This window comes from Streptomyces sp. NPDC045022, assembly GCF_056432605.1.
Genome location: NZ_JBWKIR010000034.1, coordinates 1 through 56,756, shown reverse-complemented (window position 1 = coordinate 56,756; position 56,756 = coordinate 1). Strand labels below are relative to the sequence as shown.

Below are 56,756 nucleotides of genomic sequence, written 5' to 3'. Positions count from 1 at the left end.
CACCGCAGGAAGTGTCGACATGAAGCTGCTCGGCATCTATCTCAACGACCACCTCGCGGGCGCCACAGCAGGCACCGAACGCGCCACCCGCCTGGTGCGCACCGCCCGAGGTTCTGCGCTCGGCCGCGCGCTCGAGCCCGTAGCGGCCGAGATCGCCCAGGACCGGACAGCGCTGCTGGACATCATGCGGGATCTCGGCGTTCCCGTTCGCCGTTACAAGGTGTGCGCGGGCTGGGCGGGCGAGAAGTTGGGTCGGCTGAAGCCCAACGGTCACCTGGTACGCCCCTCCCCACTCGGCACCATGCTGGATCTGGAAGCCCTGCGGCTGGGGGTCGAGGGGAAGGCGGCCGGCTGGCAGACCCTGTGTCGGCTCAGTGCCGCCGACGAGCGTCTGGACCCTGCCCGGCTCGACACGCTGCTCGAACGAGCCCGGCGGCAGCAGGAAAGGATCGAGGAGTGGCGCGTCCGCCAGGCCGAGGAAGCGCTGGCCACCACAGCCGGCTGAGCCTCTGCGTCAGGGATGCAACGGCCCGCCCCGCGGGATCACCGGGGGGACGTCTGGCCGTGCGTGTTCGGCGCGTCAGCGGTGTGCGCCCGCTGGAAGGTCCCGTACAGCAGCCACAGGGCCGGAATCAGCAGCACTGCGCCGCAGGCGAGGGCGATGAGGCAGGCGGAGAGCACGGCGGCCTGGGAGGCGGCCTGGTTCACGGTGAGGCTGCCGACCAGCATGGCCGGGTACTGGGCCGCGCCCCATGCCCACAGGATCGCGGCGACGGCCAGCGCAGCCGCTCCCCGGGCCGCGACGTGGCGCCGCCGGGTCAGTAGGGCGAGTCCCACGACACCGCTGACTGCGCTGAGAACGACCAGCGGCAGCGCCCGGTGGGTGAGTCCGTGGAACAACTGGGGAGCGTCGGCGTGCAGTACGGCGATGCCGGCCAGGGCGACCGTTCCGCTCGCCAGCCCGCTGGCCACGGCACGCCGTGCGAAGGACCGCGCCAGTTCGGCGTCGCCTTCGCGGTCGGCGTCCGCGCACAGGTAGACGGCGGCGAGGTGCGCGCAGGTCAGGACGGCCAGAACACCGCCGAGCGCGGAGGTTGGGTTGAGCCAGCTGGTGATGACGTTGCCCATGGCGAGGCCGGCCGGCACCCGTCCCGAGGCGACTCCGCCGGCGACGGCGCCGAGGAAGAAGGGGGTGAGCAGTGAGGAGATGGCGAAGAAGGCGCCGAAGAGCCGGCGCTGCCACGGCTCGGTGCTGGCCTTGCGGAAGGCGAAGGCGGCGCCGCGGGCGATGATGCCGAGGGCGGCGAGGGTGAGCGGCAGGTAGAGGGTGGACATCATGGCGGCGAAGACCGGGGAGAAGCCGGACCAGAGCAGCACGATCACGAAGATGAGCCAGACGTGGTTCGCCTCCCAGATCGGGCCGATGCTGTGCTCGATGAGCCGTCGCTGTGCGTCGCCCCGGCGTGCGCCCCCGGCGAGCAGATCCCATACACCGGCACCGAAGTCGGCGCCTCCGAACAGGGCGTAACACGTCAGCCCGAGCCACATGACGGCGAGGGCGGTGTCGGCGAGCACGGTGCCTCCAAGTGCGGCTACGGTTCGCTGGGCGGTGGCGGTGGAGTCGAGATGAGGGCCGGGGGAACATCGGTCCGGCAAGTCCTCACGCTGTCTCGTCAGACCACGGGATAACTCCGCACGTCCGCTTCCTGCGGTGCCGCTGGAACGGCCGTTGCGCGTGCCAGGCGGCGCAGCACGTACACCGTGGCGACGGTCATCGCGGCGTACACCACCAGCACCAGCCACAGGCCCGCCATCAGGCCGGGCGCAGGGTTGACGGCGTCCCGTACGCTCATCACACCCCAGACGATCCACGGCTGCCGGCCCAGTTCGGTGACGCTCCAGCCGCTCTCCAGGGCCACCACGGACGCCGGCCCGGCGAGCGCGACGAGCACCAGGAGCAGACGGCTCCCACGCCGGTCGAGCAGGTCACCGCCGGCGCGCCGGGTGCGCCACCACGCCAGGAGCAGCCACAGGCCGAGGGCCAGCAGGAAGAAGCCGACGGCGACCATGAGGTCGAAGGCCCAATGGACCCCGGTGACGGCGGGCCACTGGCGGCGGGGCACCGTGTCCAGTCCCTTGACGACCGTGCCCGTCCGGTATCCGACCAGCAGGGAGAGACCGTCGGGGATCTCCAGGCCGTACTTCAGTCCGTCCTGCCCCGCGACGCCGCCGATGGTCAGCGGGACGTGGGAGCCGGTGCGGTACACGCCACAAGACCGTCTACGCCTTCACCACCGGCGCCGTCGCCGACGCCCTGGCCGCCCGCAGTGGGCCCGGTCCCGGACAGCGCCACGCCGCCGTCCGCCCCGGCCGCCACGCCCGCTTCGGCCCCTTGCCCCGTACGGACGCCTACGGAGTAGGGGGCGGAAGATGACTGTGCGGGCGGGCGGCCGATTCGGCGGCAGTGACGTGGCCGATCGGGGCCTGGGGCGAGCGGTTCCCGGGAGCCGTGCAGGAACGCCTGCCCGAGCAGTCGACCCGCCGCGCGAAGGCACTCCCCGGTGCGAAATACTCTCCCGATGAGTTCACGCACTTCCCCGATCAGCCAGCCGATCACGATACGGAGGGCCGTCGCGCGGGATGCCAAACGGCTCACGCGGCTCGTGCGTGGCTCAGGCGCCTACGAGGGTAAGTACGCAGCCGCAGTCGCGGGCTACCGGGTCGGTCCTGATTACATCGAGGCCCACCGCGCCTTCGTAGCCGTCGGCGCCGACGAGCATGGAGGCCGGGTTCTCGGGTTCTACTCGCTCGTTCTCGCGCCACCGGAGCTCGATCTGCTGTTCGTCGCCGACGAAGCGCAAGGACGGGGTATTGGACGGCTGCTCGTCGCGCACATGCAGTCCGAGGCCCGGGCCGCCGGGCTCGACCGTCTCAGGGTCGTGTCGCATCTTCCCGCCGAGGGCTTCTACCACCGGGTTGGTGCGGTGCGGACGGGGACCGCGTTCGCGAACCCGCCCGCCGTGCCGTGGGACCGTCCCGAATTCGAGTTTCGCATTCCTTCGGAATGACGCGGTGTGCCGGTCGGCGGGGCACCGTCGGCTGAGCGGGGTTCGCGCTCCGGACGCGGTCACCCGCTCCGATCTTGTCGAGGGCCCGCCTGGCTGGTCCTCACCGTGGACTCGGTGAGGACCAGCGTTCGGCGTTCTCCGTGTTCGTTCCAGCCCTGGCCGACGGCGACCGGCGATCTCCCGTTCGCGGTCGCCGGGTCAGCTCGTGCCACGACGGCCCGGAGAGTGTCGACCAACCCGGACCGCATGTGTGCGCCGTCGGCGGCGGCGGTCACCGCGGCGGCCGACGCCGGCGGGGCCGCGGCCGGAACCGGGACCGTGCGGCCGGGCTGTGGCTCAGGCGTCGATGATGACGGGGATGATGAGGGGCTGGCGGCGGTGGGTGCGGAACGCCCAGTTCGCCACGGCGCGGGCGACGAGTTGTTCGAGTTGGCGCGCGTCCCCGACGCCTTCCTCGGCCGCGGTGGCCAGGGTCTTCTCGATGACGGGGATGACCGGCTCGAAGGTGGCGTCGTCGTGGACGAAGCCCCGGGCCAGGAAGTCGGGGGCCTCGGCGAGGGCGCCGGTGTCCGCGTCGACGATCGCCACCACCGTGACCACGCCTTCGGCGGCGAGGGTGAGGCGGTCCTTGAGGGACGCTTCGGTGGCACCGCCGACTTCCATGCCGTCCACGTAGACGTTGCCGGCGGGGACCTTGCCGGTGATGGACGCGCGCCCGTCGACCAGGTCCACGACGACGCCGTCCTCGGCGATGAGGACCCGGTCGGGGTCGACACCGGTACGGATGGCGAGGTCGCCGTTGGCCCGAAGGTGGCGCCATTCGCCGTGCACGGGCATGACGTTGCGAGGCTTGACGATGTTGTAGCAGTAGACGAGTTCGCCGGCGCTGGCATGCCCCGAGACGTGCACCTTGGCGTTGCCCTTGTGGACCACGTGGGCGCCCCACCGGGTGAGTCCGTTGATCACCCGGTAGATGGCGTTCTCGTTGCCGGGGATGAGGGAGCTGGCGAGCAGGACGGTGTCGCCCTTGCCGATGCGGATCATGTGGTCGCGGTTGGCCATCCGTGACAGCGCGGCCATCGGCTCGCCCTGGGAGCCGGTGCATACCAGAGCGATCTTGTGGTCGGGAAGCTTCTCCAGCTCCTTCGTGCTCACGACCAGACCGGAGGGGACCTTCAGATAGCCCAGGTCACGGGCGATGCCCATGTTGCGGACCATCGACCGGCCGACGAAGGCGACCTTGCGGCCGTGCTGGTGGGCGGCGTCCAGGACCTGCTGGATGCGGTGCACATGGCTGGCGAAGCTGGAGACGATGACCCGGCGCGGCGCGGTGCGCATCACCTGCTCGATCGCCGGGTTCAGCTCACGCTCGGAGGTGGTGAAGCCGGGGACTTCGGCGTTGGTGGAGTCGGTGAGGAACAGGTCCACGCCCTCCTCGCCGAGGCGGGCGAAGGCGCGCAGATCGGTGATGCGGTCGTCGAGAGGGAACTGGTCCATCTTGAAGTCGCCGGTGTGCAGCACCATCCCGGCCCGGGTGCGGATCGCGACCGCGAGGCTGTCGGGAATGGAGTGGTTGACCGCCACGAACTCGCAGTCGAAGGGCCCGAAGCCGCGCCGGTCGCCCTCCCGTACCCGCACCGTGCGCGGCCGGATGCCGTGTTCCTTGAGCTTGGCCTCCAGGAACGCCAGCGTCAGCTTGGAGCCGACGACGGGAATGTCGGACCGCTCGCGCAGCAGGTACGGCACGCCGCCGATGTGGTCCTCGTGGCCGTGGGTGAGTACCACGGCCACGATGTCGTCCAGCCGTTCCCGGATCGAGGTGAAGTCCGGCAGGATCAGGTCCACACCGGGCTGGGTCTCCTCGGGGAACAGCACGCCGCAGTCGACGATGAGCAGCTTGCCCGCGTGCTCGAAGACGGTCATGTTGCGGCCGATCTCACCTAGGCCGCCGAGGGCGATGACCCGCAGCCCTCCTTCCGGAAGGGGCGGGGCGGCTTTCAGCTCGGGGTGCGGATGACTCATACCCTGACGGTACCCGGAGAGCGGGACGGGGTGATCCATTGCCTGTGTGATCTCTTCTTGCCGACGGAGCGGGGCGTCCGCAGTGGGTGGACGATCGGATCACGCCGGCGGCCGGCCCGGGCACGCACTCACGCCCGCTGAATCGACGCCGACCGGGCTTGCCTGCGTGCAGGGGTGGGCTCCTCCTGGCAGGAGGAGCCCACTTCATGGGATCTGTGAGGGGTTATTCCGTGCGCAGGCCCGCTGGGCGCATCATGCGCAGCAGCGGCGGCAGGCTGAGCAGTGTGACCATGCCGACCACGGCCGCGCCCACGCCGGTCATGGTGAGCACGCTCGCCCAGTCCATGGTCACCGGTGTACGTGTCATCTTCAGCAGTACCGCGCCGAGGGTGACGCCCACCGTCGTGGCCAGTACGAGACCGAGTCCGACCGGGAGGGCCGTCTGCCACAGCACCGACAGGCTCAGCGTGCGGCGCCGGGTGCCGAAGGCGACCAGCGCGGAGAGCAGCTTCCTGCGCTCGCGCAGCTGCTCCAGCTGGGAGACCAGCAGACTCGCGCCGATCAGTGCCAGCACGAAGGCCGAGCCGACGAACAGGCCGGTGCGGATGGAGGTGTACTTGACGTCCTCCTGGGACGCCGACCAGCCGAAGGTTTGTGCCAGGGGGTCGATGCGGGCGGCGACGTTGCGTATGTACTCCCGCGAGTCCGGCACCGAGGGGTCCAGACGCAGGTAGACACCGTCCGAGAACACCGCGGGCGCGGCCTTGTGGGGCAGGGCGGCGGGGGTGACCAGCAGACTGGTGTAGTCCTGCAGTGAGTCCTTGCGCGCGTTCACCTCCCGAATGTTCGCCGGAACGGTCCAGGGCACCTCGAGGCCGCGTTCGGCGCCCTCGTACGACGGGTCGATGTAGAGCTGCCGACCGGGCTTCACCAGGGCGATCTCGGATGCGTTGCCGGGGTCCGAGTAGCCGCTCCGCGTTCGCGTGATGAACACGTCACCGTCTTTGCAGGAGGGCAATGTGGCGAGTTCGCGCAGGGCGGCGCAGTTACCCACGGTCAGGCCGTTGCTGTTCTCCGGGTCGCGACGTGAGTCCCCGTACTGGGAGCGGGCCAGGGCCACCGCGGCCCGGACCCCCTTGGTGCCGGTGAATACGCGCTCGATGCCGGACAGCGGCTTGGGGCCGCTGAAGTCGACCTGCATCTGGACCCGGCTGGGGTCCTTGCCGGTGATCTCGGTGTACTGGCTCTGCGTTCCCGTGAAGAGCATCTGCAGCGCGATGGCCCCGGCCACCGCCACGGCGATGCCGTTGACCATGCGGGCGGCAGTGCCGCTACTCAGCTGCAGCCGGCGCACGGCCAGCTGCCAGGACAGCGAGCCCTTGCCGAGCCGGACGACGACCGCCTCCACGACCCAGGGCAGCAGGGCGGTGATGCCGATCAGCAACATCAGGACGCCGCCGATGACGAGGTACTGGTTGAAGTTTCCGTTCTTGTGTCCTTGGCCGATCATCGGGTAGAGCATCGCGAGGCCGGCCAGAGGCGGCAGCAGCCGCCACCACAGCCGGCGGCGGCTCTGCTTGGCCGCGCGCACGACACCGAGGGGCTCGACGACCACGCCGCGCATCGCGAGCAGCGTGACCAGCACCGCGGCGACCGGCACCGCCACCGCGACCAGCGCGGCAAGCGCGGGAGCGGGGTCGAGGTAGCTGGGCCAGACGCTCACGCCCAGCAACTCGCCGGCGCCCAGCTTCTGGCGGCCGAGCAAGAAGAAGCCGGTGCCCACGGCCAGGCCGAGCAGGGCTCCGGCCAGCGCCTCGCCCGCCGCGATCCGCCGGGTCATTCCCCGGTCGGAGCCGACCAGGCGCAGCGCGGCGAGGCGGCGGTCGCGGCGTTCGCCGCCGAAGCGGACGGCGGCGGCGATGAACACGGCGACCGGCGTCAGCAGCACCACGAACACGACCAGGACCATGAGCAGCAGCACCGGGTCGGTCTTCTCGGGCGTCGCGTCCGGTCTGCCGAACCTGGCCAGCCGCGTCACCAGGGAGGAGCCCGTGACCTTCAACCCCGAGGCGCCCGCGTAGTAAGCCAGTTCGTGCGAGCCGATCAGCCCGCTCTCGCCGATCGTGCCGGTGATCTTGTACGGCAGGCGCTCCCGCAGCAGTTTCGCGTCGGCCGAGTCCAGCAGGTCCTTGAGCGCGGGGGAGACCACCATCTCGCCCTTGCCCGGGAAGCGGTCGACCCCCGGGGGCAGCGGCGCCCGCCTGCCCTCGGGTTCGACGAACCGGCCCTGGATGTCGTCGTCGTGCCAGGTGGTGTCGGCGTCGGCGATCAGGAGGGTGTTGTCGGCCTTGGGCGGGACCGTCTGGGAGTACACGTTGGCGTAGCGGGCGTCCTCCACCTTGCTGCGGGAGGCGAACACGTTGGGCATCGCGGTGCACAACAGGAGCAGGGCCACACCGAGGCCGACGCCGACCGCTGTCAGCGTCATTCGGACCCAGCCCTCGCGGCCGCCGGTGACGGCGAACCGGGCTCCCATGGCCAGGTCTCTGGCCCACAGCCGCGGACTCATACGGCGCGCTCCATGTCGCGGGACTTGCCGTCGCGTACGACGATCTCGCGGTCGGAGTGGGCGGCCACCCGTGCCTCGTGGGTGACGAGGACGACGGCGGCGTTGGTGGAGCGGGCCGCGTCGGTGAGCAGTTCCATCACCCGCTCGCCGTTGTAGGAGTCGAGCGCGCCGGTCGGTTCGTCGGCGAACAGCACCCGGGGTCCGGTGACCAGGGCGCGGGCCACGGCGACGCGCTGGCCCTGGCCGCCGGAGACCTCGCCGGGCCGCTTGCCCTTCAGGTCGTCGACCTCCAGGCGTTCCATCCAGCCGAGCGCGGCCCGCTCGGCCTCCTTGCGGGGGCGGCCGTTCAGCCTGAGCGGCAGGGCGACGTTCTCCACGCAGGTCAGTTCCGGCACAAGCTGCCCGAACTGGAACACGAAGCCGAACTCGGAGCGGCGCAGCGCGCTGCGCCGGCCGTCGCTCATCGCCGTCACTTCACGCCCGTTGTAGGTGATCGACCCGGAGTCGGGCGGCAGGATGCCCGCGAGGCAGTGCAGCAGCGTCGACTTGCCGGAGCCGGAGGGGCCCATGACGGCGACGACCTCACCGGGGTGGATGGAGAACTCGGCGCCGTCGAGGGCGTGGGTGTGCCCGTAGGTCTTGCGCAGGTCCTGCGCGGTGAGCAGGGAACCAGGGGGAGAAGTCGTCATCGGGCCACAGCCTCACGGAGTTTGTCGAGTCGGGCGGCGGTCAGCTCCAGCCAGCGCAGGTCCGCCTCCAGGTGGAAGAGGGCGTGGTCGCAGATCAGCTGGTCCGCCAGATCGCCCTTGCGCTTGCGGTCGGTCAGGATGCGCATGCTGCGCAGGTGCTCGGAGCGTTGGGTGTCGAGGATGTGGGCGGCGTCCCGGTGGGTGAGCAGCGCGAGGACGACTTTCGTGTAGAGGGCCGACTGGAGGTACTCCTCCGGCTTCTGCGGGGTCGCGAGCCACTGCTCCACGTCGGTGACGCCGGCGTCGGTGATCGCGTAGCGCTTGCGCTCCGGGCCGCCGCCGGCCTCCATCCCGTCGACCTCGACGAGGCCGTTCTTCAGCAGCCGGGACATCGTCGAGTAGACCTGGCCGTAGTGCAGCGGCCGGTCGTGACCGAACGTCTCGTCGAAGGCCCGCTTCAGGTCGTAACCGTGTCGCGGGCCGGACTCCAGGAGCCCCAAAAGGGTGTGACCGATGGACATGAGCACACTATACACACCGTGTATACGCCGCATGTATACACCGAGTGTATAGCTCGTGGCGGGCCGTATGGCAGTGCAGGTGAGGGAGGGGAGCCTCCACTAGGGCGGCATCCAGCGTCCCCCCGTTATAGGGGCGTCCGTGATACGTGAGAGGGCCTGGGGCGTGAGTGAGACACCGACGAACCCCCTGCAATACCGCTTTGACGGACCAGAAGACGCTCCGGTCCTGATCTTGGGTCCCTCACTGGGTACCACATGGCACAGGTTGTAGTTGGCGTCTTGTGGGGTCCAGCTGGTCTCGGGCAGGAGCGTTTTTGCAGGTCAGGTCGTTGTGGTCCAGGTGCGTCGACGCAGTCGGTGACACGCCTGTGATAGCAGGGTGAGAGGTGAGGGACCCCCGTCGGCCGGCTCCGGCGGGGGTTTCTGTGTTCGGGGACGGCCCTGGTGTGTGGTGTTCGACGCGGTCTTGGTGTGCTCCGGCGCGCCGTTCTCGACCCCTGGCGAGCGTCCCCATGACGCTGAGCGCAACCGCCACGATGAGCAGCAGAAGAAACCGCACCCCGTCAGCCTCCGGGCGTCAGCGGCGGGCAACACGTTGTCCGCCGTCAACGTGCACGGCGGACTCATCTCTCGGCCCTGCGGGTCGGCGTTCGTCTCAGCTTCGTCACTCGCGAAGATCGGCCGAGTGGATCACCACCTTCTCTCCGTGGCATGTGGCGCTGACGCAACGGCCCCGGCGTATACACACCGGGGCCGCCCTTCCGGGTCGTTGCACGTGAGAGTGCACCGGCCCATTCACCAGGGTATGCCCAGGATCCCATTTCGGTCATATGGCAGGAAATGGCCGTCATGCGGCCAGCCGCAGCCCTGAGCCGGTGGGTGTGACGGCCGCCGCCCCACACCCACCCCTGGCTGGAAGCAGGTTGCGTCATCAGCGGCTCCCCTCTCGGTGCTCACGGCGTGTGGTGTCGGCAGGAGGGCCGTTCGGCACGGTGGCACGTGGGCTCTTACGGGTCCGCCGACGGATTCCCGGTAGGGCATCGCTGTAGTGGAACGCCCCGATCCTTTCGGCGTGCTGCGCGTTGAGCCGGTGGATCAGGAACATGCCCGCGATGATCACGAAGAGGATCACGGCGACGGTGACGGCCGTCTCCACGTCTTCACCTCCTCAGGGCGGAGGTGAAGATCCCGATCGCGGCTCCCGCCGTCGAGGCGGCTCCGCCGTCGGTCTCCCATTCCTCTTCCCGGCTCTGAGTATCTGTCGCGTCGTGGCTGATGGCCTCGTCGGCCATCAGACCGCTGGCGGTGCGGACACCTCTCGGAACGGTTGCCGCTGCCATCAGCCGGGCGGCGGCGGCCGGGTCTGTCTCCGGAGGGATCACCAGCAGGTCCAGGCGGCCCACCGTGTACGAGAGGAGGATCACCTTGTTCGGGTCCTGCTCGGCGGCGAACCAGCCGACACGCACCGTGTGCCCCGTGACGGGGACCTTGCGCGGGATGACGGGCCAGTGGGTCGGGTTCACGGTGACGTGGGTGATCCGGCCCCAGCACGCGTCCAGCGCGTCTGTGAGAGTGGGGATCTCGCGCAGAAGATCACGGGAGCGGGGCCACCAGGCACCGTCCAGGAGACCTGGAGCCGAGCCGGTCGGGGCCAGAGACAGCCGGGCCGGCACCGACAGCAGGCGCTCTTGAACGATCGTGGGTTCGATGGTCGCGGTCATGACGCGGACCTGTCCCCGAGCCTCCTCACGAAGGCCGGTGTTGTTGCTCGCCGAGAACGACACCGACACGGCGGCCGGTGTGCGAAGTACTCCCGGTGCTTTCACTCTACGCCGTCGCGGAGGTCCCGGGACGTGCGCGTGAGCAGGCATTTCACCGATAGGCAACGAGGCCCGGAACCGTCGGCGCAGCTGCTGCGGCGGGGCACGGCTTACGGTGGGAGGACGAGGTCCCGCGTTCGGCGGCGGCACCGTTTCCCGCGGACAGGCGGACACGCCATGAACGAATCCGATACCCCTCGCGCTCCCGGTCTTCTGCCGGACGCGATCCATCGGGCCGCGAAACCCGGGACGGTCCTCCTGCGGCTGGAGACGACACGATCCCGGGAAGGCAACCTCGACGGTGCGTGGTGGCCGCGTTCCCGCGACATCGGTGCTGAGCTGCCCGATCTCGTCCACGCGCTGACCGTGCACCTCGGCCCCATCACGCGCGTCGGTCTGGATGCCACCGCTTGGGATGAACTTCCCACGCGCCTGGTGATCGGCGACCAGGTCGTCCGTATCGACTCCTTTCCGGTGGGTGACGACACGGTCCTGATCACTCGGGGCGACCAGGACCACTTCTCCCTTCTCGTGGTCCCGCCGCACGCGACAGTCGAGGCCGCCCGTGCCGCGATGGCCAGGGCTGTCCGGGCCGCCAACGTCACCGAGGCCGCACAGATCCTCATCGACACCGGCACCCATCAGGCATACACGGTCCCCGTGGAGGGCCCTCGGAGCGGCGAGGAACGCCACGAGCCCGAGGAATGACTTCTGGAGCTCCGGGCGCCCGTGGGGCTGTGCGTGCCGGGCGGTGCCTTCAAGGCGATCGAGGTGGTGCCGCCCGTCGGAGTGGATGCCCGGTAGTGGTGTCCGCCGAAGCTCCGCCGGTGCCGTTAGGGTGCGCGACATGGCCCGTACCCGGCTGTACCGCGACGGCTCCCTGGTCGAGGAGGACTTCCCGGTCCGGGACATCTCCCGGCATCTGGCGGACCCGTCCACGACCGTGTGGTTGGACCTGTACCGCCCGGACCGCGCCGAGTTCACGGCGGTCGGCGAGGAACTCGGTCTGCACGAGCTGGCCCTCGAGGACGCGCTGCACGAGGGGCAGCGGGCGAAACTCGACACCTACCGCACCCATCACTTCCTCAGCGTCTACGCGGTCGCCGTCGATCCGGACGGCGCGGGACTGACGATGAGCGAGCTCGCGGTCATCCTCACGCCGCAAGCGCTGATCACGGTCCGCAAGGACGCCGCGTTCGCCCTCGACGAGCTGGTCGCCCGCTGGGACCGCACCCCGGATCTGGCAGCGCACGGGGTCGCCTTCCTGCTCCACGGCCTGCTCGACCATGTCGTCGACGGGCACTTCGCCGCGGTACGGCGACTCGACGAACGTATCGAGGAACTGGACGATCTGCTCTTCGCCGAAGGCGGTCGGCAGATCCAGACCGTACAGCGCCAGTCCTACGCCCTGCGGAAATCACTGGTCCGGCTCCGCCGCGTGGTCCTGCCCATGCGGGAGGTCGTCAACGCCCTCATGCGCCCCGACCTCGACGTGGTCGACGGGCCCTTGCTGCCGTACTACCGAGACGTGTACGACCACGTGCTGCGCGCCGGCGAGTGGACGGAGTCGCTGCGGGATCTGGTGGCCTCGGTGATGGAGACCAACTTGTCGGTGCAGGCGAACCGGATGAACCTGATCATGAAGAAGGTGACGAGCTGGGCCGCGATCATCGCCGTGCCCACGGCGATCACCGGCTTCTACGGACAGAACCTTCCCTACCCCGGCTTCGCACATCAGTCTGGATTCATCGTGTCCAGCGCCGTCATCGTCGTCGTCTCACTGACGCTGTACTTCGCTTTCAGGCACTGGGACTGGCTCTGACCACACGCTCCTGCGCGCCCGTCGGCAGACAGGTGGGAGCCGGTTCCAGAAGTCGGCTCCCAAACGGCTCCCAGGACTTCGGGCTGTGTGCCAGTGACGCAGGACACCCCGCCACGGGTGTCGACGAACAAGGCGCCACCATGCCGGCCCAGCTCCTCGGAGCGCCCAACGGGTAGCGGCTACGGCCCCGTCGCTCTCTTCGCCGTTCACGTGCAGCGGCCGACCGTCGTGAAGAAGGGGTTCATGACGGCTGTCTCACATGCCGATGATCAGGCGGCTGACGTCACCGGCCTTTGCCGGTACCGCTGCGGGCGCCACGCAGGTACCGCCCTCGTACTCCCAAGCCTCGTCCGGATCGAGTGGTCGGTCGGCCGTGGAGACTGCGCGCCCGGCTCGATCCGCGGCGATGAGTGCGCTCGCGGTCAGCGGCGGGCCGTCGTAGTCGGATGCGGCCGCCATCAGGCGGGCCGCCGACTGCGCCCCGGTCTCGGGTGGGATGACGAGCAGATCCCAGCGTCCGGTGCCGTAGGAGAGCAGCAGCAGCTTGTGCGGGTCGATCTCCGGCGTGAACCAGCCGACCTTCACGACATGGCCGTTGACGGGCACCTTGCGCGGGATGACCGGCCAGTGCTCGGGGTTGACGGCGATACGGGTGATGCGGCCCCAGACGGGGTCCAGCGCGTCGGTCAGTGCGGGTAGTTCGCGCAGCAGGTCGCGCGAGCGCGGCCACCAGGCGCCGTCCAGGAGTCCACGGGAGGGGCCGTCCGTCTTCAGTACGAGGCGGGCGGGAGGGGGGTCTGCGAGGGGTGCGGTCCGCGGCAGGGTTGCTTCGAAGGTCGCGGTCATGATGCGGACCCGTCTCCGGGCCGCCCCTGGGGTTACGGCCCGGGTTTCATCTCTCACCGAGAACGACCCGGCGTGGAAGCCGGTGTGCGAAATGCCCTCGGTGCCTCCACCGTACTCCTTCCGCCACTCGCCGCGGTGGCCGTCGTACCGGCAGGAGCGGGCCGAGGGGAACCAGGGGCCGTCGCAGTCAGACCGGTCTGGCTGCACAAGCCGAGCGCCAGGGGCCGCCCACCGGTCCCCACCAGAGCGGCCTGACGGCTCCGCCGCCCACCTGCGGCGTCGCAGCCGGTCTGTCTCAGCGGGATTCCCGGCCTGCCACACGGCAAGGTCAACGGTGTGACTGGCCGCCGAGTCACTTCGTCGTCCGGAGAGCTGTTCATGATCGACCGCCCGGTCAACCCATCATCGGGGGCCGGCCGGTGACTCGGCGGCGCACCACTCAGATGTGCCGGAGCGGTTGTCCGGAACGGCAGGAGTAAGCTGAAAACGTCGAGGGCACGTCGTACGCCGGTGTCCGGACCGGTTTCGTCCTCGTCGCAAGAGAGATGTGGGCCGATCAGGTCCGGGCCAGGTTCCGCCCTATGACATCCGAAGCCCCGCACCGCCCACCCCGTCCCGAAGCCGAGCGCGAGCCGAGCGGGCAGGACCGGGTGGAGGTCCGCCTGGTCTCCGCGGACCCCGAAGCGGCCCGACGCGTCGCGGACGCGCTCCGGCTGCTGTTCGCCGGCGATGAACAGCGCAGCTATCCCGGCCCCTCGGGAACCGGGACGCGGCTGCACCTCACACTGGACGCCTCTCGCGGCGCCGGTTCGCTCGGCTCCTGGCTCGACTCCAGCAGACCGCCCGCCGATCGCACCCACCAGGGCGAGACCGCCTGACGGCCCCGCCGCCCACTCTCCACGTCCTCACCAGCCCAAGCCCCTGTAGCTCCCGTATCCACCGTCTGTGCGACTCGCATCCGCTCTCAGCGATGCCCTTACGCACCCACGTCGAAGAGGCGCAGCCCAAGACCCCGGCCGCACTGTCGTCACCGAAGTCAAGGACTGCGCATGCCTCTCCATATCCTCCGCTCCCCGTCCGCCGTCCCGCCGGAAGGCGCCCCGCCGTCCCCGGAGTACGACGGGAGGGCGGCCTTCCCGCGCGAGGGAACGGCTGCCAGGCGCACCGGCAGCGAGCGGCTGTCCCTGGCGATCACGGCGTTGATCGTCCTTCTCCCGTTCCTGGCACTCGGTCTGGCCGTCCGGCTGCTGTGGGGGCGCCTGATCCATCCCGTCGATGTCCTGCTCGCCGCGGTGCTCTACACCGTCACGGGCCTCGGCGTCACGGTCGGCTTCCACCGTGGCCTGACCCACGGCAGCTACCGGGCCGTACGGCCGCTGCGCACCGCGCTCGCGGTGGCCGGATCCATGAGTTTCCAGGGGGACGTGATCGGCTGGGTCGCCATCCATCGCCGCCATCACGCCTTCACCGACCGGCCGGGCGACCCTCACTCTCCGTATCGCTACGGCACGTCTGCATGCGGCCAGTTGCGGGGACTGCTGGATGCCCACGTCGGCTGGCTGTTCCGCAACGACCCCACATCCGCAGAGCGCTACGCTCCCGATCTGCTGGCCGACCGTGACATCCGGGCCGTGTCCCGGGCCTTCCCGGCCCTGTGTGTGCTCACCCTTGCCCTGCCCTTCACCGCTGGGTGGCTGATCGGCGGCAGCTGGGTGTCCGCACTGACTGCCCTGCTGTGGGCGGGACTTGTCCGCATCGCCCTACTCCACCACGTCACGTGGAGCGTGAACTCCCTCTGCCATGTGATCGGTGAGCGCCCGTTCCACACCCGTCGCCACGACCGCGCCACCAACCTGTGGCCCCTGGCCCTGCTCTCGTTCGGCGAGAGCTGGCACAACCTGCACCACGCCGACCCCACCTGCGCCCGGCACGGCGTCGACCGCGGCCAGCTCGACCCGTCCGCCGCCGTGATTCGCCTCTTCGAACGCCTCGGGTGGGTCAGGGACGTGCGCTGGCCAACCCCGGACCGTGTCGCCGCCCGCCGCGTGTGAACCCGAGCGACCGCATTCCCTTCAGGAGTTCACGATGACACTCGCCCCACCGCCCCCGCTCTCCTCGTCGTCCGCCGTCCGCCTGCGCCTGGTGTCCCAGCCGGGACAGGGGCACATGCCCCGGCGCATCGACGGCGCGTGGTGGCCCCGCTCGCCCGATCTGGTGGCCGAACTGCCCAGACTCCTGGCCGGAATGCCGCACGCCTGGGGGCAGGTCACCAGTGCCCTCGTGGACGAGGCCGTATGGTCCCCGTTCCCGGGCCGGCTGCTCGTCGCCAACCAGGTGGTACGTCTGCGCCGGACGACCACCCAGCGCTCCCCGTCCACCGTCTGTCTGTTGGCGCCCGGCCGCGGCCGGTGGGACCTGCTGGTGGTGCCGCCCGCTGCCACGGACGTGGAGGCGGGGCGGCTCATGGAGAGTATGGCCACCGCTGTGAAGGACAGCATGGGGCCGGGAGTTGCCGTCCGCTGACGGTGGCAGTCGGACCACTCGCGGGTCCGCCCAGCCCGTGCGTGGGCCCGGGGGCATTGTGGCCGGACCCGGCTGGGCAGGCTCCACGTGCCCGGTCCCGGGGCCGGCCGGGCTGCACCGATGTGGAGTCCGCTCGGACCGTCGACGGAGTACGCTGGTGTTACCGAGAGTATCTCGTACACCGGCTTCGACGTCGTTGTCGCTTTCGGCGATCTGATCACGCCGGGCCGGTTCCGGTCGGCCCGGAGCAGGGTTCGCGTCATGACTGCGACCGTTTCCCCCACGCCGATCCCCGGAAGTACGCCCTGCTCTACGTCACTCCGGATCTCTTGCGCTCCTCCCGGTTCCTCGCCGACGGCCGTGCTCGATCCGCTGTCGGCGCTGAGTAGCGGGGGCCTGTTGAACCGCGCGTACTGGCCGGCCGCGCCGGGTGCGGGGCCCTTCGGTGGGCAGGTGCAGCCGACGCCCGTCTCGGCCCTCTGGCTGATGGCCGCCGGCCGAGACTGCCTGCGCACCTCGCACGTGCACCGGCTGATGGTGGACGCGGCGCGCCTGCGCACGATGTCGGAGACCGACTCGGCCGTTCAGGCGGCCTGGGACTCCGAAGAAGACCACGAAGTCCGCGATCCGGCTGCGCGCCCGCAGATCCCGGCCGTTTCCGCTCCGCCGACGGCGAGGTGAGGGCCGTGCGCACCCCAGCGGCCACCAGGGCCACAGCCGGCGGAGCCCGGACCGGCGTACCGCAGAGCGCTCCCGGCTGAGCCGGGCCCGACAAGACCAGAGCCTCAAAAGCAGCCCGAGACCCCGGCCGCACCGCAGACGACAGGCCGGGGTCCTCCCGCGCCGTGTGCTTCCCGGACCGCTCAGGTCCGGGACCGTCATCGACGTAAGGAAAGTGAGAACCATGGGTGTTCTGATCACCGTGCTGGCGGTGTGCGCCGTGGCCGGGTTCGTCCTGCTCGCGCTGAGCCTGCGCAACGTCCAGCAGTACGAGAAGGGCGTCGTGTTCCGCTTCGGGCGGCTGCTGCCGGACATCCGCGGGCCGGGTCTGCGGTTCATCCGGCCGATCGGGGACCGGATGCGGAAGGTGTCCGTACAGACCGAGGTCCTCGGCATCCCGCCGCAGGGGTCCATCACCGCCGACAACGTGACGCTCACCGTCGACGCGGTCGTCTACTTCAAGGTCATCGACCCGGTCAAGGCCCTGGTGAACGTGCGCAACTATCCTGCCGCCGTCTCCCAGATCGCCCAGACGTCGCTCCGCTCGGTCATCGGAAGGGCCGACCTGGACACGCTGCTCTCCGACCGCGACCACATCAACGCGGAACTCAAGAAGGTGATGGACGCCCCCACCGAGGAGCCCTGGGGGCTGCGCATCGAGCGCGTCGAGATCAAGGACATCGCCCTTCCGGAGTCGATGATGCGCTCGATGTCGAAGCAGGCCGAGGCCGAGCGGGAGCGCCGTGCACGGGTCATCGCCGCCGACGGAGAGTTCCAGGCGTCCCAGCGGCTGACCGACGCCGCCGCGACCATGGCCGACACTCCCGGAGCACTCCAACTGCGCCTGTTGCAGACCGTGGTGGACGTCTCCGCCGAGAAGAACAGCACCCTCGTGATGCCGTTCCCCGTGGAGATGCTCCGCTTCTTCGAGCACCAGAGCAGGGACGGCGACGGCGAGTCCGACGGACGGCGCGTGCACCGGACCGCCAGGCGCCCCGTGCTGTCCACCAGCGCCGTGATCCCCGAGCCCGCCACCCCCGCACCGGCCCTCACACCGTCGGTCTCCCTGCCCGGAGAGCGGGCCGGCAGCCGTGCGGAGGTGGCCCGGGAGCGGCGGGACAACCGGCCGACGCGGCGGGACGCCGAGGAGGCACTGAGCGGCTGATGGTCCCGGCCGCCCGGGGCGACACGATCGTCCCGGTGCGGCGCGGTGCCGCTGATGGCCCCGGTGACAGCCTGTCACCGGGGTCACAGCGGTCCGGGGTGGCTGAAGCGGCCGGCCCGCCGTTGGATGCGGTGCCGGCGGGTGCGGTGGCGTACCGGCGGATGTGCGGCTCGCGCATCGGCGCGGGCGTAGAAGACGTGTTTCGCGGCCTCGATCAGCACCAGGTAGAGCACGACCATCAGGGCCAGGGTGAGGAGGAGTCCGAGCGGCAGGGACTGGAAACCGAGCGGCCCCGCGAGCGGGGACATCGGCAGCGCGACGGCGACGGCGACGACACCGATGGCACTGAACAGCAGGGGGCGGCTGGGCCGGCTGCGGTAGAACGGCACCCGGCGGGTGCGGATGGCGAAGACGACCAGCGCCTGCGTGGCGAGGGACTCCACGAACCAGCCGGAGCGGAACAGTTCGGCGCCGGTGTGGAAGATCTGGATCATGATCACGAAGGTGAGGAAGTCGAAGAGGGAGCTGACGGGCCCGAAGAAGAGCATGAAGCGCCGGATGAAGGCGATGTCCCAGTGCGAGGGCGCGCGCAGCTGCTCCGGGTCGACGTGGTCGGTGGGGATGGTCAACTGCCCGGCGTCGTAAAGAAGGTTGTTGAGCAGGATCTGCGAGGGCAGCATCGGCAGGAACGGCAGCACCAGGGAGGCTCCGGCCGCGCTGAACATGTTGCCGAAGTTGCTGGAGGTGCCCATCAGGACGTACTTGATGGTGTTGGCGAAGATCCGGCGCCCCTCGGCGACCCCGTCGGCGAGTACGCCGAGGTCCTTCTCCAGGAGCAGGACGTCGGCCGCGTCCTTGGCCACGTCGGTCGCGGTGTCCACGGACAGCCCCACGTCGGCGGCGTGCAGGGCCAGCGCGTCGTTCACGCCGTCGCCCAGGAACCCGATGTCCCGGCCACGCCGCCGCAGCGCCCGTACGACCCGTGCCTTGTCCTGGGGCGAGACGCGGGCGAAGACGGTGGTGGTCTCGGCCGCAAGGGTCAGCTGGTCGTCGTCCAGCTGCCCGATGTCCTGGCCGGTCAGGGCGCGGCCGGGCGGCAGCCCGAGGTCGGCGCAGACCTTCTGGGCGACGAGCGCGTTGTCGCCCGTACAGATCTTGACGGTGATGCCGAGGTCGGCGAGCCGGCGCAGCGAGGCGGCGGCACCGGTCTTGGGCGGGTCGAGGAAGACGAGGAAGCCGGCCAGACGCAGCCGGTATTCGTCGGCGGCCGTGAGGGACGTCTGCCCGTCCGCGTCCCTGGTGGCCACGGCGACCACCCGGCTGCCCGCCGCGAAGTGCTCCCGAAGCACCCCCGCGGCCTCCTCCGGTACGTCACCACAGCGGGCCAGGACCGCCTCGGGCGCGCCCTTGGTGACGAGTAGGCGGCTGCCGTCCGGGCGCTCGACGAGCGCGGAGCCCAGCTGCCGGTCGTGGTCGAAGGGCAGCAGCGCGAGCCGGTGGTGACCGGCCGGGGGCGTGCCTGTGGCCTGCCACAGCGCGATGTCCAGGGCGTTGCCGCCCACCTGGTCGAGGTCGCCCTCGGTGGCCAGCAGGCCGAGCTTCAGCACGGTGTCGGACAGTGTGCCGACCGGGTCGAGGGCCGCCTCGAAACGGATGCGGCCCTCGGTGAGCGTGCCGGTCTTGTCGGTGACCAGGACGTCCATGTCGCCCAGGTCCTCGATGCACACCAGCCGCTTCACGAGGACCTTGCGTCGCGCCAGCTGCCGTGAGCCGGTGGCCAGGCTCGTGCTCACCACGGCGGGCAGCAGTTGCGGGGTGATGCCCACCGCGATGGCCAGCGAGAAGAGCAGCGCGTCGAGCAGCGGGCGGTGGAGCAGGAGGTTGATGACGAAGATGCCCGTGGTGAGGGCGGCGGCGACCTTGAGGAGCAGCATGGAGAAGCGGCGCAGCCCCGCCTGGAAGTCGGTCTCCGGCTGCCGTTCGCCCAGCCCCAGCGCGATCCGCCCGAACTCGGCACGGCCCCCAGTGGCGACGACCACTCCGGTCGCGCTGCCCCCGTGCACCACGGTCCCCATCAGCGCGCAGGAGGTCAGCTCGGCCAGTGCCGCTCCCGCGGCGACCGGCTCCGCGTCCTTGTCGGCTGGGGCGGACTCCCCGGTGAGGACGCTCTCGTCGCAGGCGAACGCCGTGCACTCCAGCAGGCGCAGGTCCGCGGGCACCAGTTGCCCCAGCGTCAGACGTACGACATCGCCCGGCACCAGCTCGGTCACATCGACCTCGGCGGCCGCGCCGTCCCGGACCACGACGGCCGTGTGTCGCACCCGCGAGTGCAGGGCCTGAGCCGCCTTCTCCGCGCGGTACTCGTTGACGAATCCCAGAGCTACGCTCAGGACCAGGATCCCCGCGATGATGACCGCGCCGGTCCGCTCGCCGAAGAAGTACGAGACCCCGGCCGTCACCGCCAGCAGGATCAGCAGGGCGCTGCGCAACTGCCGCCCGAGGACCGCCAGGAGGCGGACGTGGTGCGTGCGTACGGCGTTCGGCCCGACCGCCGTGAGCCGTTCGGCCGCCTCACCCCTCGCGCCCCCCGACAAACCCTCGGGACTGCTCGCGAGCGTGGCCAGCACGGCCTTCGCGTCTTCGGCGGCGGCGTCCCCCACCCGCAGCTCCTCCACTCCGGTGGTCACTGACTCCAGGTCCATTCGGCCACCTCGGGCAGGTCCGCCCCGTGGACGCGGATCCAGTCGTGATGGCGGTAACGGACGTCGACCATCCGCTGCCGCAGCGCAGCCGCGCGGACGGCGAGACCGGGCACCCTGTCGATGACGTCCATGACCAGCCGGTAGCGGTCGAGGTCGTTGCGGACGACCATGTCGAACGGGGTCGTGGTGGTGCCCTCCTCCTTGTAGCCGCGCACGTGCAGGTGCGGGTGGTTGGCGCGGCGGTAGGCGAGCCGGTGGATCAGCCACGGATAGCCGTGGTAGGCGAAGACGACGGGTTTGTCAGGGGTGAACAGCGCGTCGTACTCGCTGTCGGGCATGCCGTGCGGGTGTTCCTCCGCGGGCAGCAGCCGGGCGATGTCGACGACGTTGACCACCCGTACCGCGAGTTTGGGCAGGTGGCGGCGGAGCAGCGAGGCCGCGGCCAGTACTTCGAGGGTGGGTACGTCGCCCGCGCAGGCGAGCACCACGTCGGGCTCGCCGGGCTCGGACTCCGTGCCGGCCCAGTCCCAGATCCCGGCGCCGCGGGCGCAGTGCGCGCGGGCGGTGTCGAGGTCGAGCCAGTCGAAGCAGGGCTGCTTGCCCGCGACGACGACGTTGACGTAGTCGCGGCTGCGCAGCACGTGATCCGCCACGCACAGCAGGGTGTTGGCGTCCGGCGGATAGTAGACCCGCACGACTTCCGGCGACTTGTTGAGCACGTGGTCGACGAAACCGGGGTCCTGGTGGGAGAAGCCGTTGTTGTCCTGGCGCCACACGTGTGAGGTGAGCAGGTAGTTGAGGGAGGCGACGGGGCGGCGCCAGGGGAGCCGGCGGGCGACGCGCAGCCACTTGATGTGCTGGTTCGCCATGGAGTCGACGATGTGGACGAAGGCTTCGTAGCAGGAGAACAGGCCGTGCCGGCCGGTGAGGAGGTAGCCCTCCAGCCAGCCCTGGCAGGTGTGTTCGGAGAGGATCTCCATCACCCGGCCGCCGCGCTCCAGGTGCTCGTCCGTGGGCAGCACCCGGGCCTCCCACGCTTTGCCGCTCGCCTCGTAGACGGCCTGGAGGCGGTTGGAGGCCGTCTCGTCCGGCCCGACCAGCCGGAAGTCGCGCCGCTCGCCCGTGTCGGCCATCACCTGCGCCAGCAGGTCGCCGAAGACGCGGGTCGGCTCGTGCGCTGTCGCGCCAGGCTTGTCGACCGGGACGGCGAACCGCTCCAATTGCGGCAGGGGCAGGTCGCGCAGCAGCAGGCCGCCGTTGGTGTGCGGGCTGGCGCCCAGGCGGTGCTCGCCGTCGGGGACACAGGCGAGGACCTGTTCCCGGGGGCGCCCGTGCTCGTCGAAGAGCTCCTCGGGCCGGTACGAGCGCAGCCATCGCTCCAACTGCCGCAGATGTTCCGGGTTTTCGCGTACGGCTGGCAGGGGCACCTGGTGCGCTCGCCAGGTGCCCTCCACCGGAACGCCGTCGACCACGGCGGGTCCGGTCCAGCCCTTGGGCGTGCGCAGCACGATCACCGGCCAGCTCGGGCGTTCGGTGATGACGGAACCGGCGCGGGCGGCGTGCTGGAAGGCGGCGATGCGGTTCAGGGCCTCGTCCATGGCGCGGGCCATCGCCCGGTGGACCGCATGCGGGTCGTCCCCGGTGACATGGAGGGGCTCGTGTCCGTATCCCCTGAGCAGGGAGTCGAGCTCGGGCTCCGGTATCCGGGCCAGGACCGTCGGATTGGCGATCTTGTAGCCGTTGAGGTGCAGGATCGGCAGGACGGCGCCGTCCCGTACCGGGTCGAGGAACTTGTTCGAGTGCCAGGAGGCGGCCAGCGGGCCCGTCTCGGCCTCACCGTCGCCGATCACGCAGGCCACCAGGAGCCCCGGATTGTCGAACGCGGCCCCGTAGGCATGCGCGAGCGAGTATCCCAACTCGCCGCCCTCGTGGATCGATCCGGGGGTCTCGGGTGCGACATGACTGGGGATGCCGCCCGGGAAGGAGAACTGCCGGAAGAGGCGGGTCATGCCGGCCGCGTCCCGCGTGATGTCCGGGTACGTCTCGGTGTAACTGCCCTCCAGCCAGGAGTTCGCCACCACGGCCGGCCCGCCGTGACCGGGCCCCCAGACACAGATCGCGTCCAGGTTCCTTGCCTTGACGACCCTGTTGAGGTGGGTGTGGACCAGGTTCAGCCCCGGTGAGGTGCCCCAGTGCCCCAACAGTCGCGGCTTGACGTGCTCAGGCGCCAATGGCTCGGTCAGCAGAGGGTTGGACATGAGGTAGATCTGCCCGACGGCCAGGTAGTTCGCCGCTCGCCAATGGGCGTCCAGGGCGCTCAGCTCCTCCTCGTCGATGTCGGCGATACCGGCCGGAGTGCCGAGGGAGGTCTCGGTGGTGGAACCGAGTGGCATGACGAACCTTTCTCGAGGCGCTTGATCAGGAATTTCCGGGACTGAGACTGAGACCGGGGAGGTGTTCGGTTTCGTCGATGAAGGCGCGAGCGACGTCCGCCAGGCGGCGGTTGTGGGCGCGGGCGTAGGCGCGCAGCGTCGTGAAGGCCCGTTCCATGTCCGTGTGGCGGCGTTCGGCGAGCTTTCCCTTGGCCTGTTCGATCAGGACGCGGCTGTTGAGGGCGGTCTGCAGCTGCTCGTTGAGCAGCGTGCTGCGCTCACTGGTGCGTTGTTGCAGCAGGCTGATGGTGGCGACGTCGGCGAGAGCCTGGGCGAAGGGGGTGGCGGCGGGGCTGATGGGCGCCGGGGTGGTGTGGAAGAGGTTGAGGGCGCCGACTACCTCGTCGCGCAGGCGCATGGGCAGCGCCTGGACGGAGGTGAAGCCGATGCGCTGGGCCTGGGCGGTGAACAGGGGCCAGCGCGCGGCCTCGTCGCGCAGGTCGGGAACGGAGACGGTGATCCCGGTGTGGAAGCAGTCCAGGCAGGGGCCTTCGTGGTTCTGGAGCTGGAAGAGTTCGAGGAGACGCACCCGCTCGTCGGAGGCGGCCATGACACGCAGCACGCCGTCGCGGTCGGCGAGCAGGACGCCCGCCGCACTCGCGTCGAGCAGATCGACGCAGCGGTCGGTGAGCAGGCGCAGGAAGTCCATGAGGTCGAAGTCGGCGACGAGACTGTCCGCCAGCTCGACGAACGTCCGGGCCATCAGCTGTTCCTTCATCGTGCACACCTCTGTGTATGGGGGCGTGAGCATCAGGGCTCCTCGTCGGGAGGTCGCGCGTCCGGAGGTTGCGTGTCGGAGGGACGCGCATCCGGCGGTCTCAGGTCGGACGGTGTCGTCTCCTGGGGGAAGCGGAGCCGGTGGGCGACCACGTCGGCGGCGACCACCGAGATCCGTGTCCCCCGGGCGTACGCGTGGGCGCGCAGCCGGATGAATGCTTCCTCGACGCCGACGCCGAGCTGGACCGTGAGGATGCCGGTGGCCTGGTCGATCTCGGCCCGGGAACCGCCCAGGTCATCGAAGGACGCGGCGTCCGGCCGGTCCGTGTCGGCCACGTCGGTGCCGAACGCGCCGGCGTCGGACGGGACACCCGTCTCGCTGATCCGGGCGTCGAGCAGAAGCAACGTGGCAGTGTCGGCGAAGGCCATCGCGTCGGCCACCTCGTCCGCGTCCAGCTCGACCGAGCTGCTGGAGTACAGGTCGAGTACGCCGGAACCGATGGCCCCTGTCTGCAGGGGAAAAGCGAAGACCGCCCTGGCTCCGGCTTCCAGGGCCGCGTCGGCGAACACTGTCCACTTCCGCTGGAGTTCACCGGCCAAAAGGTCGGGGCAGAGGACCGAGGAGCCGAGGACGAAGGCATCCACGCACGGCCCCTCGCCCAGTGTCAGCTGGAGTTCTTCCAGCTGCTGACTGACGGAGTCGGTGCTGCACAGCGGATGACTCGCCCGGTCGCGGGACATCGCGGACATCCCGGCCCCGCCGACCGGCAGCGCCGCCACCGCCGCCGTACACACGTCGAGCAGTCCGACCCGGGCGCCGCGCAGGGCCGCCTGCTCGGCCACGAGAGCCCGGATCCGCGCCGACCGGCTGCCGGGGATCACGGTGACCACCGGGTCAAGGGGGGAACCAGCGCCAGGAACACGGCGCCGTCGGCCGGCCTGCGGACGCTTCCGACTTCCTTCCGGTGCCAGCAGCGCAGGAAGGCCACGATCGGTTCGTCGGCCCCGCCCGCCATGGTGACACGGAGTGATGCCTGACGCTCGGGGAGGAGCGGTTCCTGCAACCTTCGGGTCACATTGCGGTGCTGCAGTACCGCAACCATCCGTCCGGTGAAGGCGCAGCCGGCGCCGATGATCCGGTCGACGGCGGGCGTGAGCGCTCCGTCGAATCCCTGCCACCCCAAGCCGCCCCGACGTAGGACACGGGGCGCTGGGGACGCGCGGCGAAGCAGCCGGTGCCACCGCCCGGGGGAAGATCCGAACCCGCAGCCCTCCAGGGCCGCGGCCTCCGCGATCACCATGGCGAATCCGGGCTGCCGTACGGCGGCGGCGAGACACCCCGGACAGACTTCTTCGCTCTGCTCGCGAGCCTTTTCGCCGGACGCTGCGGCGCGGGACTCCGCGACGGACCCGCGAGATCCCCGCGGGACCAGACGGCATGCCAGTGGCTGGGCCGGCGCAGGCACAGTGCTTCCACGGCGGGCTGCTCGCAATCTTCCCCGCTCCACGGCTGACCGCGGGCCGGCGGGGCCGCCACGACACGCCATCGCCCGCTGCAGGGGACGAGAGCGGCGCGAGCGGACGTGAGTCCTGCCGGCGGATGGACAGCCGCAGAATGGAGCATGACACCTCTGTTCCAGCCGTTCAGGTGTTCTCGGGACCGCTACGGGCACCGAACTCGATGTGCCGGGCTGCGTACCCGGCGGGTGCGACCGAGCGGGGCGTACGAGGACGTGAGTGGGTACCAGTCGGGGTTCCGCGCTCTGAGGCTCGATGCCCGACAGGGATCTCCGTGACGATGCGACGGGTCCGGACGGGAATCCGCTCCCGTTGCATCGTGGTCAGCAGGCCGTGCGTCCACCGGGGTCCTGGGCGTCCGCTCACCAGCATAGTCCCCGGCCCTTCGCCGGATAGGTCCGAACAGGCCGGAATCCGACAACCGGGCAGCTGCGGAAAGAGCGTGGGGGAAGCCGGGGCGAGCCGATGGTGACGTCTGGTCCAGGTAGAGGGTCCGGGCAGAGCGCCTGCCGGGCAGCCTCCCGGCGTCCTGCTTCCGTGAAGCTTAGCCTCGCCTCTTGATCGCCCAAACGATCGGGATTCCGCGACCTTCGAAGTGGCCGCTGCTTTCGCCGCAGGCGGAGCGGTGCCGCAGTCGGTCCGGCCCCTCACCATGTCGATACGATGCTGGACCCCTTCCGAGCGGCGTCCTACGGGAAGCCGCGTACGTCGTCGCGCTCCTGGGAAGCCCAGTGCCGTTGGCACCTCCTCCTGAGACATCACACTCCGAGTGAATCAATATCTGCGCCCGGGGGGATCAGATTTTGGCGGATCGCGCAGTGGGAGTTCTTGTCACGAAGAGCGGAGTGGAATTATCCAACGGGTACTCGACGCTCCGGCGTGCTACTGTCGATCTCAGTTGCAGTTGTGGTTCCCAGAACTTCAAGTGTCCCCACCAGGCTTCTGCCGGTCGGGAGCACTTTTGTATTTCCGGTCATTTCCGGGCGGGGTAATCATCGCGGCGACACGGCGTCCGCGCAGTGCGGACGCCGATGCACTGCCCCAAAGGAGATATGACATGGCTGCTGGTACCGTGAAGTGGTTCAACGCGGAAAAGGGTTTCGGCTTCATCGAGCAGGACGGTGGCGGCGCCGACGTGTTCGCCCACTACTCGAACATTGCCGCGCAGGGCTTCCGTGAGCTGCTCGAAGGCCAGAAGGTGAACTTCGACATCGCGCAGGGCCAGAAGGGCCCGACGGCCGAGAACATCGTTCCGGCCTGACGCTCACGCGCAATCCGTAGCTGGGGCCCGCATCCTTCGGGGTGCGGGCCCCAGCTGCATGCGTATCCCGCAGCGGCTTTCACCCGCGGGACGCCCCGGAGGACTCCGCAGTACCACCACAAGCGGTTCCTCCCCCAGGGCGCAGGCGCGTCCTGAAGCGCTGCACCGCAGCGGGCGCCCGGATCGCAAGCTCCCCATCGCGTCACCCATTTCGGCACCTGTGCCCACGGATGTTTCCGCCGGCCAGATCTGCTTTCTTTTGCCACCGGTCCATACTTGTAATTCTCCATGCCATTCATCGCAGCGGGAATTCCTTGATATGTGCCCCATCGAGGAAGGTTCCGCATGAACCGCACGTACACGAACGACCGCCCCGCCCGCTCTCTTGACGGCCGTGCCGAGGCCGGAAGGGGCGGCAGCGGCTACGGCTCGCAGGCACCGCGTCGTACCGGCGCCCCCGTCCGCTCCGGCGGTTATGGCCGTCGGCCCGCCGCAGTGCAAGGTGAGTTCGCGCTGCCCAGGACGATCACCCCCGCACTGCCCGCTGTCGAGGGCTTCGCCGATCTCGACATGCCCGAGCAACTACTGGCCGAACTCGGCAGGCAGGGTGTGACCGCACCGTTCCCGATCCAGGGAGCGACGCTGCCGAACTCCCTGGCGGGCCGGGACGTGCTGGGCCGCGGCCGCACCGGTTCCGGCAAGACCCTCGCCTTCGGCCTCGCCCTGCTCGCGCGTACCGCTGGGCAGCGTGCTGAGCCCCGTCAGCCGCTGGGGCTGATCCTCGTCCCCACGCGTGAGCTGGCACAGCAGGTGACCGACGCGCTGACCCCGTACGCCCGCTCCGTGCGGCTGCGGCTGGCCACTGTGGTGGGCGGCATGTCGATCGGCCGGCAGGCCGGCGCGCTGCGCGGCGGAGCCGAGGTCGTGGTCGCGACACCGGGACGGCTCAAGGACCTCATCGACCGCGGCGACTGCCGGCTGAACCACGTGGGCATCACCGTGCTGGACGAGGCCGACCAGATGGCCGACATGGGCTTCATGCCCCAGGTCACCGCCCTGCTCGACCAAGTGCGCCCAGAGGGGCAGCGCATGCTGTTCTGCCATTCTGCTTGCCATGTCCGCACGAATTCGAAGACTGCCCCGGCACCGTGCCTGGCCACTGACCACCACCGACATCAACGAGTGCCTCGGCCCCTACATGACCCGAGTCACGGACCTGGCATTCCTCACCGGACATGACAGCGGGACCATCGTCCTGGGAGCAGCATGGATCGCTCCGAACCCCCGCAACTACGGCCGCGGCATCCATCCGGACATGGTCGGCTTCCGCGTAGACGTCCACCCCGTCGATGCCACTGAACGTGCAGCCACCCGCGCTGTTCTACGAGCGCAGGCCCTCCCGCAACTCCACGAATGGATCACGCAGGCGATCACCGCCGACGAGACCTGGCGACTGACTGACCACCAGTACTACTGGCGGCTGACCGACGGCCACCTCACTCACCGCGACGAAGCGTGAGACCGATTCCGGACGACACCCCCCGCGCAGGTTCACAACCAACCCAAGGGGCCGCACCCAGGAATCAGGACCCCAGACCCTCGGGTTCCCAACGAGAAACCTTCAGTTCCCCTGAACCACGGGCCTCCTGGGGGGTGAGTAGTTGCGGTACAGAGAGTGCCGCTGAGATTGATCTTGCTGGAGCTGGATTACTTCGCGGGAGTTGCGAGCTGCCGGAGTACGGCTCCGGCCCGCAGGTCGCGCAGGTCGGGAATGTGGTGGTAGAGGGTGCCGGGTGAAACGCTGAGTAGTTCGGCGACGAATGTCACCGCCGGGGGCGCCGCCCTTGTCGTCTCCACCATGGTTGCCCTATCCGCCTTTGGCAGTCGTCGAGCGCCGTGCGCAGAGACACTCCTCGAACAGCGCGCGGCCCTGGCCGCCGAGATCCAGAGCGCCCTGGACGGTGACCTCACCCTGCGCGAGGCCATGACCGCGCGGGAGTGCCGGGACGCCGTCGAGGCCCTATTTCCGGCAACGGGCCCCGGACAGGACCTCATTCGGCTGCTGCGCCTGCAGGGCGAATGGCTCAAGCGGATCGGCAGCGACCCGCACCTGATCGCCAGTTTCCTGCGTACCCGGAACGTGGTGGGCGGCACGGCCCTGGGATTCTTGGGGCATCGGCAGCACGTGCCCTGGACTTCGACCTGTGCATCTTCGACGAGCGTCGAAAGCGACCGCGACCGAGGCGCTGGTCCCGCTGGCCCGCGCGAAGCGGTGGGTGCTGGTGGGGGACACCAGGCAGCTCCCACCTATCGACGAGGACCTGCTGCGCAACGGCAAGGCCATGGAAGACCACCAGCTGACCCCGGAGATCGTGCAGACGACGCTGTTCCAGCACCTGGCGGACAATACACAGCCGCCGGTCAAACACCTTCTGCGCGAGCAGTACAGGATGACGCCCGCCATCGGCAACATGATCAGCAGCTGTTTCTACGACAACGAGCTGCTGTCTCCCAATCCGCACGAGCTGCCGGGGTACAGGGGCATCAACCGGCCTGTGCTCTGGATGGACACCAGCTTTCATCCGGGGCGGCGTGAGACGGAGCGGTCCGGCACCGAGACCGGCGTCTCCAACCGGCTTGAGGCGCAGATCGCGGAGAAACGTCTGGAAGTCATCGACTACGCGATCGGGAAGGGGGCGGTCGAGCCTCCCGGTGCCAAGCCCCTGGAGGTTCTGGTCATCGCGCCCTACGGCCGTCAGGTCGAGACGCTCAAGAAGCAGCTGGCTAAGAAGAAGCTGAGGCACTTCACACCTGAGGTGCTTTCCGTCGATGCCGTGCAGGGCCGCGAGTGCGACCTCGCGGTCTTCTGCGTGACCCGCAGCAACTCCGACGGCCAGTTCGGGTTCCTGGGGCAGCCCTACTGGCGGCGCATCAACGTCGCACTCTCCAGCGCCCGGTTCGGGCTGATCATCGTCGGGGACGCCGGCTTCTGCCGCAGCAAACCCGGCGCCCTTCGCAACGTCCTCGACTACATGAGCAGCCACCCGGAAGACTGCGAGATCCGCGATGCCAACGTTCAGTGAGGACAGCCTGCTGGCCGTCCGCTTCGGAAGTGCCCGCACCGGCTTCGACCTTGTCGGCATCGTCGACGCGGCCCTGCCCGTCGCCCGCATCACCGCCGAGGTCCTCGCCCAGGACAGCAAGGACATCCCCCTGCTGGAGGAGTACGTCCTGCGGCTCGTCGACCAAGGGGCGAGGACACCGGAATCCATCGCCGGGTTCCTCGGCCTGGACGTCGCCATGGTCAACCAGACCGTGGCGGTCCTCTTCGGCTCCGACGACCTGCGGTGGACTGCTCCCGTGCCCGGCTCAGCGCCCGTTCCTCGGCTGCGCCTGACCGAGAAGGGCCGCTTCACTGCGACGAAGGCGGCTGCCATCGTCCCGGTCCGGGTCAGCCAGTCCCTCGTCTTCGACCAGATGCTGTGGCGGGCCTCCCCTTACAGCCGCCGCAGCACCATCGCCCGGGACGTGGCCACCGAAGCAGGAATGATCATGCTGCCTGCCGCACGCTCCGGTCCCGTCGAGGACGGCGAGGTGACCGCCGAGGAGATCACCACCCTCCTTCAGGAGAAAGGCACCACCACCCGCGAAGTCCTGCAAATCAAAAGCATTGTCCAGACTCGGACCCGTCACGTCCTGCCGGTCAAGCTCCTCGTCTACGCGGACGCTGAACGCGTCGACATCGAGCTCGGTGTCGTCATCGACGGCGAACTGAGCGACCGCCACGAGATCGAACTGATCGGCTTCGGCGGCGCCAAGGGCCTCGGCATCAACGTAGAGCCCGAGCCTGAGCGCCCCCTGCTGGAACCCGACCTCGAAAAGGCCCGGATCCCCCTGCAGGAGGTCGCGCAGAAACGCGCAGAGCAGGCCGCCGTCCAGCTCAACTCCCCGGCGCCCCTCCCCTCAGAGTCGGAGGCCCAAAAGCCGCGGGCAGAGGAGATCCGCGCAATCGGTGTTTTCGAGCACCCCGAGCTCCTCGACGAAGCCCTCACCAGTGCCCGGAAACGCATCCTGATCATCTCGCCGTGGATCACCAGCGCGATCGTCACCACGGCGTACGTCGGCAAACTGGAACGCCGACTGCAGCGGGGGGTGAAGGTCGACATCGCCTACGGCTACGACGACAGCGAGAACAGGACCGACCCGAACGCCATCAAAAGGCTCAACAACCTCGCTGCCCGATACCCCGAGAAGCTGCACGTGGCACGCCTCAAGAGCAACCACGCCAAGATCCTCCTCTTCGACGACGCCTGGGTGACCACCTCCTTCAACTGGCTCTCCTTCAAGGGCGACCCGGACCGCACCTACCGCGTGGAGGAGGGCACCTTGATCCGAAATCGGGAGAAATCCGACACCTACTACGCCCGCTACCTCGAACTCATTGGCGACAACCGCCGATAGGCCCGGACCGCGGAGCCCTGCCTGCTCCGAGCCGGCTCCTCGACCCTTGGATCGGAAGGGTGGAAGCGGTTGTCCGGCTGGCAACAGGACCAGGCGGGACTTATGCGTGCTGAAGGAGGCTCTGCTGCTGAAGCGGTGGGGCTGGTGCTCGACCGGTTCACCGAGACGCACGGGCTGGTCGTGGTCGAATCCCACAGCTCTGTCGGAGAGTTGGCGTGTCCTGACTGCGCGGTGGTTTCCCGGCGGGTGCACAGCCGGTATCAGCGCCACCTCACTGACCTGCCCGTCGGCGGGCGGTGAACGGTAGTCCGGCTGACGGTACGCCGGTTCTTCTGTGACACCGCGGACTGCCCGCGTCGTACGTTCGTCGAGCAGGTCGAGGGCCTGACCTCGAAGTATGCCCGTGCCGGGCCTGAAGGTGTGGTGGCGGGCCGTTGCGCTCGCGGTGGGCAGCCGTCCGGGGGCACGGCTGTGCCGGGTCCTGGCGGCGCCGACCGGACGGGCCCCGGTTGTTCGGGCAGCTGTATGCACCGCCCGTTTCCGTCCCGTAGTCCGCGGGTGCTTGGTGTCGACGACTCGCATTCCGGCGGTCGCGGTCGTACGGGACCATCATCTTGGACGTCGAGAAGTCCACGGTCATCGACGTGCTGCCGGACCGGGCCAGCGAGACCCTGGCCGCCTGGCTGACCGCACACCCGGTGCTCAAATCGTGTGCAGGGGTCGCGACAGCGGGTACAGCCGCGCCGTCCGTGAGGCGGCTCCCGACACGATCGAGATCGCCGATCGCTTCCATCTGCTGAAAAACCTGTCCCCCGCCGTGGAGAAGACGTGCCATCAGCACCGCTCCTGTCTGCGTAATCGCGCTGAGGATGAACAGGGGCCTCCACCCGCAGCCACCGCTGCCCGAGCTGCCACCGTTCGAACTGCCCCGCACGCAGATCATCGAACGGACCCGGCTCTTGGCGGTCGTGTTGCGTGCATGACCGCACCTTGGGTGGCCTCAGCCTCGGCTCGCCCATGGGGTGACTCATGCTTCTGGCAATTGACTGGGCAAACTGGCCTTCCTTGTATCGGGCTTGGCCGGAGTGCCGCGTGGCTTAGGACTTCCAGATCTAGCATCGTGGTTGGGTAGGTTCAATGGGCACTGTTCGCCCATCGGGCCTAGTGGCGACCGGATGTCTGGGTATGTCCCAGCGTGAGCTGATGGACGCAAAGGCAAATTGGGCCAGCGTGACGTGTGACCGGGGGGAGGTGGCCGATGTCGGCAGCAGGTCGGCGGTGGTGGCAGCTCGGAAAGACATCTCCTCAACATGATGCCCGTGACCTCGGCGCGACCATCCGTACGCCAGTTCCGCCTGCGAGCACCCATCTCGTCGCGGTCGTCAGCCCGCACGGAAACACGGGGAAAACCACGACGGTAGCCAGCCTGGGCGCCATCCTTGCATCTGAGCGGGACGACCAGATCATCGCGGTGGATGCAAACGACGGCATGCTGCGGCGCTATGCCCCAGCCCCCGGCACCCGAGTTTCGTTGCGGGCCTTGGCCACTCGTCTTGGCGAACCCGGCTTCGACATCCGGGAGTTCACTTCGCGCACGCCTTCCGGCCTGGAGATTCTCGCCGAGGCCGCGGTCACCGCTGCGCCGGGTGAACCGCTCGACGCGGTTACTTACAGCGCCCTTCTCACTGCCCTCCGCCCGTACGGGGTCGTCCTGAGCGACTGCGCCACCGGGGTGGACGGGCTTGCTACCTTCGTTGCACTGACGGGGGCCGATCAGCAGATATCTCGCTCTGACCGTGGCCGTCCTCGTCGCCCGCAGGCAGGCGCGGGTGCTGGCCGCGCCGCTGGAGGACCTCTCCCGGCACTGCCGGGCCGTCACCGCCGGCGACCTGAGCGCCCGGGCCGCGCCCAGCAGCGTCGCCGAGATCGACCAGGTCGCGCGCACCCACAACGAGATGCTGCACAGCCTGACCGAACTCCTGCGCCACGAGCGCGACTTCACCGCCAACGCTTCCCACCAGCTACGCACCCCGCTCACCGGGCTGCAGCTCACCCTGGAGGCGGGGATCGCCCAGGACGACGACGCCCGGCTGCGGCCCGCCCTGGAGGAGGCCCTGGCCACCACGCGCCGCCTGCACCGCACGGTGGAGGAGGTGCTGCGCCTGTCCCGCTTCCACGGCCTGCCGCGGCGGCCCGCCCCGGGCACGCCCGTGTCACAGCTGCTGCGCGAGACCGAGGAGCGCTGGCACGGACTGTTCGCCCGCGACGGCAGACGCCTGGAGGCAGGGGCTCTTGAGACGGGGGACGACGTTCGCGTCCTCGGCGCCCCGGTCACCGAGATCCTCGGCGTCCTGCTGGAGAACGCGCGCGTCCACGGGCGCGGCACCGTGCGCCTCACGGCCCGCGATCTCGGGGAAGCCGTCGCCTTCGATGTGACCGACGAGGGCGCGGTGGACGGCGAGGCGTCCCATCTGTTCGACCGCGGCCGCACCGGCGCGGGGGACGGCTCCGGCATCGGCCTGTCCCTCGCCCGCGACCTGGCCGTGTCTCTGGGCGGCAGACTCTCCCTGACCGGCCGCCGTCCAGCCGCCTTCACCCTGCTCGTCCCCGTACGCCGCGAGGAGCCCGGCTCCGAGGGCGACGGCTGAGGAGGGTTCAGGTGCCAGCTGCGGTGGGAGCCGGTCTCAGCCGGGTGACGATCCGGTTCGCGGCGGTCTTCTGCAGCAGCCCGTAGGCGAGGACCGGCAGTAGCAGGTGCGGTTTGTCGGGCAGGGACGCGGTGATCAGGACCGCGCTCGCGCTGCTGTTGTTCATGCCGCAGGCGAGCGTCAGCGACGAGGCGGTAGCCGCCTCCAGCCGCAGCAGGTGGGCGGCGACCCGGCCGAGGACGAAGGAGAGCAGGCAGACCAGAGCTGCCACGGCCAGGGCAGCGGCGCACAGCAGCGGGCGTGGCCGGGTGAGGACGGATCCGAGGGCGCCGCTGGCGTTGACGTAGGTCAGGACCAGCGAACCGGCCATGGCCGACGGCGCCACCGTCGTGACCAGGCGGCCCAGCCATCGCGCGGGCAGGACGAGTGCGCCCAGCAGGCCGGCCGCGCAGGGAAGGACCACGGCGGTGAGGGCGAATCCACCCTCGGCCAGCCGGCCGGTGTCGGCGAGGGTGTGCGCGTAGCCGCCGCTGAGCAGCGGCGACAGTGTCGCCAGCAGCACGGGGGTGGTGAGCGGGCTGAGGAGGGTGGAGGCCAGGACGAGGCCCACCATCGTCGGCTGGTCGCCGTCGCCCTTGTCGGTCCACACGGTGGCCCCGGCGGCGACGGGCATCGCCACGACGAGGATCATCGCGGTGAGCAGTCCGCTGCCGCCGTCGGTGTCCGGGGTGCGCCGCAGGAGGAAGGCGACGAACGGCAGGACCGCCAGTGGGATCGCCAGGTGCAGCACGAGGCCGGCGAGCAGGGCCTTCGGATGCCGCAGCAGTGCACCCAGCGCGCGGACGGGGACCTGGAGCCCGGCCGAGAACAGCACCAGGGACAGCAGGAGCGGTGCGGTGTGCACTGTCAGGTGCGACGGCGGCAAGGGCTGGGGGCGGCGCAGCCACAGGCCGGGGGCGGGCAGCATCAGGGCGAGGGCGTAGGACAGGACGACGGCGCGGCCGAGCCGGTGCCGCAGCCAGGACCCGGCGCTGGTGTGCATGGCCCCATCGTGATCAGGCCGGACCCGGCGGACCGGGAAAGCCGCGCGGCAGTCAGGATGCGTTCAGGTAACCGCTGGCAACGTCCTGCCCATGACCTACGAACTCTCCGAGACTCCCGAGGCCGAACCCGGCACGAGTGCCTCCGCTCGCCCTTTCCACCGTCCGCGCTGAAACAAGCTCCCCGAGGTCACCGCCTACTTCTGGATCATCAAGGTGCTGTGCACGACGGTCGGCGAGACCGCGGCCGACCTGCTCAACGAGAAGGCCGGCCTGGGCCTGACCGGAGTGTTCGTGTTCATGAGCGCGCCGCTCGCGGTCACCTCGTCGCCCAGTTCCGCACCATGGCGTACCGCGCGGGCGTGCACCGGCGGCGATCTGGTCTCCGAGCGCATGGACCTCGGCCACTGGCTCGCGGCGGTCCTGTTCGCGCTGGCCATCGCCGCCGTGGCGATCGTGCACTTCGCGCTGGGCCTCGACGCGGTGTGGACTTCTGGATCGCCTGCATCCTCACCCGCCCGCTCGGCACCTCGATGGGCGACTTCCTGTCCGACATCCCGGGCCTGGCTACGCCGGCAGGGCAACGCTGGTAACCGGCGTCCTGGTGGTGCTGGTGGCCCTGATGCGGGTGCCCGTCGTGCCGAACGTGCTCCTGTTCCGGATCGCCTTCGTGCTGATCCGCCCGCTCGGCGCGTCAGCCGGAACTTCCTGACCAAGCCGATCGCGAAGGGCGGTCTCGACCTCGGTACGGCGGGTGCGTCGGCCGTGCTGTTGGCCGTACCGGTCGGTCGGACGGGTTACGCCCACACTCAGGGGCACCGCAGTCTCGCCCCGTCCGCGGCCCTGCCTCCTGTCCTGCGCCCGCTTCCCCACCTGACTGCTGCAGCGTGTCGAGAGAAGATGCGTCTGCCGGATCGTCCGGTGAAGAGGAGAGTGCTCCCAGGAGGTGGTCCGACGTCCAAGAAGCCATGTCCGGCCTGCCGGGCACGCGACAGCCTCGAGAGAAGTCCATGAAGCCTGCCCGCACCACGTCCGCCACGCCCGAGCCGTCGAACCCACCTGCCCGGGAGCTCTCAGCGTGGCGGTTCGTGGCGGCGTTCGGGGGCGTCAGTCTGCTGATGGACTTCGTCTACGAGGGCGCCCGTTCCGTCACCGGCCCGCTGCTCGCTCACCTGGGCGCCTCCGCGGCCGTGGTCGGCGTGGTCACGGGGGCGGGCGAGGCCGCCGCGCTCGGACTGCGTCTGGCGTCGGGACCGCTGGCCGACCGCAGCCGCCGCTTCTGGGCATGGACGATCGCCGGATACGTGCTGACCGCGGCCACCGTCCCGGTGCTCGGTCTGACCGGAGTGCTGTGGGTGGCCTGCACCCTGGTGATCGCGGAACGCGTCGGCAAGGCCGTGCGCTCCCCGGCCAAGGACACGCTGCTCTCGCACGCCACCGCCGCCACCGGAAGAGGCCGCGGCTTCGCTGTGCACGAGGCGATGGACCAGGTCGGCGCTCTTGTCGGCCCGCTCACGGTGGCCGGGGTCCTCGCCCTCACCGGCGGCGACTACGCCCCGGCGCTCGGGCTGCTTGCGCTGCCCGGCGTGGCCGCCGTCGCGCTGCTGCTCTGGTTGCGTGCCAGGGTTCCCGATCCGGTCGCCTACGAGACCACCATCGGCACGGCGGCGCCCGGGGAGCCGCCTCCTGCCGGGTCCCGGGAGAGGAAGCTGCCGCGGGCCTTCTGGGCCTACGCGGTCTTCACCGCCGCGACCCTGACCGGTTTCGCCACCTTCGGTGTGCTCTCCTACCACCTGGTCGTCCGGCACTTGATGCCGACCGCTATGGTGCCGGTGCTGTACGCGGCGGCCATGGCGGCGGACGCGGTGGCGGCGCTGGCCACGGGCTGGCTGTACGACCGGTTCGGCGCCCAGGTCCTGGTCGTCCTGCCGCTGCTGTCCGCCGCCGTTCCGGCCCTGGCCTTCACCGACACGGTGGGAGTGGCCGTGGCGGGGGCGCTGGTGTGGGGTGCCGCGGTCGGCGTCCAGGAGTCCACTCTGCGTGCCACCGTCGCCGACCTCGTACCCGTGGGCCGCCGGGCCACCGCATACGGCGTCTTCGCCGGGATCATGGGTGCGGCCGCGTTGGTCGGCGGCGCCTTGGCCGGGGTCCTGTACGACGTCTCCATCCCCCTTCTGATCGTCGTCGTCGCAGGCATCCAGACCGCCGCGCTCGTTCTGCTGTGGTTCACCCGGGCCGTGCGCTCCACGCCCGCCCACTGAGTGGTGAACGTGCGAGCAGGCACCGGGCGTTCTGGTCACCACGCCGCTGCGCGGCCGGGCATGGAGCGACGGACACCTTCGAAAGCCGGGGCGGCACGGCAAAAGGACGAGCTTGAGGAATCCGTGTCAGCTCACGAGCATCCCGCGGCCGAGCCAGTCCTCGGTGTCGCGGACTCCGGGCAGGGCGAAGAAGTAGCCGCCGCCGGTGGGTGAGATGTAGTCGACGAGGGGTTCGTCGATCAGCCGGGTCTGGGTGGCCTCGAACTGGCGCTTGACGTCCTGCTGGTAGCAGCAGAAGACCAGGCCCATGTCGAGGTTGCCGACATCGTCGACTCCGCGGTCGTAGTTGTAGCCGCGGCGCAGGATGCGGGAATCGTCCGTGGCGGCGGTGCGTGGGTTGGCGAGGCGGATGTGGGCGTCGAGGGGGATCGCGTTGCCGTGCGGATCCTTGGCGTAGTTGGGGACATCGGTCTCCTTGACGCCGTCGAGCGGGGCGCCGGTGTCCTTGCGGCGGCCGAACATCTTCTCCTGCTCGGTGAGGGAGACCCGGTCCCAGAACTCGACGAGCATGCGGATGATCCGTATGACCTGGTAGCTGCCGCCCCTGGCCCATGCGGGCTCGCCGGCGCCGCCCCCGACCCATATGAGGCGGTTGCTTTCTCGGGACGAGGCGACGTCGGGGTTGGCGATGCCGTCCTTGAAGCCGAGCAGGTTGCGCTGGGCGCCGCTGGGGCGGGGCGTGTTCTGGAAGCCGTCGATGCGCCACTTGATCTGCATGGCCCCACGGGTGTGCCGGGCGATGTCGCGCAACGCGTGCAGGACGGTGTCCTGACGGTTGGCGCAGATCTGCAGGGACAGGTCACCGTGGCACTCGTCGGGCTTGAGGTTGTCGTTGGGGAAGGTCCGCATGGGGGTGAGGCGGCGGGGTTTCGCTTTGGCGAGGCCGTAGCGGTCGTCGAAGAGGGACGCGCCGACGCCGACGGTGATGGTGAGGCCGTCGGCGGGGACGGTCGGGCCGAGGATGCCGTTGTCGGAGGGCGGGGCGCCGACGCCGAGATCGGCGGGGATGCCGCCGGAGGTCAGGAAGCGGGCCCGGCTGGTGAGCGTCTTGAGCAACTCCACCAACTGCGCGCGGTCTTCGGCGATGACGGTGAAGGAGACGAAGGTGGCAGCGGCCGGCGCCGGGGTGATGATGCCGGCCTGGTGGAGGCCGTGGAAGGGCACTTCGGCGGCGTTCTCCGTCTGCGCGGCCGCCTGTGCGGTGCCACCGCCGCTCTCGGCGAGCGCGAGCCCGCCGCCGGCCAGAACCGCGCCGGCTGCTCCGGCGCCGAGGGCCGTCTTCACGAAGGAGCGGCGGTCGGCGCCGGCCGGGCAGCCACCCTGCGGGGCGGGGGTTTCGGCGGACGGCATGGGGGCGTTCCCTTCGGTGCCTGCGGGGTCGTCGCTTAGGTGGTGTGCGGTGGTCATCAGGCGGACTTCCGGATCTCCAGCAGGTCCGGGACGGGGGAGAGGTCCTCCAGCAGCTGGCCGGTGGCCCCGTTGACGCGGGCGCGGGCGGTGGCGTCGAGCTGTCCGACGGGGGTCCAGTAGCTGCCATGGTGGGCGGAGTCCAGGAGCTTCTGCAGCCGTGCGACGTCCGCGTCGACGGTCGGCAGCAGGTGCGGAGAGCGGCTGGTGAGCAGCGGCCTGAGGACGGTGAGCAGCTCGCGGGTGCCGGCGAGGTTGGCGTCGGCGGTGGCGAGGTTGGTGCCGCTGCCCTCGTCCGTGTCGCCGGTCAGCTCGAACTGCAGTGTGTTCTCGAGGACCTCGTGGGCGCGCAGCGGCAGGTCGGACGGGTCGAAGTCTTGGTGCGGGAAGGCTTTCCGCAGGCCGGCGGCGTCGGCGGCCAGTTGCTGGGCCGGCGCGGTGAGCGAGGTGGCGGGCTCGCCGTGCCACAGGCCGTACTCGATGCGGTGGAAGCCGGTGAAGGTCTTGTCGTGCACGCCGTCCGGCAGTCCGTCGGCCCTTCCGCCGATCTTCTGGTCGAAGTCCTCGAAGGTGCCGTAGGCGGCGCCGAGGGCGGCATAGGTGCGGTGCGCGGTGAGCCAGTCGGTGCGGGCCTTGCCGAGGTGGTTGTGCCTGATGTCGTCGGCCAGGGTGCGGGTCTGGGGCACGAGAGCGGCCAGGCCCTCGTCGACGTACGTCCGGTACTGCGCGAGCGGGCCCGAGAGGCCGTGTTCCGAGACCGGGACGACCGCCTTCGCGGCCCCGCCACCGGTGACGCGGACAGCCTCGGAGGTGACCGCGGTGCCGCCGCTGGGTACGCACCGCCAGGCGTATGCGCCGTCGGCGACAGTGGCGACCAGGGCGCGGGTGGTGCCGGGGGCCAGGCCCTCGATCTCGCCGTAGACGGCGTTCGTGGCCGGGTCGATGAGGTACACCTCAGCAGTCTTGTCGCCGGTGTTGTGCATCTGGAAGGTCTGCCGGCCGGGGCTGGGCGCGGTGAAACCCTCGCCGCAGTCCTTCTCCGAGACGGCGACGGTCTGGGCGGCGCCGGGCTTGGGGCGGCCGAAGGCGACGGCGAGACCCGCGAGGAGCGCGGGGACGGTGACGACGGCGACGGGAACCACCCAGGCAGGGCGGCGCCGCGCGGGCGTCGGGGCGTCCGGGGCCGGGGCCGCCTTGCCGGAGGCCGGCTTCGGCGCCGTGGCGCGCAGGCCGCGCACGAACAGCGTCATGACCACGGCGAGATAGCCGGCGTAACCGAAGACCTGCAGCCAGGTCATGGCTGGCGTCAGGTTGAACACGCCCTGCACCAGGGTGCTGTACCAGGAGCCGGCGTCGATACTGCCGCTCAGGTCGACGGCGTAGGCCGCCTTGCCGGGCAGCACTCCGCCCTCTTGCAGGTCGCGCAGCCCGTAACCGAGAACGCCGGCCGCGATCACGATCAGGACCGCGCCGGTGGCGGTGAAGAACTTCGTCAGGTTGATCTTCAGGACCCGCCGGTACAGGCCCCAGCACAGGGCGGCCGACAGGAGCAGCCCGATGGCGGCGCCGGTCAGAGGGCCGGAGGACTCGCCGGCTGCCTGGGCCGTGGTCCACAGGAACAGCGCGGTCTCCAGACCCTCCCGGCCCACGGCGAGGAAGGAGGTGAGGATCAGCACACCCGAGCCCATGGCCAGGGCGCCGGTGACCTTCTCCTTTATCTCACCGGACAGGCTGCGGGCCGAGCGGCGCATCCAGAACACCATGGCGGTGACGAACGCGACCGCGATCACGCTGAGGGTGCCGCCGAAGGCTTCCTGCGCGGTCGCCGACAGGGAGGCTGCGGTGAAGGTGAGGACCGCGCCGAAACTCATGGCGAGCGTGATCGCCGCGAGTACGCCCGTCCACACCTGCGGCAGCCGGGAGCGGGCATCGGCCCGCACAAGGGTCGCGACGAGGATGGAGACGATGAGTCCCGCTTCGAGCCCCTCCCGCAGCCCGATCAGGAAACTCGGAAACGCGTCATCCCACATGCGACCCTCCCCGGGCGGCCTCCGTACGAGCAGCGCCCATTTAGCGTAGGCAACCCTAACTAAGGCTGGACCATCATGACTACAGACCTGTAGTCATGATGGTCATGGAGCAGTAATGCAGTGGTAAAACCCGGGAGTTCTTCCAGTGCGGTCTGCGGAACCACGTCGCCTTCGCCCGGCCCGGTGCCACCGACCGGGACATTGCCGACTTCCGTACGGAGTTCGTCCATGCGCTCGGGTTCTTCACAGGGCCATGAAACCGGCGCCCCGTCCATCACGCCGGCGATCTGAGTTCCCTAGACCTGCTTGCGGCCGTGCGCGCAAGCTGCCGCAGCATGTCCTCGGGGTGCGACAGGCGTCGATACCTGTGACCGTATGGTTCTATGCGGGTCAGCCCGCACGTGGGGCCGTCAGCAGTGGCCTGCTCCCCACCCTCAGCGGCTGACCAGGGAAGATGGAGAACTGGGACGGGAGTATCTAGGGTCAGCGCGTGGCTTTCATCATGGTGTGCGAAGACGACGCGGCGGTCCGCGGCGTCCTCAAGCGCGCCCTGGAGCACGACGGGCACACCGTCTCCGTCGCCGCCACGGCCGACACCCTGCTGCGGCAGCTCGAACCGGCGCCCCACCTGGTCGTCCTGGATCTCGGGCTCCCAGACGCCGACGGCCGAGACGTCTGCCTGGCCCTGCGGGCTCGCGGCGTCGACGCGCCGGTGTTGATGCTCACCGCCCTGGACGGCCTGCATCACAAGGTGGGCGGCTTCGAGGCCGGCGCCGACGACTACATGACCAAGCCCTTCGACATTCCGGAACTGCTGGTCCGCGTCCGGGCGCTGCTGCGCCGGGCCACCGTGGTGCCCGCACCGCGCGAGGTCGTCCTCGATCCAGCGAAGCACGTGGTGACCTACGATTCGGTGAGCATGAGCCTGACCCCGACGGAGTTCCGGCTGCTGGGCCGCCTGATCGCCTCGCAGGGCGACGCGGTACGCCGCCACGCCCTCGTCGCTGCCGGCTGGCCGCACGGGGCGCAGGTCAGCGACAACACCCTCGACTCCTATGTGCGCCGGCTGCGGGCGAAGCTTGGTTCGCTGGGTGTGGCCGAGCGTCTGGCGACCGTCCGCGGCGTGGGCTACCGATGGCAGTGACGGGATTCCGTAAGCGGGTCGTCGCGCTCACCGTGCTGATCGCCACCGCCGTGGTCGCGATCCTGGTCGTGGTCTCGCACGTGCTGCTGAGCCGGGTGACGGACGCCGACGCCCACGACCTGGCGCGTACGCGCGCCGAGGCGGTGGCGGCGAACGTCACAGCCAAAGGCGGCCGTATCGTACTGACGGAGAACGGCAGTGAGGCGCTCGATGAGGTCGCCTGGATGTATGCCGACGGCCGTCTGATCGACGGAAACGTCCCGCCGAGCCTGGTCGGTCGCGTCGAGGAGCTCGCGGACTCGGGGCGCTCGCAGACCGCGTCGGTCGGCGATTACCTCCTGTACGCGCGGAAGGTCCCGATGGACGGCCACCACGTCATGGTGATCGCCCGGGTGGACCTCACGCCCTACGAGACATCCGAGCAGCGCAGCCTGACCTTGTCCCTGATACTGGGCGGCCTTACGATCCTCCTCGCCGGCGGGGTCGCACACCTCGTGGTGCGCCGCGCGCTGCGGGTCGTGCACGAGATGGCCGCCCTCGCCGACGACTGGGGCCAGCACGAACCCGGGCGCCGCTTCAACCTCGGCATCCCCCGCGACGAGTTCGGGGAACTGGGGCGGACCCTGGACCACCTCCTGGAGCGCGTCGACAACGCGCTGGCGGACGAGCGCCGGCTCACCGATGAGATCGCCCACGAGCTGCGGACACCGCTCACGGTCCTGCGGGCCGAGGCGCAGCTGGCGCAGCTGTCCGGCGAGCCGGTGCCGACGGAGGCGGTGCTGAGCGAGGTCGACCGCCTCGATACGGCGATCACGACGCTTCTGCGCGCCGCGCGCGCAAGGACGGACGAGGGGACCCGGTGCGACCTGCGCTCCGCCGCACGGCAGGCGATCGCCGGCCGTGCGGTCGAGGTCGCCTTCCCCTCGAAGGTTGAGGTCGCCGTGGCGGCCGACGTCGCCGTGTCGCTGCTGGCACCCCTGCTGGACAACGGCCTGCGGCATGCGAAGTCCCGGGTGTGGATCACCGCGCGCAACCAGGGCGAGGCCATCGTGGTCGATGTCCTGGACGACGGCCCCGGATTCGATCCCGCGGACGTCGACCGGGTCTTCGAAGTGGGGGTGACCGGTGGCGGCGGGTACGGGCTGGGACTGCCGGTGGTCCGGCGCATCGCCGCCTCGGCCGGTGTGGAGGTCCGCGCGATCGCGGACGGCCGCGGTCACGTCGAGATGACACTCCCGGCCGCCCGCGCAGCCGCGTAGTCAGGTTATGTGCAGATTCCCCGCGTGAATCTCCCCGCATGACAACGACAACGGAAGCACGCGCGCGCAGTGGGCGTCTCATGCTCAACAAGGTTCCCGAGGTCACCATCTGGTTCTGGGTGATCAAGGTCCTGTGCACGACCGTCGGTGAGAGCTTCGCCGACTGGATCAACATGAAGCTGGGCGTCGGCCTGGTGAACACCGCCTGGATCTTCACCGCGGTGTTCGTGGTGGCCCTGGCCGTCCAGCTGCGGCTGAAGCGGTACGTCCCGTTCCCATACTGGCTGACCGTGGTCGTTGTCAGCGTCACCGGAACCCTGTACACCGACATCCTGACCGACCAGCTGAACGTGCCGCTGTGGATCAGTTCCGCGGTCTTCTCGGTGCTGCTCGCGGCGGTCTTCGGCGTGTGGTGGGCGCGGGAGCGCACACTGTCGATCCACTCGGTCACCACGCTTCCGCGGGAGTCGTTCTACTGGCTCGCCGTTCTCGTCACCTTCGCGCTCGGCACCGCGACCGGCGACTGGACCCTGGAACTGACCGGCTGGAGCCCGGGAGTCTCGGTCCTGCTGCCGCTCGGCCTCATCGCGGCGATCACCGCGCTGTGGAAGTTCGGCGCCAACCCGGTGCTGTCCTTCTGGCTCGCCTACATCCTGACCCGCCCGCTGGGCGCGAACATCGGCGACTGGCTCGCCTCCCCCAAGGTCGCCGAGAACCCCGGCGAACCCACCGGTCTCGACCTGGGCACGTTCACCACCAGCCTGATCTTCCTCGGCCTCATCCTGGCGACGGTGGTCTACCTGACGGTGACGCGCTCGGACGTGACCGAGACCCACGAGGCTGGCCACGCCGCACACACCACCGGCGACCCGCGCAAGGAGCGCGTCGCGCTGGCCGGCTTCGGACTGCTCGCCGTCGCCACCGCGGGCCTGCTCGTCTGGGCCCATGGCCGGCCGCACGTCGGCCCGGCGCCGGAGGAAGACAACACCTCCGCTGTCCAGATGGCTCCCGGCCAGGCGGTGAAGAAGTTCCCGCCCGCCAAGGTCGCCGCGCTGAAGACCCTTGCCTCCACCTCGCTCAAGGACGCACGCTCGGGGAACGAGACCGGGGCCCACGCGGCCGCCCAGAAGCTGCGTGACCTGTGGGACGCCGACCAGGCATCGCTGCAGCCGCTGGACCAGACCGGCTGGACCTCCATCGACGCTCAGATGGACAAGATGCTCAAGACGTTCGGCATCGACCACTCGAACCCGCCGATGTCGCCTGCGCAGCAGGAGAAGGAACTGAACACCCTGTTGACGGACATGGGCTGACAGGCCGCACAGCGCCCGGCCGGCCCACCCGGCCGGGCAGGCTCAGAGTGCTGAGGCAGCGCAGAGAACCGCGCTTCCTCGGCACACGCCGGGGAGCCTCGGACACCGCAATGCGGCCGCAGCCTCGCGTGGGGCGGTCGCTGACCGGATGGCGTGGGCCGAATGAGTGCAGGCCCTACCGCGCGAACAGGCGAGGGCCAGTCAACTCTTCGTCCCGGCCGTGCAGGCTGCTGCGGTCCGGTGTGGCAGGCGTGCTCATGGCAACGGAGTAGACAGGTCGCTCTCCTGTAGGCGGGCTCACAGGCCGCGCAGTTCTTCCACCGCGGGGCGCCGGGCACCGCGGATGCCGTTCAGGGCTGCGGCCAGTACGGCGATCAAGGCGGCCAGTCCGGTCAGGGTCATGTAGACGCCGGGGCACCGCCAAGGCGGCGGGCGGCGGGTTGAACACGCCGGTGAGTACCTTGACCAGCATCTCCGACAGCGCCCATCCGATGACGGCACCCCCGGCCAGGCCGCCTGCGGCCAGCAGCAGGGCCTCGGTGAGGACCATGCCGCGCAGCTGACGTGTGCGTGCGCCGAGGACGGTGGCGACGGCGTAAGGTACGACGGCGTTCGGCGAGGCCAAGGGCGAGGACCAGTCCGCCGGCTCCGGCGGCCAGCATCGCTGGCACTGTCGAATTCCCGGCGGATGACTCCCGTGCCCGACCTCGTTGCCGGGCCCCCGGCCGGAATTGGACAGTACTGCCGGGCTGTGGCTCAGGCGTCGATGATGACGGGGATGATGAGGGGTTTGCGGCGGTGGGTGCGGAACGCCGAGTTCGCCACGGCGCGGGCGAGGAGTTGTTCGAGTTGGCGCGCGTCCCCGACGCCTTCCTCGGCCGCGGTGGCCAGGGTCTTTTCGAAGATGGGAATGACCGGCTCGAGGGTGGTGTCGTCGTGGACGAAGCCCCGGGCCAGGAAGTCGGGGGCCTCGGCGAGGGCGCCGGTGTCCGCGTCGACGATCGCCACCACCGTGACGACGCCTTCGGCGGCTGTCCTCGTCAGTGCCGATGCGAACCCGCGGGAAGGACTGGCCGGGCTGAACCGTACAAGCATTTCGTTCCTGCGCACGGCTCACCGAGGACAGCAAGAACGACCAAGACAGTGAAGAGGCGGTGTTGCAGGACACCCGAATTACGTCGTGCCGGCTGGCCAGGCGAAGCAGGCAACTCAGGCAGGAAGTGAAGGCCGACTGGCCCGACTCGGGGAACGTCACGCCCGCAGCTGCTCGACGGGGGACGACCCGAGACGCCTCGGCAGTGAGGAGTCCCTCGCCGGGCTGCGCGAGGCCCGCCCCTTGGACGGTGTCTCGGGCCGTTCGTGCCATGGTCGACGAACGACAGCTCGTAAGGCGGGCGGCAAGGCTGTCCGTCAATGCCGGTCGTGAGTAGACGAAGAGTCAACACAGGAGCAGCGCGTCCGGGCCATGTTGAGCACCGGTTCGGGCGAAGCCTTTCGGCTGTGGTCGGGTCATGCCGTTGTACCGGGATCGATGGGACGGTTGCGCAGTGCCGTCCCGGACGGGGGTCTGACTCATGAGATATATGACCGAAGTGTCCAGTCACAGGCGTGTCGACTGTCGTTGCGGGACAGCACCTGCAGGTACCGAACCAGCAGCTGGAGCGAATCCGCCACACCGTCACCAACGGCATCCGTGTGGTCACCGTGCACGGCGAGATCGACCACGCCGTCAAGGACATGCTCAGCGAGGCCCTCCTGTCCTTAAGACGGCGCGGCGCCGAAGCCGACGCAGCGTCCGTGTGTCCGAGGCTGCCCCTGAGCGAAGGCGCTGAGTCTTTCGAAGCCGCCGAGCTGCAACTGAGCCTGGTGATGTGCAGCCCTTCCACACCGGCGCACTGGCGCAAGATCCGTTCCACGCCCGCGGACTGGCCGTGGTGCGGGAAGGCACGGCTGGAGGCGCTGAAGGCGGCCGCCCGGTCACGGAAATCGGTGGCCGCATTCTGGAAGAACTTCTGCAGGAGCCCTCGGGGGGCTGGAACATCCGGTGCTCCCCACAGAGCTGATCGTCGGTGAGCTGGTCACCAACGCCGCCCGCTCCGGCGGCGCCCCAGTGGGCCTGCGGCTGATTCGGGGTCATCGTCTGATCTGCGATGTCTCCGATCTGAGAAGGTCAACGCCGAGTGAATCAATATCTGTTCCCGAGGGATCAGATTTTGGCGGATCGCGCAGCGGGAGTTCTTGTCACGAAGAGCGGAGTGGAATTATCCAACGCACAGGGGCGGCTCCGGCGTGCTACTGTCTATCTCAGTTGCAGTTGTGGTTCCCAAAACTTCAAGTGCCCCCACCAGGCTTCTGCCGGTCGGGAGCACTTTTGTATTTCCGGTCATTTCCGGGCGGGGTAATCATCGCGGCGACACGGCGTCCGCGCAGTGCGGACGCCGATGCACTGCCCCAAAGGAGATATGACATGGCTGCTGGTACCGTGAAGTGGTTCAACGCGGAAAAGGGTTTCGGCTTCATCGAGCAGGACGGTGGCGGCGCCGACGTGTTCGCCCACTACTCGAACATCGCCGCGCAGGGCTTCCGCGAGCTGCTCGAAGGCCAGAAGGTGAACTTCGACATCGCGCAGGGCCAGAAGGGCCCGACGGCCGAGAACATCGTTCCGGCCTGACGCTCACGCGCAATCCGTAGCTGGGGCCCGCATCCTTCGGGGTGCGGGCCCCAGCTGCATGCGTATCCCGCAGCGGCTTTCACCCGCGGGACGCCCCGGAGGACTCCGCAGTACCACCACAAGCGGTTCCTCCCTCAGGACGCAGACGCACCCTGAAGCGCTGCCCCGCATCCGGCGCCCGGATCGCAAGCTCCCCATCGCGTCACCCATTTCGGCACCTGTGCCCACGGATGTTTTCGCCGGCCAGATCTGCTTTCTTTTGCCACCGGTCCATACTTGTAATTCTCCATGCCATTCATCGCAGCGGGAATTCCTTGATATGTGCCCCATCGAGGAAGGTTCCGCATGAACCGCACGTACACGAACGACCGCCCCGCCCGCTCTCGTGACGGCCGTGCCGACGCCGGAAGGGGCGGCAGCGGCTACGGCTCGCAGGCACCGCGTCGTACCGGCGCCCCCGTCCGCTCCGGCGGTTATGGCCGTCGGCCCGCCGCAGTGCAAGGTGAGTTCGCGCTGCCCAGGACGATCACCCCCGCACTGCCCGCTGTCGAGGGCTTCGCCGATCTCGACATGCCCGAGCAACTACTGGCCGAACTCGGCAGGCAGGGTGTGACCGCACCGTTCCCGATCCAGGGAGCGACGCTGCCGAACTCCCTGGCGGGCCGGGACGTGCTGGGCCGCGGCCGCACCGGTTCCGGCAAGACCCTCGCCTTCGGCCTCGCCCTGCTCGCCCGCACCGCCGGACAGCGTGCCGAGCCCCGCCAGCCGCTGGGACTGATCCTCGTACCCACGCGTGAACTGGCACAGCAGGTGACCGACGCGCTGACCCCGTACGCCCGCTCCGTGCGGCTGCGGCTGGCCACTGTGGTGGGCGGCATGTCGATCGGCCGGCAGGCCAGTGCGCTGCGCGGCGGAGCCGAGGTCGTCGTCGCGACCCCGGGCCGGCTCAAGGACCTCATCGACCGCGGCGAATGCCGGCTGAACCACGTGGGCATCACGGTGCTGGACGAGGCCGACCAGATGGCCGACATGGGCTTCATGCCCCAGGTCACCGCCCTGCTCGACCAGGTGCGCCCGGAGGGGCAGCGCATGCTGTTCTCCGCCACCCTGGACCGCAACGTCGACCTGCTGGTACGCCGCTACCTGACCGACCCCGTCGTGCACTCCGTCGACCCGTCGGCCGGTGCGGTCACGACGATGGAGCACCACGTCCTGCACGTCCACGGCGCCGACAAGCACGCCGCCACGACCGAGATCGCCGCCCGCGACGGCCGCGTGATCATGTTCCTGGACACCAAGCACGCCGTCGACCGGCTGACCCAGGACCTGCTCAACAGCGGGGTGCGGGCCGCCGCGCTGCACGGCGGCAAGTCGCAGCCCCAGCGCACCCGCACGCTGGCGCAGTTCAAGACGGGGCACGTCACCGTGCTGGTGGCGACCAACGTCGCGGCGCGCGGAATCCACGTCGACAACCTTGACCTGGTCGTCAACGTCGATCCGCCGACCGACCACAAGGACTATCTCCACCGCGGCGGCCGTACCGCCCGCGCCGGCGAGTCCGGCAGCGTCGTCACCCTGGTCACGCCGAACCAGCGCCGTGGCATGGTCCGTCTGATGTCGGACGCCGGAATCCGGCCGCAGACCACCCAGGTCCGCTCGGGCGACGAGGCCCTGAGCCGGATCACCGGCGCCCAGACCCCGTCCGGCATCCCGGTCGTCATCACCGCACCGGTGGTCGAACGCCCCAAGCGCAGCGCCACCTCCCGAGGCCGCCGCCGCCCCGCCTCGGCGACCAGGCGCACCCCCGGACGCCAGTCCGGCTTCGGCGCGGTGGCCTAGACCTTTAGTGATCAGGAAGCCGGCCCATCTCTGCAGAGGCACGCTTTGACGCTGCTTCAGACAAAGTCCCGCCCGGCGGACGCCGACCCCGCGCACAGGACAGCGGTGGAGGTCATGGACGCGGCCGGACCGCAGGTCTGTGACGACATGAGCGTCGAGGTGGCGCTGGCCGTCATGGCCGCCGCACGCACGGTCCGGCTGGTCGTCTGCGACCAGGACGCCCAGTGCACCGGCCTGGTCACCCATGCCGAACTCGCCGCCGTCCGTGACAGCTCCGACTACACGGACCGTGTCCGCTTGCGCGACATCCTCGGCGACCACGGTTCGTTCGCCTCACCCGTGACCACGATGGCCGAAGCCGAGCACGCGATGCGCACCCGTCGGCTGGGTGTCCTGCCGGTGGTCGACGAGCAAGGCAGCGCCCTGGGCGTCCTCGCCCTCTTCCGCTGAAACACCCGGCCCCTGATCGGACCGTTCTTCCCTTCTCTCTGTGAGGCCACATGCGCTGCGTCATCGCCCGCTTCCCCTTCGAGCTCACCAAGGCCGGCGTGCTGGAATCGATGAAGGGCATCAAGCCCGAACCGGTCACCGGCCAATCGGTGATCATCGGCCGCCGCCACTACCCCGTCAAGCAGGTCGGCCAGGTCATCACGCGCCAGGACCGCCGTGACTTCAGCGCCGCCGAAGTCCTGCGGGCCATGGCTCAGCTCGGCTTCACCTGCCGCGCCGTTCCCAAGGCAGCGCCCCTGGGCATTCTCAGCACGATGCAGCACGCTTCCGCGATGCTCGGCACCCCCGTCATGGCCTGATCGGGTAAACAGACACGAGCCGACACCTGAGCAGCAATGTGGGCCCGACCCGTACGCCGGTCGGGCCCACACCTGTGCAGCGGGTTCCCGTCACCGTTGCCCTGCAGGATCCGGGCGACAGGGAACTGCAGACGCGTGGGCGGCCCGTCCTCCTTCACGGGGGCGTCGAAGACGGCGGGTGAACTCGCCCGAGTGGGCGAAATCCCACGGCACAGCCGACACCCTCTGCCTCCACAGCGCTTCGGCTGCCGGCCGACCGGGTGACGGCAGCGCCACCGGTGGCCGCGGCCAGGGACTTCTGGTTGCTCTGGCCGGACTCCACCAGGGCGGCAACGTCACCCGGCAACTCGTCGGGCTGCGGTATGAGGCGGACCATGTTCGTCGGCCATCCGGCTGCTTGAGCGGTGACGCTACCGGGCAAGGAGGGCGCTCACAGTCTTGCCGCCGGAGGCCCGGCGGGTGGGCGCCGTGGCGTGGGCGAGGCCGGTGATCATGGGCCAGCCGAAGCCCCCGGTACCGCCGTTCAGGTCAGGGGTGCGCATGCGCGGCACATGCCGGCTGGGATCGTGAACGGCGACCTGGATGGTGTCGGGGTGCGCAGTCGGTTCCAGTGTGCAGCGGCCCCCACGGTGCTGAGGCGGCGTGACCGTATTCGACTTCAGCGGCATCACGGGAAGCATGGGTGCCGAGCTCGGAGACGACCAGGGCCACAGTGTCCGGCGCGACAGGAGCCACGGTCGGCTGCGGCGCCGGCAATCACCGTGAGCATCAGGGTCCCCCAGATCTCTGAATCATCCATGCCCCCTGCCCTGGCTAAACCCGACCCCTGTGCCCCGCCCTCCACCTGCCAACCCCGCAGAGCCCCAGTGCTTGCCTGAGGGGGCGGAGGACCACGGCCGACGCATGACGGCACCCGCTGCCGTGAGCCCGTGTCTCCGCAGCCCGCGGACTGCTCGCGTCAGGGGCCGTACCGGTTCGCCACCAGCTGCTCGATCATCCCGGGATCGTCGAGGGCGGCCCAGGGCCTTCTGTCACGCTCGTCAACGGCCGACCTGGGGGCGTCACGGCTAGAAACGTCCGTGCCGGTCGGTGGTGTTCTCACGAGACGCAGTGTTGGCCGGTGCCGCCGACGGCAGCCGCGGCGCAGGCGCGGCGACGCCACGCCCAGCCCGACATGCCACGCGGTGGTGGGTCACTGTGAGCGCCGGACAAAGCCTCGCAGCTGCTTGAACCATCCATGGGTACCGGTCGAGGCGGAGCACCTCATCTTCCAGCGCCCGGAAATCTATACCCGCTGGAGTAGACATTGGCCGACGGTGTGGTTAAGGTTTCTGTCGTAGCCGAGATCAAGAGAGGCCCGGCAGAGATGAACTGCCGGGCAGCAGTACGCAGTTGCAGTTCGCAGGACGGTGCGGTGGTGGAGTTCCGAAGCCAGAGCGGTTGCAGGACGGCGACGGGACTGACGACCGGACCGGGTGGCCCGCAGTGATCAGGGGCCGCCATGAGCAGTACCGCAGTGGCAGTACCAGTAAGTGAAGGTTCGCTGTACCCAGCAGTGAAGTTAGTGAGCAGTACCTCGGTGAAGGCGTCGGCTGCGGGCGCGCGCACCGGGAGGTTCGGCAGTGGAGTTCCAAGCCAGAGCAGACGCAGGACGGGCGACGGGGCTGGTTGCCGAAGAGTGGCGCTGTTCGAGGCCACCAGCAGTTCGCAATACCAGTAGTACGCAGTTCCCGTTAGTGAGTAGTTGATCAAGAGGGAAGAACGGAGGAGCCGAGCGCCATCAGGATCGCCCGGGCGGAAGTCTTGGACCCGGGTACCGCAGGACATCGATAGTGAGGTGGTCTCCGGTCGAGCAACCGCGATCCCCGCGCCCCCGACAGCGTCTCGGTCGGGTCTGCGGAAACAGAGGGCCGGTGCAGTATCAGGGCCGGCAGATGGTGTAGTAGTTCCTTCGGGGCCCTGGTGCCAGTACGGCGCCAGGGCCCCTCAATGCGTGCCACAGAACAGAGAGGTGCAATGACAGCAGACGACATGTTCGGCCGTCTCGATGACGACGACTACCCCGCCTACACCATGGGCCGGGCCGCCGAGATGCTCGGCACCACGCAGAGCTTCCTCCGTGCCATCGGCGAAGCCCGCCTCATCACCCCGCTGCGCTCCGCGGGCGGACACCGCCGCTACTCCCGCTACCAGCTGCGCATCGCCGCCCGTGCCCGGGAACTCGTCGACCACGGCACCCCCATCGAGGCCGCCTGCCGCATCATCATCCTCGAAGACCAGCTCGAGGAAGCCCGGCGCATCAACGCCGAATACCGCCGCGCCACCGAGTCGGCGAACCCGACCGCAGCAGCGTGAGATGAGCGTGCCCCTCCGCGTCGGCGGGCACCGCACGCATGGTCTGCCGTGTGGTGTGATCGTTTCCTGTGGTGACGCGGCGTGTGGCCGTGTAGCGTCTGCGTCAGCTGTCGTGGTTCGGAATTCCCTCTTGCCCACGCCTTCGGTGTGGGCGTTTTGCTGTGCTGTGCCGCAGGAACCAGGGCGATCACCTCCGCCTTCCGCGCGTTGTGGGAGGCGTTCATCGACTGGAAGGCATGAGACATGGCTACGGGAACTGTGAAGTGGTTCAACGCGGAGAAGGGCTTCGGTTTCATCGCCCAGGACGGCGGCGGCCCGGATGTCTTCGCGCACTACTCGGCGATCAACTCCTCGGGATTTCGTGAGCTCCAGGAGGGACAGAGCGTGACGTTCGACGTCACCCAGGGCCAGAAGGGTCCGCAGGCCGAGAACATCACCCCGGCCTGACCTCACAGACCCGCCCGAGGGATCGCGCACACTGCGCCCGGTGAGCGCCGCCCGTGTGGGCTTTGCCGCCCACCGGGCGAAGCGCCTGCTCTCGTGCAAGGCGTGCACGATCAGGGGCCGCGCAGCCATCGCTGCGCGGCCCCTGATCTGTTGAGACGGGTGTGACCTCGGCCGAACTTCCTGACCTCAGTTGCTTCGAGCGTCGTCCGGTGCGGGCGCCGCATGCCCTGCGCCTCTGTGCGCGCAGTTCGGAGCAGCAGACGATCAGGTGCCCGTCCAGGCGGCGAGGAAGGCTTGCCGTCCATCCGGATCGTCCCATCTGCGGTCCGCATGCAGAACGCGCCAGGCGGTGAGCTCGAGATCTCGGAGCCACAACTCGCCGATGACCTGTGTCTTGAGGTCGGGCAAATGGTCGGACTCGGCGAGAGCTTGACCGATCACCTCTCCGGCCGCCACGCGCTGGGGCGGAGTCATCTCATCGATGGCCGAGAGGATCTGCCTGGCCAGGGCGGTTCCCTCTCCTTACAGAGAACGCAGCACCTGAGCCTTCATGTTGACGGGTAGCAGGTACGCGGTGCCCGACGACCTCCACAGGTCCGACCAGAAGCGTTCGCCTGCCTCGGTGGGGGCAGGCAGCGCGGCCAGCAGCCCGAGGAGATGGCCGGTGGCCGCGTAACCATCGGAGTGGGCGGCTGCGACGACTGCGATGCCGGCGACGCCCTCCACATCGAGCCGGCCGGCCTCGAGATGCGGAGCCAGGTCCAGTTGGTGTTCCAACTGGTCTGCGAGGGCGGTGGATACGTGGGGGCGGACGTCAGGAAGCATCGGCGATCCTTGCGCGTAGGCGAGCGAAGATGCCCGTTCGGAAGCCCTGATCTTTCCCATGGCCGGCCGTTTTACTCGGCTTCGGCAGGCCCGATCGGCGGGAGGGTCAACGGGACTGGAGTTCACGCGGTGGAGAGTCGGCCGGGCCCGGCGACGTGGCTCTGGGGTTCTGGACCGACCTCCCATGAATGCCTGCCGGAGTGAGGTCTTTTAGCATTACCGCATTGCTGCCAGTGACGCCCAGTCGCCCGGGGGAGAACGAGAAGCAGTGTCCCGTGATGCCGCTGAAGTCGAATACGGTCACGCCGCCTCAGCGCGTGGAGAGCGCCGTGAAGGCGGGCTACCCGACGGATCGCAAGGCGGACACGCAGGGGAGAAGGCTCACTCGGTCTCCGCCCTGGCGGAGTGGGCGGCCGACCTCGCCGAACCGATCAAGCCTAAATTGCGTGGCTGGCTCCATGCCGGAATGGTCCCCGCCGCACTGATCGCGGGCGTCGTACTCGTCTGCCTGGCCCGTACTCCGCAGGCAGTCCTGGCCTGCGCCGTGTACTCGGTCACCGCCTTGCTGCTGTTCGCAACGAGCGCCGTCTACCACCGTGGCACCTGGGGACCACTGGGCGAGGCTCTTCTACGACGACTCGACCACGCCAACATCTTCCTGATCATCGCCGGCACCTGCACCCCCCTGGCCGTGCTCCTCCTGCGGCCTGAACAGCGGTCCATGCTGCTGTGGATCGTATGGACTGGGGCATTGGCCGGCATCGTGTTCCGGGTCCTGTGGGTCGGAGCCCCGCGATGGCTGTACACCCCGTGTTACCTGGCCCTGGGGTGGGCGCCGGTGCGCTACCTGCCCGACTTCCTGCACACCGGCGGAGCAGCCGTAGTCGTCCTGATCGTTGTCGGCGGCCTCCTATACAGCGCGGGCGCGGTCGTCTACGCCCTCCAGCGGCCCGACCCCTCACCCCGCTGGTTCGGCTACCACGAGGTCTTCCACGCCCTGACCGTGGCAGCCTTCACCGCGCACTACATCGCCATCTCCCTGGCCACCTACTGAGGGCGCGGCGACGAGTACTGCCTCGCTCGCCGCTAATACTTCCTCCAACTTCCCCCACCACTCCGAGGATTGGTGGCGAAGGGCCTGTTCCACCTGCTCGTCACCGGTGTGGTGGTCCTGACCGCTGTCTTCGTCCCTGTCAGGCGGCGCCTGGGCCGCCTCCGGAGGCGCCTGCCCCGGTGAACGCCGCCATCCTGGGCAAAGCACCCCTGGGGCGTCCGCCCAAGGGCCCGCAGCAGCGGGGACCGGAGAAGGCCCGAGTCATCGTCCGGGAACGCTCTGCCTCGTCCGCGACGGGGCGGACGCGTCGGTGAGGTCGGCACCGGTGTCGTCGGCCCGCCGGGAGTGGCCGACGTCCTGCCAGTCCAGGCACATGACCGTCGCATCGTCCTGCAGGTGACCGTGGTGGGCCTCGACGATCGCCGCGATGAGGGTGCGGGCGGCCTCGCGGGGGTGGAGCGCGCGCGTGCGCACGATCAGGTCGGGCAGATCGAGGCTGCCTGCGTTGCGCTCCAGCATGCCGTCGGTCAGCATCACCAGCCGGTCGCCCGGCCGCAGGTCCAGCGATTGGACCCGGTAGCTGTGAGGGGCAGGAAAGCCGAATGGCATATCGATCTTCGGAACGATCTCCCGCACCTGTCCGTCCCGCATCCGCAGCGGCCAGGGATGCCCGGCGTTGATGAACTCGGTCTCGCCGTCGATCAGGCTTATCCGCAGAAGCTGACCGGTCACGTACCCCTGGCGGCCGTGCTCGCGCATGGCCTGGTCTGCCTGGCGGGCCTGTTCGGCCAGGCCGGCGCCGGCCCGTCGGGCCCGGCGCAGCGCGCCCACCAGCAGGGTGGCCAGCAGTGCGGCGTCGACGTCGTGACCCATGGCATCGGTGACGGAGAGCTGGACCGTGTCCCGGTCGATCACGTAGTCGAAGGTGTCACCCCCTACATGGTCGGCCGGCTCCAGCGCCCTGGCCACCGCGAATTGCGCAGCCTCACACGCCAGCGACGACGGCAGCAGCCGGTGCTGGATCTCCGCGGCCAGGCTCAGTGGGACGGTACGGCGGCCCCACTGGTACACGTCGGTGTAGGACCGGTTCGCGATGACGATGTAAGCCAGGGCGTGCGCGGTCTCGCCGATCTCCCGCATCACCTCCGCGTCCGGCGCCGCGGGCAGGAACAAGTGAAGTGGCGAAGCTGCGCCGCTCTATCGTCGGCTGCCTTCACCAGGGTTTGTGCGCGGGCGCGGACCCGGCGGAGGCCGCCCAGCGAGCAGGCAACAGCGTGGAGGTTCGCTGTCCCCGTACGCGAGGTGTCTCGATGACCGGCGCAGCGCAGCGTTCAGTATTGCTCGGTCTCCACGAAACCCGCGTCCGGTGCGTCGTCGGCGCCGAAGGCGTCGGCAGCGGCGGTCGGGTCGAATCCGGGCGGGCTGTCCTTGAGGCCCAGGCCCATGCCGGCCAGCTTCGCCTTGACCTCGTCGATCGACTTCGCACCGAAGTTGCGGATGTCCAGGAGGTCCGCCTCGGAGCGGGCCAGGAGCTCACCCACCATGTGAACGCCCTCGCGCTTGAGGCAGTTGTACGAACGGACCGTGAGCTCGAGCTCCTCGATCGGCAGCGCGAGGTCGGCGGCCAGGGCGGCGTCCGTGGGGGACGGGCCCATGTCGATGCCCTCGGCGTCGATGTTCAGCTCGCGGGCGAGACCGAACAGCTCGACCAGGGTCTTACCGGCCGACGCCATGGCGTCACGGGGACGCATGGCCTGCTTGGTCTCGACGTCGACGATCAGCTTGTCGAAGTCGGTGCGCTGCTCGACACGGGTCGCCTCGACCTTGTACGTGACCTTGAGAACCGGCGAGTAGATGGAGTCGACCGGGATACGGCCGATCTCCTGGCCCACCTGCTTGTTCTGCACGGCGGAGACGTAGCCGCGACCGCGCTCGACGGTCAGCTCCATCTCCAGCTTGCCCTTGCCGTTGAGCGTGGCGAGGACGAGGTCGGGGTTGTGCACCTCGACACCGGCCGGGGGTGCGATGTCGGCGGCGGTGACGAGACCCGGGCCCTGCTTGCGCAGGTACATCACGACCGGCTCGTCGTGCTCCGAGGAGACGACCAGCTGCTTGATGTTGAGGATCAGGTCGGTGACGTCCTCCTTGACGCCCGGCACGGTGGTGAACTCGTGCAGCACGCCGTCGATGCGGATGCTGGTGACAGCGGCACCGGGGATCGAGGACAGCAGGGTACGGCGCAGGGAGTTGCCGAGGGTGTAGCCGAAGCCCGGCTCCAGCGGCTCGATCACGAACCGGGAGCGGAACTCGTCGACGACCTCTTCGGTCAGGGACGGACGCTGAGCAATCAGCACGGGGTATTGCCTCCAGTGGTTTGGCGCCCGCTGTGCGACGCCGTAGACACCACGAAGGGTACGGGCGGTACAGACGATACGGCCTCCGTTGGCTGCGCTGCACTTCCTCGTGGTGCACGGCCCCCGCAACCGCAACTGCCGCACGGGATGAGCCTCAGTGCTCATCCCCGATGGCGTGACCTTGTACTCGGGTCCTTCGGGGTGGGCTCCTGATCGAGGTGCACCGGGGATGGTGAGGCTGGAGTCCGCCGGTGGTGAGCGGAACATAGAGCCTTTTCCAAGCTGGCGGTGTTGACCGCGAGTTGGACAGTCCTGCGCAACGACGAAGCTCCTGGTAGACGGGTTCTCGACCAAGATCGCCCGTGTCTGCCAGGAGCTTCGCGT

At 69.6% G+C, this 56,756-nt stretch carries 48 protein-coding genes and 6 pseudogenes (1 of these 54 running past the window's edge); 29 read left to right on the top strand and 25 right to left on the bottom strand.

The features are described from left to right. On the top strand, window positions 1–505 hold the 3' portion of the coding sequence (locus AC07C1_RS35980; protein ID WP_478946063.1) for a hypothetical protein. Its footprint begins 41 nt before the window's first position; 505 of the gene's 546 nt are visible here — the last part of the coding sequence; the start codon falls outside the window, past its left edge; it ends in the stop codon at window positions 503–505. A gap of 38 nt (window positions 506–543) precedes the next feature. On the opposite strand, the gene AC07C1_RS35975 is transcribed toward AC07C1_RS35980, so the two are convergent. Both AC07C1_RS35975 and AC07C1_RS35970 read right to left on the bottom strand, forming a co-directional pair. Continuing rightward, complete coding sequence (locus tag AC07C1_RS35975; protein ID WP_478946061.1) at window positions 544–1,575, bottom strand: cytochrome d ubiquinol oxidase subunit II; 1,032 nt, start codon at window positions 1,573–1,575, stop codon at window positions 544–546. Between the two features lie 98 nt (window positions 1,576–1,673). After that, window positions 1,674–2,267 carry a cytochrome ubiquinol oxidase subunit I gene (locus tag AC07C1_RS35970; RefSeq protein ID WP_478946059.1) on the bottom strand — a complete coding sequence of 198 codons (594 nt, stop codon included), beginning with the start codon at window positions 2,265–2,267 and terminating at the stop codon, window positions 1,674–1,676. Window positions 2,268–2,579: 312 nt separating this feature from the next. On the opposite strand from AC07C1_RS35970, the gene AC07C1_RS35965 reads away from it, so the two are divergent. Next, window positions 2,580–3,068 carry a GNAT family N-acetyltransferase gene (locus tag AC07C1_RS35965; protein ID WP_478946057.1) on the top strand — a complete coding sequence of 163 codons (489 nt, stop codon included), beginning with the start codon at window positions 2,580–2,582 and terminating at the stop codon, window positions 3,066–3,068. 336 nt (window positions 3,069–3,404) lie between these two features. On the opposite strand, the gene AC07C1_RS35960 is transcribed toward AC07C1_RS35965, so the two are convergent. The 6 genes from AC07C1_RS35960 to AC07C1_RS35935 form a co-directional block, all read right to left on the bottom strand. Continuing rightward, window positions 3,405–5,090 carry a ribonuclease J gene (locus tag AC07C1_RS35960; protein WP_478946055.1) on the bottom strand — a complete coding sequence of 562 codons (1,686 nt, stop codon included), beginning with the start codon at window positions 5,088–5,090 and terminating at the stop codon, window positions 3,405–3,407. A 223-nt stretch (window positions 5,091–5,313) separates the two neighbouring features. Next, on the bottom strand, window positions 5,314–7,659 hold the full coding sequence (locus AC07C1_RS35955; RefSeq protein ID WP_478946053.1) for an ABC transporter permease: 2,346 nt from the start codon (window positions 7,657–7,659) through the stop codon (window positions 5,314–5,316). Beyond that, window positions 7,656–8,348: an ABC transporter ATP-binding protein gene (locus AC07C1_RS35950; RefSeq protein WP_478946051.1), complete on the bottom strand. Its 693-nt coding sequence runs from the start codon at window positions 8,346–8,348 to the stop codon at window positions 7,656–7,658. Before AC07C1_RS35950 ends, AC07C1_RS35955 begins: the two co-directional genes overlap by 4 nt. After that, the gene (locus tag AC07C1_RS35945) at window positions 8,345–8,869 is read right to left on the bottom strand and encodes a PadR family transcriptional regulator (protein ID WP_478946049.1); all 525 of its coding nucleotides are present in this window, start codon (window positions 8,867–8,869) and stop codon (window positions 8,345–8,347) included. Before AC07C1_RS35945 ends, AC07C1_RS35950 begins: the two co-directional genes overlap by 4 nt. Before the next feature lie 931 nt (window positions 8,870–9,800). Continuing rightward, a complete protein-coding gene (locus AC07C1_RS35940; RefSeq protein ID WP_478946047.1) occupies window positions 9,801–10,025 on the bottom strand; it encodes a hypothetical protein in 225 nt (74 codons plus the stop codon). A gap of 4 nt (window positions 10,026–10,029) precedes the next feature. After that, complete coding sequence (locus AC07C1_RS35935) at window positions 10,030–10,590, bottom strand: DUF5994 family protein (RefSeq protein ID WP_478946046.1); 561 nt, start codon at window positions 10,588–10,590, stop codon at window positions 10,030–10,032. A 276-nt stretch (window positions 10,591–10,866) separates the two neighbouring features. Between AC07C1_RS35935 and AC07C1_RS35930 the strand changes: the two genes are divergently transcribed. Then, window positions 10,867–11,397 (top strand): DUF5994 family protein, encoded by a 531-nt coding sequence (locus AC07C1_RS35930; RefSeq protein ID WP_478946044.1) that lies wholly within the window; start codon window positions 10,867–10,869, stop codon window positions 11,395–11,397. A gap of 139 nt (window positions 11,398–11,536) precedes the next feature. Further along, a complete protein-coding gene (locus AC07C1_RS35925; protein WP_478946042.1) occupies window positions 11,537–12,511 on the top strand; it encodes a magnesium transporter CorA family protein in 975 nt (324 codons plus the stop codon). A 255-nt stretch (window positions 12,512–12,766) separates the two neighbouring features. On the opposite strand, the gene AC07C1_RS35920 is transcribed toward AC07C1_RS35925, so the two are convergent. After that, window positions 12,767–13,357 (bottom strand): DUF5994 family protein, encoded by a 591-nt coding sequence (locus AC07C1_RS35920; protein WP_478946040.1) that lies wholly within the window; start codon window positions 13,355–13,357, stop codon window positions 12,767–12,769. A gap of 581 nt (window positions 13,358–13,938) precedes the next feature. On the opposite strand from AC07C1_RS35920, the gene AC07C1_RS35915 reads away from it, so the two are divergent. The 5 genes from AC07C1_RS35915 to AC07C1_RS35895 all read left to right on the top strand — a co-directional run bounded on the left by AC07C1_RS35915 (window position 13,939) and on the right by AC07C1_RS35895 (window position 17,765). Next, window positions 13,939–14,235, top strand: coding sequence for a hypothetical protein (locus AC07C1_RS35915; RefSeq protein WP_478946038.1), 297 nt, complete (start codon window positions 13,939–13,941; stop codon window positions 14,233–14,235). Between the two features lie 171 nt (window positions 14,236–14,406). Then, window positions 14,407–15,408 (top strand): acyl-CoA desaturase, encoded by a 1,002-nt coding sequence (locus AC07C1_RS35910; RefSeq protein ID WP_478946036.1) that lies wholly within the window; start codon window positions 14,407–14,409, stop codon window positions 15,406–15,408. 34 nt (window positions 15,409–15,442) lie between these two features. Beyond that, window positions 15,443–15,880: a DUF5994 family protein gene (locus tag AC07C1_RS35905; protein WP_478946035.1), complete on the top strand. Its 438-nt coding sequence runs from the start codon at window positions 15,443–15,445 to the stop codon at window positions 15,878–15,880. Between the two features lie 360 nt (window positions 15,881–16,240). After that, on the top strand, window positions 16,241–16,561 hold the full coding sequence (locus AC07C1_RS35900; RefSeq protein WP_478946033.1) for a hypothetical protein: 321 nt from the start codon (window positions 16,241–16,243) through the stop codon (window positions 16,559–16,561). Between the two features lie 223 nt (window positions 16,562–16,784). Further along, the gene (locus AC07C1_RS35895) at window positions 16,785–17,765 is read left to right on the top strand and encodes a slipin family protein (RefSeq protein ID WP_478946031.1); all 981 of its coding nucleotides are present in this window, start codon (window positions 16,785–16,787) and stop codon (window positions 17,763–17,765) included. A gap of 83 nt (window positions 17,766–17,848) precedes the next feature. Here the strand turns inward: AC07C1_RS35895 and mgtA are convergent, their stop codons facing one another. The 4 genes from mgtA to AC07C1_RS35875 are packed head-to-tail and all read right to left on the bottom strand — an operon-like array spanning window position 17,849 to window position 24,498. Next, window positions 17,849–20,467 carry a magnesium-translocating P-type ATPase gene (mgtA, locus tag AC07C1_RS35890; RefSeq protein ID WP_478946029.1) on the bottom strand — a complete coding sequence of 873 codons (2,619 nt, stop codon included), beginning with the start codon at window positions 20,465–20,467 and terminating at the stop codon, window positions 17,849–17,851. After that, entirely contained in the window at window positions 20,449–22,860 is a 2,412-nt protein-coding gene (locus tag AC07C1_RS35885; protein ID WP_478946027.1) for a phosphoketolase family protein, read from the bottom strand. The genes mgtA and AC07C1_RS35885 overlap by 19 nt, the downstream gene beginning before the upstream one ends. Before the next feature lie 25 nt (window positions 22,861–22,885). After that, window positions 22,886–23,617 carry a GAF and ANTAR domain-containing protein gene (locus tag AC07C1_RS35880; RefSeq protein WP_478946082.1) on the bottom strand — a complete coding sequence of 244 codons (732 nt, stop codon included), beginning with the start codon at window positions 23,615–23,617 and terminating at the stop codon, window positions 22,886–22,888. Window positions 23,618–23,649: 32 nt separating this feature from the next. Next, window positions 23,650–24,498: a GAF and ANTAR domain-containing protein gene (locus AC07C1_RS35875; RefSeq protein WP_478946081.1), complete on the bottom strand. Its 849-nt coding sequence runs from the start codon at window positions 24,496–24,498 to the stop codon at window positions 23,650–23,652. A gap of 1,693 nt (window positions 24,499–26,191) precedes the next feature. Between AC07C1_RS35875 and AC07C1_RS35870 the strand changes: the two genes are divergently transcribed. From AC07C1_RS35870 to AC07C1_RS35860, 3 genes are all read left to right on the top strand, one after another. Continuing rightward, a complete protein-coding gene (locus AC07C1_RS35870) occupies window positions 26,192–26,395 on the top strand; it encodes a cold-shock protein (RefSeq protein ID WP_003973099.1) in 204 nt (67 codons plus the stop codon). Window positions 26,396–26,740: 345 nt separating this feature from the next. Further along, a complete protein-coding gene (locus tag AC07C1_RS35865) occupies window positions 26,741–27,634 on the top strand; it encodes a DEAD/DEAH box helicase (protein WP_478946025.1) in 894 nt (297 codons plus the stop codon). After that, window positions 27,594–27,914, top strand: coding sequence for a hypothetical protein (locus AC07C1_RS35860; RefSeq protein WP_478946024.1), 321 nt, complete (start codon window positions 27,594–27,596; stop codon window positions 27,912–27,914). Before AC07C1_RS35865 ends, AC07C1_RS35860 begins: the two co-directional genes overlap by 41 nt. Window positions 27,915–28,102: 188 nt before the next feature. Here the strand turns inward: AC07C1_RS35860 and AC07C1_RS35855 are convergent, their stop codons facing one another. Then, a complete protein-coding gene (locus AC07C1_RS35855) occupies window positions 28,103–28,255 on the bottom strand; it encodes a hypothetical protein (RefSeq protein ID WP_478946022.1) in 153 nt (50 codons plus the stop codon). 344 nt (window positions 28,256–28,599) lie between these two features. Between AC07C1_RS35855 and AC07C1_RS35850 the strand changes: the two genes are divergently transcribed. From AC07C1_RS35850 to AC07C1_RS35835, 4 genes are all read left to right on the top strand, one after another. Next, on the top strand, window positions 28,600–29,478 hold the full coding sequence (locus tag AC07C1_RS35850; protein ID WP_478946020.1) for an AAA domain-containing protein: 879 nt from the start codon (window positions 28,600–28,602) through the stop codon (window positions 29,476–29,478). Next, entirely contained in the window at window positions 29,462–30,856 is a 1,395-nt protein-coding gene (locus tag AC07C1_RS35845) for a phospholipase D-like domain-containing protein (RefSeq protein WP_478946018.1), read from the top strand. Before AC07C1_RS35850 ends, AC07C1_RS35845 begins: the two co-directional genes overlap by 17 nt. Before the next feature lie 397 nt (window positions 30,857–31,253). Beyond that, window positions 31,254–31,988: a transposase gene (locus AC07C1_RS35840; RefSeq protein WP_478946016.1), complete on the top strand. Its 735-nt coding sequence runs from the start codon at window positions 31,254–31,256 to the stop codon at window positions 31,986–31,988. 664 nt (window positions 31,989–32,652) lie between these two features. Beyond that, the gene (locus AC07C1_RS35835) at window positions 32,653–33,504 is read left to right on the top strand and encodes a HAMP domain-containing sensor histidine kinase (RefSeq protein ID WP_478946015.1); all 852 of its coding nucleotides are present in this window, start codon (window positions 32,653–32,655) and stop codon (window positions 33,502–33,504) included. A gap of 7 nt (window positions 33,505–33,511) precedes the next feature. Here the strand turns inward: AC07C1_RS35835 and AC07C1_RS35830 are convergent, their stop codons facing one another. Continuing rightward, on the bottom strand, window positions 33,512–34,546 hold the full coding sequence (locus tag AC07C1_RS35830) for a bile acid:sodium symporter family protein (RefSeq protein WP_478946014.1): 1,035 nt from the start codon (window positions 34,544–34,546) through the stop codon (window positions 33,512–33,514). Between the two features lie 205 nt (window positions 34,547–34,751). On the opposite strand from AC07C1_RS35830, the pseudogene AC07C1_RS35825 reads away from it, so the two are divergent. Next, window positions 34,752–35,256 (top strand): annotated as a pseudogene (locus AC07C1_RS35825) (COG4705 family protein). Between the two features lie 376 nt (window positions 35,257–35,632). Continuing rightward, on the top strand, window positions 35,633–36,805 hold the full coding sequence (locus tag AC07C1_RS35820; RefSeq protein ID WP_478946012.1) for an MFS transporter: 1,173 nt from the start codon (window positions 35,633–35,635) through the stop codon (window positions 36,803–36,805). A gap of 126 nt (window positions 36,806–36,931) precedes the next feature. Here the strand turns inward: AC07C1_RS35820 and efeB are convergent, their stop codons facing one another. The 3 genes and pseudogenes from efeB to AC07C1_RS35805 all read right to left on the bottom strand — a co-directional run. Then, on the bottom strand, window positions 36,932–38,215 hold the full coding sequence (efeB, locus tag AC07C1_RS35815) for an iron uptake transporter deferrochelatase/peroxidase subunit (RefSeq protein WP_478946010.1): 1,284 nt from the start codon (window positions 38,213–38,215) through the stop codon (window positions 36,932–36,934). A 56-nt stretch (window positions 38,216–38,271) separates the two neighbouring features. Next, window positions 38,272–40,302, bottom strand: a complete 2,031-nt coding sequence (efeU, locus tag AC07C1_RS35810; protein WP_478946008.1) for an iron uptake transporter permease EfeU — start codon at window positions 40,300–40,302, stop codon at window positions 38,272–38,274. A gap of 194 nt (window positions 40,303–40,496) precedes the next feature. Next, window positions 40,497–40,598 (bottom strand): annotated as a pseudogene (locus AC07C1_RS35805) (DUF6624 domain-containing protein); the annotation flags it as partial. A gap of 194 nt (window positions 40,599–40,792) precedes the next feature. Between AC07C1_RS35805 and AC07C1_RS35800 the strand changes: the two are divergent. From AC07C1_RS35800 to AC07C1_RS35790, 3 genes are read left to right on the top strand one after another with little or no spacing between them, the layout of a single operon-like run. Continuing rightward, window positions 40,793–41,446: a response regulator transcription factor gene (locus AC07C1_RS35800; protein ID WP_478946006.1), complete on the top strand. Its 654-nt coding sequence runs from the start codon at window positions 40,793–40,795 to the stop codon at window positions 41,444–41,446. Next, window positions 41,437–42,705 carry a sensor histidine kinase gene (locus tag AC07C1_RS35795; RefSeq protein ID WP_478946004.1) on the top strand — a complete coding sequence of 423 codons (1,269 nt, stop codon included), beginning with the start codon at window positions 41,437–41,439 and terminating at the stop codon, window positions 42,703–42,705. Before AC07C1_RS35800 ends, AC07C1_RS35795 begins: the two co-directional genes overlap by 10 nt. 38 nt (window positions 42,706–42,743) lie before the next feature. Next, window positions 42,744–44,018 (top strand): COG4705 family protein, encoded by a 1,275-nt coding sequence (locus AC07C1_RS35790; RefSeq protein ID WP_478946002.1) that lies wholly within the window; start codon window positions 42,744–42,746, stop codon window positions 44,016–44,018. Window positions 44,019–44,774: 756 nt separating this feature from the next. On the opposite strand, the pseudogene AC07C1_RS35785 reads toward AC07C1_RS35790, so the two are convergent. Continuing rightward, window positions 44,775–45,050 (bottom strand): annotated as a pseudogene (locus AC07C1_RS35785) (RNase J family beta-CASP ribonuclease); the annotation flags it as partial. A 576-nt stretch (window positions 45,051–45,626) separates the two neighbouring features. On the opposite strand from AC07C1_RS35785, the gene AC07C1_RS35780 reads away from it, so the two are divergent. The 5 genes from AC07C1_RS35780 to AC07C1_RS35760 all read left to right on the top strand — a co-directional run bounded on the left by AC07C1_RS35780 (window position 45,627) and on the right by AC07C1_RS35760 (window position 49,337). Then, a complete protein-coding gene (locus AC07C1_RS35780; RefSeq protein WP_478946001.1) occupies window positions 45,627–46,091 on the top strand; it encodes a hypothetical protein in 465 nt (154 codons plus the stop codon). Between the two features lie 394 nt (window positions 46,092–46,485). Then, entirely contained in the window at window positions 46,486–46,689 is a 204-nt protein-coding gene (locus AC07C1_RS35775; protein ID WP_003973099.1) for a cold-shock protein, read from the top strand. Between the two features lie 345 nt (window positions 46,690–47,034). Beyond that, window positions 47,035–48,528: a DEAD/DEAH box helicase gene (locus AC07C1_RS35770; RefSeq protein ID WP_478945999.1), complete on the top strand. Its 1,494-nt coding sequence runs from the start codon at window positions 47,035–47,037 to the stop codon at window positions 48,526–48,528. 45 nt (window positions 48,529–48,573) lie between these two features. After that, window positions 48,574–48,978, top strand: coding sequence for a CBS domain-containing protein (locus tag AC07C1_RS35765; RefSeq protein WP_478945997.1), 405 nt, complete (start codon window positions 48,574–48,576; stop codon window positions 48,976–48,978). 50 nt (window positions 48,979–49,028) lie between these two features. Then, a complete protein-coding gene (locus AC07C1_RS35760) occupies window positions 49,029–49,337 on the top strand; it encodes an SCO5918 family protein (protein ID WP_142143821.1) in 309 nt (102 codons plus the stop codon). Window positions 49,338–49,435: 98 nt separating this feature from the next. Here AC07C1_RS35760 and AC07C1_RS35755 read toward each other — a convergent pair. Then, window positions 49,436–49,701: pseudogene (locus AC07C1_RS35755) on the bottom strand (hypothetical protein); the annotation flags it as partial. Window positions 49,702–49,747: 46 nt separating this feature from the next. Beyond that, window positions 49,748–50,081, bottom strand: a pseudogene (locus tag AC07C1_RS35750) (ATP-binding protein); the annotation flags it as partial. 1,272 nt (window positions 50,082–51,353) lie between these two features. Here AC07C1_RS35750 and AC07C1_RS35745 point away from each other — a divergent pair. Then, the gene (locus AC07C1_RS35745) at window positions 51,354–51,692 is read left to right on the top strand and encodes a helix-turn-helix domain-containing protein (protein WP_478945996.1); all 339 of its coding nucleotides are present in this window, start codon (window positions 51,354–51,356) and stop codon (window positions 51,690–51,692) included. A 243-nt stretch (window positions 51,693–51,935) separates the two neighbouring features. Further along, complete coding sequence (locus AC07C1_RS35740) at window positions 51,936–52,139, top strand: cold-shock protein (RefSeq protein ID WP_093872186.1); 204 nt, start codon at window positions 51,936–51,938, stop codon at window positions 52,137–52,139. Window positions 52,140–52,403: 264 nt separating this feature from the next. On the opposite strand, the gene AC07C1_RS35735 is transcribed toward AC07C1_RS35740, so the two are convergent. Together AC07C1_RS35735 and AC07C1_RS35730 are read right to left on the bottom strand one after the other, a co-directional pair. After that, window positions 52,404–52,613, bottom strand: a complete 210-nt coding sequence (locus tag AC07C1_RS35735) for a hypothetical protein (RefSeq protein ID WP_478945993.1) — start codon at window positions 52,611–52,613, stop codon at window positions 52,404–52,406. 48 nt (window positions 52,614–52,661) lie between these two features. Then, window positions 52,662–52,964, bottom strand: a complete 303-nt coding sequence (locus AC07C1_RS35730; protein WP_478945991.1) for a hypothetical protein — start codon at window positions 52,962–52,964, stop codon at window positions 52,662–52,664. Between the two features lie 397 nt (window positions 52,965–53,361). Here AC07C1_RS35730 and trhA point away from each other — a divergent pair, with 397 nt between their 5' ends. Continuing rightward, on the top strand, window positions 53,362–54,018 hold the full coding sequence (trhA, locus tag AC07C1_RS35725; RefSeq protein ID WP_260844970.1) for a PAQR family membrane homeostasis protein TrhA: 657 nt from the start codon (window positions 53,362–53,364) through the stop codon (window positions 54,016–54,018). A gap of 261 nt (window positions 54,019–54,279) precedes the next feature. Here trhA and AC07C1_RS35720 read toward each other — a convergent pair. Together AC07C1_RS35720 and AC07C1_RS35715 are read right to left on the bottom strand one after the other, a co-directional pair. Then, window positions 54,280–55,197, bottom strand: a pseudogene (locus tag AC07C1_RS35720) (PP2C family protein-serine/threonine phosphatase); the annotation flags it as partial. A gap of 152 nt (window positions 55,198–55,349) precedes the next feature. Then, entirely contained in the window at window positions 55,350–56,372 is a 1,023-nt protein-coding gene (locus AC07C1_RS35715) for a DNA-directed RNA polymerase subunit alpha (protein ID WP_478945990.1), read from the bottom strand. Between the last annotated feature and the right edge of the window lie 384 nt (window positions 56,373–56,756).

Bases quoted from the DNA above. Each gene is read 5' to 3' on its own strand.
- AC07C1_RS35965 (WP_478946057.1), top strand. From the start codon at position 2,580: ATGAGTTCACGCACTTCCCCGATCAGCCAGCCGATCACGATACGGAGG.
- AC07C1_RS35960 (WP_478946055.1), bottom strand. From the start codon at position 5,090: ATGAGTCATCCGCACCCCGAGCTGAAAGCCGCCCCGCCCCTTCCGGAA.
- AC07C1_RS35955 (WP_478946053.1), bottom strand. From the start codon at position 7,659: ATGAGTCCGCGGCTGTGGGCCAGAGACCTGGCCATGGGAGCCCGGTTC.
- AC07C1_RS35950 (WP_478946051.1), bottom strand. From the start codon at position 8,348: ATGACGACTTCTCCCCCTGGTTCCCTGCTCACCGCGCAGGACCTGCGC.
- AC07C1_RS35945 (WP_478946049.1), bottom strand. From the start codon at position 8,869: ATGTCCATCGGTCACACCCTTTTGGGGCTCCTGGAGTCCGGCCCGCGA.
- AC07C1_RS35935 (WP_478946046.1), bottom strand. From the start codon at position 10,590: ATGACCGCGACCATCGAACCCACGATCGTTCAAGAGCGCCTGCTGTCG.
- AC07C1_RS35930 (WP_478946044.1), top strand. From the start codon at position 10,867: ATGAACGAATCCGATACCCCTCGCGCTCCCGGTCTTCTGCCGGACGCG.
- AC07C1_RS35925 (WP_478946042.1), top strand. From the start codon at position 11,537: ATGGCCCGTACCCGGCTGTACCGCGACGGCTCCCTGGTCGAGGAGGAC.
- AC07C1_RS35920 (WP_478946040.1), bottom strand. From the start codon at position 13,357: ATGACCGCGACCTTCGAAGCAACCCTGCCGCGGACCGCACCCCTCGCA.
- AC07C1_RS35915 (WP_478946038.1), top strand. From the start codon at position 13,939: ATGACATCCGAAGCCCCGCACCGCCCACCCCGTCCCGAAGCCGAGCGC.
- AC07C1_RS35910 (WP_478946036.1), top strand. From the start codon at position 14,407: ATGCCTCTCCATATCCTCCGCTCCCCGTCCGCCGTCCCGCCGGAAGGC.
- AC07C1_RS35905 (WP_478946035.1), top strand. From the start codon at position 15,443: ATGACACTCGCCCCACCGCCCCCGCTCTCCTCGTCGTCCGCCGTCCGC.
- AC07C1_RS35895 (WP_478946031.1), top strand. From the start codon at position 16,785: ATGGGTGTTCTGATCACCGTGCTGGCGGTGTGCGCCGTGGCCGGGTTC.
- mgtA (WP_478946029.1), bottom strand. From the start codon at position 20,467: ATGGACCTGGAGTCAGTGACCACCGGAGTGGAGGAGCTGCGGGTGGGG.
- AC07C1_RS35885 (WP_478946027.1), bottom strand. From the start codon at position 22,860: ATGCCACTCGGTTCCACCACCGAGACCTCCCTCGGCACTCCGGCCGGT.
- AC07C1_RS35880 (WP_478946082.1), bottom strand. From the start codon at position 23,617: ATGAAGGAACAGCTGATGGCCCGGACGTTCGTCGAGCTGGCGGACAGT.
- AC07C1_RS35870 (WP_003973099.1), top strand. From the start codon at position 26,192: ATGGCTGCTGGTACCGTGAAGTGGTTCAACGCGGAAAAGGGTTTCGGC.
- AC07C1_RS35865 (WP_478946025.1), top strand. From the start codon at position 26,741: ATGAACCGCACGTACACGAACGACCGCCCCGCCCGCTCTCTTGACGGC.
- AC07C1_RS35860 (WP_478946024.1), top strand. From the start codon at position 27,594: ATGACCCGAGTCACGGACCTGGCATTCCTCACCGGACATGACAGCGGG.
- AC07C1_RS35855 (WP_478946022.1), bottom strand. From the start codon at position 28,255: ATGGTGGAGACGACAAGGGCGGCGCCCCCGGCGGTGACATTCGTCGCC.
- AC07C1_RS35845 (WP_478946018.1), top strand. From the start codon at position 29,462: ATGCCAACGTTCAGTGAGGACAGCCTGCTGGCCGTCCGCTTCGGAAGT.
- AC07C1_RS35840 (WP_478946016.1), top strand. From the start codon at position 31,254: ATGCCCGTGCCGGGCCTGAAGGTGTGGTGGCGGGCCGTTGCGCTCGCG.
- AC07C1_RS35830 (WP_478946014.1), bottom strand. From the start codon at position 34,546: ATGCACACCAGCGCCGGGTCCTGGCTGCGGCACCGGCTCGGCCGCGCC.
- efeB (WP_478946010.1), bottom strand. From the start codon at position 38,215: ATGCCGTCCGCCGAAACCCCCGCCCCGCAGGGTGGCTGCCCGGCCGGC.
- efeU (WP_478946008.1), bottom strand. From the start codon at position 40,302: ATGTGGGATGACGCGTTTCCGAGTTTCCTGATCGGGCTGCGGGAGGGG.
- AC07C1_RS35795 (WP_478946004.1), top strand. From the start codon at position 41,437: ATGGCAGTGACGGGATTCCGTAAGCGGGTCGTCGCGCTCACCGTGCTG.
- AC07C1_RS35790 (WP_478946002.1), top strand. From the start codon at position 42,744: ATGACAACGACAACGGAAGCACGCGCGCGCAGTGGGCGTCTCATGCTC.
- AC07C1_RS35775 (WP_003973099.1), top strand. From the start codon at position 46,486: ATGGCTGCTGGTACCGTGAAGTGGTTCAACGCGGAAAAGGGTTTCGGC.
- AC07C1_RS35770 (WP_478945999.1), top strand. From the start codon at position 47,035: ATGAACCGCACGTACACGAACGACCGCCCCGCCCGCTCTCGTGACGGC.
- AC07C1_RS35760 (WP_142143821.1), top strand. From the start codon at position 49,029: ATGCGCTGCGTCATCGCCCGCTTCCCCTTCGAGCTCACCAAGGCCGGC.
- AC07C1_RS35745 (WP_478945996.1), top strand. From the start codon at position 51,354: ATGACAGCAGACGACATGTTCGGCCGTCTCGATGACGACGACTACCCC.
- AC07C1_RS35740 (WP_093872186.1), top strand. From the start codon at position 51,936: ATGGCTACGGGAACTGTGAAGTGGTTCAACGCGGAGAAGGGCTTCGGT.
- AC07C1_RS35735 (WP_478945993.1), bottom strand. From the start codon at position 52,613: ATGACTCCGCCCCAGCGCGTGGCGGCCGGAGAGGTGATCGGTCAAGCT.
- AC07C1_RS35730 (WP_478945991.1), bottom strand. From the start codon at position 52,964: ATGCTTCCTGACGTCCGCCCCCACGTATCCACCGCCCTCGCAGACCAG.